Origin of the sequence: Amycolatopsis sp. WAC 04169 (assembly GCF_003947535.1) — a bacterium.
Taxonomy (GTDB): domain Bacteria; phylum Actinomycetota; class Actinomycetes; order Mycobacteriales; family Pseudonocardiaceae; genus Amycolatopsis; species Amycolatopsis keratiniphila.
On sequence record NZ_QHJI01000004.1, the window covers coordinates 451,137 to 508,807 of the forward strand.

Below are 57,671 nucleotides of genomic sequence, written 5' to 3' on the forward strand. Positions count from 1 at the left end.
GTGGTGTGTCTTGGACGCGCTCCCCTTGCTGCCCAACGGCAAACTCGACCGGCGCGCGTTACCGCCGGCGTCCGTCGCCCGTCCGGCCACGGTCGCGCCGCTGTCGGAGGCCGAGGCGGCGGTCGCGCGGGTGTGGCGGGAATGTCTCGAATTCGACGGGGAAATCGGCCCGGACAGTGACTTCTTCGCCCTCGGCGGCCGGTCGCTGGCGGCGACCCGGGTGGTCGGTCTCCTGCACACCCGGCTGAGCCGCCGGATCGCCGTCCGCACGTTGTTCGACCACCCGGTGCTCGCCGACTTCACCGCACGGATCGGCGAGGAAGCCGGCCGCCCGCTCGTCGCCCGCGAGGATCCGGCCGCCCCCGCTCCGCTGTCGCCGTCGCAGCGCATGCTGTGGTTCGCGGCGAAGCTCGACCCGGACAGCGCCGCCTACAACTCCCCCACCGTGCTGCGGATCCTGGGCGCACTGGACGCGCCGAGGCTGTTCCGCGCGATCCGCACGCTCGCGGCGCGCCACCATGTGCTGCGCAGCCGGTTCACCGAGATCGACGGGGAGCCGGTCGCACTCCTCGGTCCGGTCGACGCCGTGCCTTTGTCCATAGTGGACGTTCATGAACCCGACCTGGCCGCGGCGGTGACGGCGGAGATCCGGCGGCCGTTCGCGCTGGACGCCGCTCCGCCACTGCGCGTGGGCCTGTTCCGGCTCGCCCCGGATCACCACGTGCTGGCCCTCACCTGCCACCACATCGCCACCGACGCGACCTCCCAACGGCTCCTGCTGTCCGAAATGGACACGTGGTACCGCACGGAACCCGGCGGCCCGCCACCCTCGGTCCAGTACGCCGACCACGCCGCACGGGAACGCGAGCAGGACCGCGCGGCCGGGCTCGACTGGTGGGAGCGGCGGCTCGCGGATCTGCCCGCGTTGCGGTTGCCCGCCGACCGGCCCCGCCCCGCCGTCGTGGACCGGACGGCCGACGAGGTCCCGGTCCGGCTGCCCGCGGACGTCACGGAACGGGTCCGGGTACTGGCGCGCGCGACCGGGACCACCCCGTTCACGGTCCTGCTCGCGACGTGGCAACTGCTGCTCGCCCGGCTGGCCGGGGTGCGGGACCTCGCCGTCGCCGTGCCGCACAGTGGCCGCCGCACCGCCGAACTGGCCGAAATGGTCGGCTTCTTCGTCGACACCGTGGCCGTACGTGCCGATCTGGGATCCGACGTCCGCTCGGGCCGCGACCTCGTGGCCAGGACCCGCGACGCGGTGCTCGACGCGTTCGCGCACGCCGACGTGCCGTTCGACGAGGTCGTGCGGCGGCTCGCGCCGGAGCGGGATCCGGCGAGCACTCCGGTGTGCCAGGTGATGATGAACGTCCTCGACGGGCAGGCGGCCGCGACCCTCGGCGACCTGGCCGTGACGGTGCTGCCGCAACCGGTCGCCACCGCGCTCTACGACCTGAACCTGGACCTCGCCGAAACCGGTGACGGGTACACGGGCAGGCTCGTGTACCGCACCGGCCTGTTCGAGCGGGACACGGTCGAGCGCTGGGCCCGCTGGTACGGCACGCTCCTGGACCGGCTCACCGCCGATCCCGGCGCCGCACTGTCCACACTAGACATCCTGAACGACGCGGAACGTGCCGCGCTGCTCACCTGGGGAACCGGGAAACCGTTACCCGCCACCCGGACCGTGGTCACCGACGTGCTCGCCCAGCAGCACGGCGCGATGGCGACGTCATCGCCTACCGGCCGGCTGTCCTACGCGGACCTGGCAGCCTGGTCGGCACAGGGCGCCCGCGGTCTGCTCGCCGCGGGAGTCGCCCCCGGCGAGGTGGTCGGCGTATGCCTGCCCCGCGACGAATACCTGCCCGCCGGGCTGCTCGCGGTGTGGCGGGCGGGTGGCGCATATCTCCCGCTGGACCCCGGCCAGCCCGCGGACCGGATCGCGGCGCTCGCCGCAGACGCCGGGATCCGCGTCGTCGCCGCCCGCGGCCAAGCGCTGGACGCGGCCCGCGCCGCGCTGCCGCACCTGACCGTCGTCGACCTCGACGCTCCCGTCACGAACACTCTCCCGCTGCGGGAGCCGGGCCAGGACGATCTCGCCTACGTCGTGTACACCTCCGGTTCGACGGGCAGGCCGAAGGGTGTCGCGGTCACGCATCGGAACCTCGCCGCGCTGGTCCACGCCTTCCGCGAAGTCACCGGCGTCCGGCCGTCCGACACGTGGCTCGCGGTCGCACCGCTCGCGTTCGACACGGCCACCGGCGAGATCTGGACGACGCTGACCGCGGGCGCGCACTGCGCGATCGCCGACCGGGACTGTGCCGTCGACGGGCACGCGCTGGTCCGGCGGCTCGTCTCGACCGGCGCGACCCGGTTCAACCCGACACCGACCACCTTGCGGATGCTCGTCGCCGCCGGACTTCCCGATCTGCCGGGACTGCACGTGCTTTCCGGCGGCGAAGCCCTCGACGTCGCGCTGGCGCGGCAGGTCACCGCCCGGGTCGCGAGCCTGCACAACTGCTACGGCCCCACGGAGACCACCATCACCGCGACCACCCATCTGGTGACCGTCACCGATCTGGCGGCCGACCGGCCGATACCGATCGGCGGGCCCCTCGGCGGCACCCTGCTCACGGTGGTCGACCCGTTCGGCCAGACCGCGCTTCCCGGCGCGGTCGGCGAGTTGTCCATCGGCGGCGCCGGTGTGACACCGGGCTACCGGGACCGCCCGGAGCAGACCGCGGCCGCCTTCGGCACCGATCCGTTGCACGGGGCCCGTTCCTACCGCACCGGCGACCTGGTCCGCTGGCGCGCCGACGGCGCGCTGGAGTTCCACGGCCGCGCCGACCACCAGGTGAAGATCCGCGGCAACCGGGTCGAACTCGGCGAGGTGGAGCACGTGCTGCGCACGGTCGCCGGAGTGACCGACGCGGTGGTCGTGGTGCGTACCGGAGAAGGCGAACCGCATCTCGTCGGCTACCTCACCCCGTCCACTGTGGACACGGACGCGGTGGCGGCCGTGCTGCGCGGCCGGTTGCCCGACTACGCGGTGCCTCACCGCTGGGTACCGCTCGACGCGTTCCCCGCCACCGCGACCGGAAAGGTGGACCGCGCCGCGCTGCCCGCTCCGGCGGCGGCGCAGCCGGACAGCGAGCCGGAGTCCGCGGTCGAAGAACTCGTCGCGGCGATCTGGGCCGAGGCGCTCGGCCGGGAACGGGTCGGCGCGCTGGACGACTTCTTCGGTCTCGGCGGACATTCGCTCGCCGCGACCAAGGTCGTCGGCCGTCTCGGCGAGGCGCTCGGTTTCCCCGTGCCGGTGCGGTGCCTGTTCGACCGGCCGGTGCTGCGGGACTTCGCGACGGAACTGGAACGGATCGCGATGACCGCCCTGGCGGAAGACGGCACCATCGATGTCCCGGCGGGGAGCACGGCATGACCGATTCACTGATCACTCCCGCGCAACGACGTATGCGCGAACTGCTCGCCGACCGCGCCGCCGCCGCACTACGTGCCGGCGGGCCCGCCGCGGAGCCGGCCATCCCCCGGCTCCCTCGCGACGGGTCACCGGTGCCGCTGTCGTCCGCGCAGGCCAGATTGTGGTTCCTGGCCCGTTTCGAACCCGGCGGCCACGCCTACAACCTGCCGCTCGTGCTCGAACTGACCGGACCGGCCGACGAGACCGCGCTCCTCGCCGCGGTCCGTGACGTCGCCGACCGCCACGACGTGCTCCGCGGCGTGTACCGGGAAATCGACGGCGAGCCCATGCGCTGCGCGGGTCCCGGCGTCCCGGTGTCCACTATGGACGTGGTGGCGGAGGAGCTGGACGCCGCCGTGGCCGCCGAGGCCATCCGTCCGTTCGCGCTCGGTGACCTGCCGCCGATGCGGGCGGTGTTGTTCCGCGTCACCGCGGACCGGCGTGTGCTGGCGTTGACGTTCCACCACATCGCGATGGACGCCCCGTCGGCGGCGGTCGTGCTCGACGACCTCGCCGCCTGCTACGCGGCCCGCCTCGGCGTCCGCGACGTACCGCCGCCACCGGCGCTCCAGTACGCGGATCTGGTGGCGTGGAACGGTTCCGGGCCGGACACCGCCGAGGCCGACCTGGACTGGTGGCACGAGCGGCTCGCCGGGCGGCCCCCGGTGCTGGAGCTGCCGACCGACCGGCCCCGTCCGGCCGTGGCCGGGGACGAGGGCGCCGAGGTCGCCATCGAGGTGCCCGCCGCGCTCACCGCGCGGCTGCGGGAGATCGGCCGCACCACCGGCGCCACCCCGTTCATGGTGTTCCTCGCGTGCTGGCAGACCTTGCTCGCCAGGCTGGCCGGGACGACCGACGTGCCGGTGGGGGTGCCCGAGTCCGGGCGGCGTCACCCGGACGCCGAACGGGTCGTCGGCTGCTTCGTCGACACGCTGGTGCTCCGCACCGACCTCGCCGGGGCGGCCACCGGCCGCGAACTGCTCGCCGCCGCCCGGGACACGGTGCTCGACGCGTTCGCGCATACGGGCGTGGCGTTCGAGCGGATCGTGGAGCGGGTCGCGCCCCGGCGCGGGCTCGACGCGTCGCCGATCTTCCAGGTCATGCTCAACGTGCTCGACGAACCGTCGCGGGCGCCCGAACTCCCCGGCCTCACCACCCGGGTCACCGAACCGCCGGTGCGCGGCGTCAAGTTCGACCTGAGCCTCGCGCTGTCCCGGTCCGGCGACGGCTATTCGGGCGGGCTCGCCTACCGCACCGACCTGTTCGACCGGGGTACCGCGGAACGGATCGCCCGCTGGTTCCTCACGCTCGTCGACGGGATCACCGCGGACCTCGACCGGCCGGTGGCCGAGATACCCGTCGAGGTCGTCACCTCCCCGGCGCTGGCGGGGCCGGCACCGGAGCGGACCGGACTCCGCCCCGTGCACACCCTGATCGAGGCCGCCGCCGACCGCTTCCCGGACCGGATCGCCGTCGTCGGCGCGACCGGCTCGCTCACCTACCGGCGGCTCGACGAGCGGGCCAACCGGATCGCGCACCGGCTGCGGGCGCTCGGCGTGCGCGCCGACGAGCCGGTCGAGCTGCTGCTCGAACAGGGCACGGACGTGGCGTGCGCGGTGCTGGGCATCATGAAATCCGGCGGCGCGTACCTGCCGATGGACACCACCTATCCCCAGGCGCGGGTGGCGACCATCCTCGCCACCGCGGGCGCGCGGATCCTGCTCGCCGAACCCGGCCTCGCCGTCACCGTTCCCGAGGTCACCGTCCTGACAGTCGACGACGCGGTCGAGGGTCAGCCCGGGACCCGGCCGGACGTCCCGGTGGCGGGGCACGACCTGATCCACGTGATCTTCACTTCGGGTTCGACCGGTGCGCCGAAGGGGGTCGCGGTCGAGCACCGCAACGTCGCGCACTACCTGTCGGGCATGCTGCCCCGGCTCGGCGACGTGGCGGGCGCGTCGTTCGCGGTCGTCTCCACCCCGGCGGCCGACTTCGGCCTCACCTGCGTGTACGGCGCGCTGACCACCGGCGGCACCGTCCACCTGGTCGAGCGGGACACCGCGATGGACCCGGAATCCTTCGCCGATTACCTGGCCGAGCATCCGGTCGACGTGCTCAAATGCGTGCCCAGTCACCTGGAACTCCTTGCCCGGCACGGAGATCTGGCCGCCGTGCTGCCGGATCGGCTGCTGATCCTCGCCGGTGAGGCGTGCCCGTGGTCGCTCGTCGAGCGTGTCGAGGCGGCCCGTCCCGGCCTGCGGGTGCAGAGCCACTACGGGCACACCGAGAGCACGATGATCTCGATGACGTGCGACGTGTCGACCGTCCCGCCGCACGAGCGCACCGGATACGTCCCGCTCGGCACGCCGCTGCCCGGGGTCGTCGGTCATCTCGTCGACGCGCGCGGCGCGGTCGTGCCCGACGGCATGACCGGCGAACTGGTGATCGGCGGGCCGCAGATCACCCGCGGCTATCTCGGCGACGACACGCAGACCGCGGCCCGGTTCGTGCCCGACCCGCTGGGCACCGGCGTGCGCTGCTTCCGCAGCGGCGATCTGTTGCGGGTCCGTGCCGACGGCACCGTGCAGTTCCTCGGCCGCGCCGACGACCAGGTGAAGGTGCGCGGCCACCGGGTGGAACTGGGCGAGGTCACCGCCGCCCTCCGCGACATCGACGGTGTCGCCGAGGCCGTGGTGCTGCCCGTCGGCTCCGGCATCGACCGGCGCCTGGCCGGTTGGCTGGTCGGGCCCGGGCTCGATGTGACGGCCGTGCGTCGGACGCTTCGGGAACGCCTGCCGGACTACCTGGTGCCCGCCTCGCTCACGGTCCTGGATCGCTTGCCGCTCAACGCGAACGGCAAGATCGACCGGGCGGCACTGCCCGACGCGGCCGAGCGCGCACCCGCCGCCCGGCGGCCGGTGGCGACCCCGGCCGAACGGCTCGTGGCGCGGATCTGGGGCGACGTGCTCGGGATCGACGGCCTCTCCGCCGACGACGATTTCTTCGCCGCCGGCGGGCATTCCTTCGCCGCGGCGCGTGTCGCGGGGCGTCTCGGTGAGGCGCTGCGCCGCGACGTCGCCGTGCGCACGGTGTTCGAGCATCCGGTGCTGGCCGACCTCGCCGCCGTGCTGGCCGCCGATCCGGACGGCGTTTCCGGCGGCGCGCCCATCCCCGTGCGGCCGGACCCCGAAGCGCCCGCTCCGCTGTCGTCCGCGCAAGCGCGGCTGTGGTTCCTCGAACTGCTCGGCCCCGGTTCGGCTTATCACGCCGATCTCGTGCTGCGGCTGCGCGGGCCGCTGGACGCGGCGGCGATGGCGCTCGCGGTGCGGGACGTCGCCGCCCGGCACACCGTCCTGCGCACCGTCATCGAGGAGCGGGACGGCACCCCGGTGGCCGTTCCGGTGCCCGCCGACCGCGTTCCGGTGTCCATTGTGGACATCGCGGCCGACGAGGTGGACGCGGCGTGCCGGGCGGAACTGGCCCGGCCGTTCGCGCTCGACCGGGAGCCGCCGCTGCGGGCCTCGCTGTTCCGGATCGACGGCGACGAGCACGTCCTCGCGCTCACCGTGCACCACATCGCGACCGACAACTGGTCGCGCGGCGTCATCGGAACGGACCTCGCCGACGCGTACGCCGCCCGGCTCGCGGGATCGGCACCGGACGCGGCCCTGCCCGTCCAGTACGCGGATTACGCCGCCTGGCTGGCCGCCCGTGCGCGCGACGAGGACCTGGACTGGTGGTGCGACCGTCTTTCCGGGCTGCCGCCGCTGCTCACGTTGCCGACCGACCGGCCCCGGCCGGTGGTGGCCGAATGGTCCGGCGGGCACGTCCGGTTCGCCCTGCCCGCCGCGCTCACCGCACGCGTGCGGCAGGTCGCGGCCGAGACCGGCGTGACACCGTTCATGGTGTTGCTGGCCTGCTGGCAGGAACTGCTCGGCCGCCGTGCCGGGACCGATGACGTCGCGGTCGGCGTGCCGGAGTCCGGACGGCATCATCCGGACGTCGAGTCGACGGTGGGCTGTTTCGTCAACACGCTCGTGCTGCGCACGGATCTCGGCGGCGACCCGACCGTGCGGGAGTTGCTCGGCCGGTCCCGCGAGACCGTGCTCGGCGCGTTCGCGCACGCCGAGACACCGCTCGAACGGATCATCGAGCGGCTGCGGCCGGAGCGATCCGTGGGCGCGACGCCGATCTTCCAGGTGTTGCTGAACGTCCTCGACCAGCCCGCGACGCCGCCCGCCATCCCGGGTGTCGAGGTGACGGCCGTCCGCGACGCGGGCGAGCAGGTGAAGTTCGACCTCAGCATGGTGCTGGTCAACGACGGCGACACCTATCTCGGCGGCCTCGCCTACCGGGCCGACCTGTTCGACGCCGGTACCGCCGAAGAGATCGTCGCCGACTTCCAGGCACTTCTGACCGGGTTGCTGTCCGATGTGGACCAGCCGGTCGCCGCGGTCGGTCCGGCCCGCGCCGGGTCCCGCCCGGTCACCGCGCCCGGTCCCGTGCCGGTGACGGGTTCGCGCGCCCCGGAAACGCCGACGGAGCACCGTGTCGCACAGGTGTGGGCACAGGTGCTCGACGTGGCCGAGGTCCGCGCCGACGACGATTTCTTCGCGCTCGGCGGCCATTCGTTCACCGCGGTCCGCGCGGTCCGGCTGATCGACGAGCGGCTCCGGGTCATCGACCTGTTCCTGCATCCGACCGTCCGCGAACTGGCCGCCCATCTCGACGCCGGACGGGAGAGCGACGACGGGCGCCTGCTGCACCGGCTCTCCCCCGCCCGCACGGGCACGCCGGACGTGACGCTCGTCTGCGTGCCCTACGGCGGCGGCTCGGCCGCGGTGTTCCAGCCGTTGGCCACCGAACTCGCCGCCGCCGCACCGGAGATCGACCTGCTCGCCGTCGAACTGCCCGGCCACGACGTGGCGCGGCCCGACGAGACGTTCCGCACCGTCGACGAGGTCGTGGACCTGCTGGCCGACGAGATCGGCCGGACCGTCACGGGTCCGGTCGCGGTGTACGGGCACTGCGTCGGCTCGGCGGTGGCCACCGCGCTCGCCACCCGGCTCGAAGCCGACGGCCGCGCCGTCGCCGGTGTGATCGTCGCCGGCAGCTTCCCCGCCGCACGCCTGCCGGGGAGGCTTTCGGCCTGGCTCCAGCGCCGGTTCCCGCGCGAACGCTGGGTGGCGGACCGGCTCTACCGGGACACCCTGCGGGCCACCGGCGGTTTGCTGGACGACATGGACGAGGCCGCGAGCGCGGCGATGCTGCACGCCCTGCGGCACGACGCCGGGCAGGCGCAGGCCTGGTTCGGCCGCGCGCTCGACCCGGACGCCGGGCAACGGCCCCGGCTCGCGGCGCCGATCCTGTGCGTGGCCGGGTCGAGCGACCCGGCGACCGAGCTGTACCAGGAGCGGTACCGGGAGTGGGGCGTGTTCGCCGACCGCGTCGAACTGGCCGTGCTGCCCAAGGCCGGGCACTACTTCCTGCGTCACCAGGCCGCCGAGGTCGCCGCACTGCTGCGGGACCGGCTGTCCCGCTGGGCCGCCGGTGACCTGCCGCCCGCAGTCGACGACGTCCCGGTCGCCGCGGCGGCGACCCGGCGCGGGCTGCGCGCGTTCTACACCGTGGCGGGTGGCCAAGCCGTGTCGATGATCGGCAACGAACTGAGCGCGTTCGCGCTCGGCGTGTGGGCGTACCAGCTCAGCGGGCGCGTCATCGACCTCGCGCTGGTCGTGTTGCTCGCCCGCGTGCCGAGCATGCTGCTGACGCCGGTCGGCGGCGCGCTCGCCGACCGGGTGGACCGCAGGCGGATCATGCTGTGCTGCGATCTGACGAGCGGCGCGGCGATGGCCGTGCTCGCCGTGCTGGTCGCCTTGGGACGGCTGGATCTCCTGGCGGTATGCCTGATAGTCGGGGTCATGTCGGTGGCGTCGGCGTTCCACCGGCCCGCCTACCTGGCGGCGATCGCCCAGCTGGTGCCGAAACCGTATCTGCCGCAGGCCAACGCGCTCGCCGACATGGGCGCCGGGCTCGGCACCGTACTCGGGCCCGTGCTCGGCGGTGTCCTCATGGGACTGTCCGGGCTGACCGGGGTCGTCGTGGTCGACGTCGCCACGTTCGCGATCGGCGTGACCACCCTGGTGCTGGTGCGGTTCCCGGACCGGATGTCCTTCACCCGGGTCGAACCGTTCACGCGAGCGGTCGCCGGCGGCTGGAAGTTCGTGCTGCGCCGCAGACCGCTGCTGGTGATGATCGGCTATTTCGCGGTGGTCAACTACTTCACCGCCGTGATGTGGGTGGGGCTCACGCCGCTGGTCCTGTCGATCGGCTCGACGGGCGAACTGGGTGTGGTCAGCGCAATCGGCGGGATCGGCGCGGCGGACGGCGCGCTCGTCGTGATCACCTGGGGCGGCACCACGCGCCGGGCCACCGGCATGATCGCGTTCGTCATCGGCTCCGGGCTCGGGGTGGCGCTGATGGGTGCGTGGCCTTCGGTGCTCGTGGTCGCGATCGGCCTGTTCGTGCGGCTGGCGTGCATGAGCATCGGCAACGCGCACTGGCTGTCGATCATCCAGACGAAGGTCGGCCAGCATCTGCAGGGCCGGGTGCTCGCGATCAACGTCATGCTGGCGACCGCCATGCAACCGCTCGGGTTCCTGACCGCGGGACCGCTCGCCGATCTGCTCGGCGGTTTCGCCGCGCTGATGGTGGTCTCCGGTGCCGTACTGGTGGTGTGGGGCGGGCTCGGCCTGCGATACCGGCCGCTGCACGACATCGAGGAACTGCTGCCGGACGCGGCACCGCCCGCGGAGATCGACGCCGACCTCGACCGCGTGCAGGCACTCGCCGACCGGGATCTGGTGCGGTGACCCGGTTTTCGAACAACCTCGATCAAGGTCGTCGCTCAAGATCATTGTCCGGTTCCCCGCGTCGCCGTTAATGTCTGACGTAGCCGAATCACCGGCTGATGGAAAATATCCGATCGAGCGCGAATTCGAGAAAGAGACGCATTTTGAAGAAATGGACGACACGGGTCACGACCGGCCTCGTGGTCGCGGGAATGGCGCTCGCCATGCAGAGCGCGCCTGCCATGGCCGAGGAGGCCGATGACAGTGGGGTCGGGGTCGAGGTCGAACTGACCGAAGAGGTCCCGGCGGGCGACGTCACCGCCGCCTGCGGCGGATGGCGTGGCGATTTCGCCGGCTACGGCAAGTGGCGGGTGTCCAAATCGGACTGTGCTTGGATCTCCTTGGATTCGAAGAAGAACCCGCAGCACCGCCGCTACAAGTGGCAGATCCCGCCGGGCAGCAACACCCGGGTCTGTGTCCACGCGCAGGGCCACTACTACAGCACTTCCAAGAAGAAGATGGTCACGAAGTGGACCACGGCGGGATGCGGCACGAGCGGCACCGTTCTCGTGCGCTGGTCGGGTATCCCGAAGAAGAGCGGTGGCTACTACGGCCACGCCGGCTACCCCAAGGTGCGGGCGAAGGTCCAGCCGGGCTTCGGCGGCGCCGCGTACAGCTGGAAGTAAATCAGCTAGCGCCGGAGGCGTGGTGAAGGCTCCCTTTGTCGCATCAGGCGCGGCGAAGGGAGCCTTCGGCCCCACTCTCAACCATCAAACGGCTAGCACAGGCCGATCTCGGTGAGCAGGGCCCGCGCCATCCGCCCGTGTTCGTCGGCCGTGCCGGTGTCTCCGGTGACGGCCGCACCGCGCTCGATCCCCTGGTGCGCCTGCGCCTGCTCATAGCGATCGCCCAGTTTCTCGGCGACCGCGAGCGCTTCGCGGTGCCTGGTGATCGAGCCCGCGGCGTCCCCTTTTCCACCGAGCGCGATGCCGATTCCGTTGAGCGCCTTGACCTCGAACTCGCCCAAGCTGTTCTGGCGCGCCAGATCCAGTGCCTCGTTCAGTTGCGTCAAGGCGTCGTCGTGCTCGCCCAGCCGCGCGAGCAGCACGCCGATGTGGAGCAACGCCTCGGTCTCCGGGAACCGGTAGCCGAACTCGCGTGCGGTGACGAGCGCCCGCCGGTAGTGGCCGAGCGCCTCGGCGGAGTGACCCTGCTGCTCGCGCACCGTGCCGAGGTTGCCGTAGGTCAGGCATTCCCCGACCCGGTCCCCGACCTCCAGCATGATCTCCAGCGCCTCGTCGAGGTACGCCGCGGCCTTGTCCCAGTCACCGACGCGCATCGCACTGTTCCCCAGGTTGCCCAGCGCGCGGCCCTCGCTGGTGCGGTTTCCGGTCGCCCGGTGCACGAGCAACGCCTGCCGGTAGCAGTCCTCGGCCGCCGCGAAATCACTGAGCCGGTCGAACGCGTTGCCGAGGTTGTTCAGTGCCCGCGCCCAGCTGGCGCGGTCCCCACCCGCCTCGTACCGCTTGAGCGCCTGCTTGAGCTGATCGATGCTCTCCGGGTAACGGTTGGAACGCAGGTAGACCGCACCGAGGCTTATATGCGCGCTCGCCTGGACCAGCGGATCGGCGGCGCGGATCGCGATACCGTGCACGATCTCCGCGTCGGCGAAGCGCAGCGCGTTGTACAGGTACCGGTTCAGGATCGGCGACATCATGGCCGCGTCCTCACCTCTGCCCTGTTCCTCGGCCAGCGCGGTGATGCCCACCAGGTTGTGCCGTTCGGCGTCCAGCCACGCCGTCGCCGCCGCGAGGTCGGCGAAGTCCGGCGCCGGAACGTCCGAAGTGGACACTTCGGGCCTGCGGTCGCGTTCATGCGGGGCGTACAGGTCCATGGCGCGGCAGGCGGTGTGCCGGTAGTAGTCGAACAAGCGCCCGAGTGCGGCCTGCCGCGCGGAAGCGGCGTCCACGTCCCGCGCCAGCCCCGCCGCGTAGAGACGGACCACGTCGTGCAGGCCGAACCTATCGTGGCCGCGCCGCTGCACCAGGCTGCCGGCGACGAGTTCGCCCAGAAGTTCTTCCGCCGTGCGCAGGCCGGCCCCGGCGAGCGCGGCCGCCGCGCGCGTGTCGACGTCGCGGCCGGGATGGATGGCGAGGAGCCGCAGCAGCAGCGCGGCCTCGGCGGGCAGGTCCGCATAGGACAGACCGATGGCGTTCTCCAGCTCGTCCTCGACCCGCAGGCTGTCCCGGCGTTCCGCGAGCCGGGCGGCGTGGTCGCGCAACGTCCAGTCGCGCCGGTTCCGGATGCGGCCGGCCACCACCGTCAACGCGAGCGGCAGATGCCCGACCAGTTCGGTGATCCGCGCGGCGGCCTCGGTGTCCTCGGCGACCTCGGCCGCGCCGACCAGCCTGCGCAACACGTCGAGCGACTCGGTCCACGGAAGCGCCTCCAGGTGCACGGACCGGGCACCCGCCAAACCGGTCAAGCGCCGTCTGCTGGTGATCAGCACGACGCCGCCCGGCCGGTCCGGCAGCAGTGGGCGCACCTGGTCGGCGTCCGCCGCGTTGTCCAGCACCACGACCGGCTGCCGGTCCGCGAGCAGCCGCCGGTAGGTGGCCTGCCTGCCCGCCGGGTCGAGACGGTGGATCTCCCCGCCCGGCACCCCGAGCCGCCGCAGGAACTCGTCCAGCACCGCGAGCGGGTCGGCGGGCGCGCGGTCGGCGTCGTAGCCACGCAGATCCGCCCACAACCGGACCGTGACGCCGTCACGGTCCGCCAGCCGGTGCGCGGCACGGACGGCGAGGCTGGTCTTGCCGACGCCTGCCATACCGTCGATCACCACCGGCGACCACCGCTCGCCGTCCGCGGGACCGGTGATCTCGGCCAGCTCGGCGTGCCTGCCGACGAACTCCGTGCCGTCGGCGGGCAGCTCGTCCGACACGGTCACCCACGACGAATCGGCGGTGAGCCCCGCGATCACCTGGCACACCTGCCGCCACCGGGCCACCACCGCCTCGTCGGCGGTGAGCGCACGCACGATGTCCGCGACGAGGTCCGCGTCGACCCGCCGCCGACCCGGCCGCAGGCAGCGGTAGACCGTGTTGAACACCGGCAGATCGGGGTTCCCCACCGCCCGCCGTCCACGCACGACACGCCGGTGCAGCTCCCGATAGGACACGCCGTGCCGGCTGCGCAGCGTGTTCAGCCGGGCGGCCAGCTCGTCGAACGAACCGGCGCCCAGCGGCTCCGGCGGCGCTCCGCCCTCGTCCGTCCGGTCGGGATTCACGATCGGGAAGGGTAGTCCGGATGGCCGATCCGCACTGTCCAAACGGGAGAGTTCACCGGCCACCGAGTTCGCCGATCCGGCCCATCGGCCGTTGCTCTCGACTAAGGTCGACCGGCATTCGGTTCACGTGTCCAGGGGGTTCCCGTGACGGAAGAGCAGCCGCCGAGCCCGGTCGGAGCCCGGTCGTACGACGAGCTCTCCCAGCGGCTGAGGCAGGCGCTGGCCTGGGCGGGGTTGACCCACCGGGAGCTGCACCGGCGGGTGCGGCGCCTGCGCACGGCCCGCGGGACGGCCGACCTGCCCGCCTACAACACCGTGTACCGCTGCCTGCTGCCCGGACGCAAACGGCTGGACGTCGAGCTGGTCGTCGACATCGCGGCCGTACTGCTCGGCATGGACGTCGCCGCGGAATGGCGGCAGGCGCACCGGGTGATCACCGGGGACGCCACCGAGGCGGCCGTGATCAGCGTGGCCGACCACCTTCCCTCCGGGGCCGGCGGATTCGTCGGCAGGCAGGCGCAACTGCGCCGGGTGCTGGCGGCGGAACCGGACGACGCCGGGGTGTGGGCGATCTCCGGAATGGCCGGGGTCGGCAAGACGCGGTTCGCCGGCGAGGCCGCGCGGCTGCTGGCCGAACGGGGCCGGTTCGCCGACGTGCGGCTGGTGGTGAACCTGCGCGGCTTCGACGCGGACCGGCCCGCCGCCGACCCGGCCGCGGTGCTCGAAGGGTTCCTGCGCCGGCTCGGGGCGTCCGGGAGCGAGATCGGCTGTCTCAGCCTCGCCGGCCGGAGCGCGCTGTTCCGCCGTCTGCTGGAGGGACGGCGCGCGCTGATCCTGCTGGACAACGCGGCGTCGGTCGACCAGGTGCTGCCGCTGCTGCCCGGCCTCCCGACCTGCCTGGTGCTGGTCACCAGCAGACGCCGCCTGGTCGAGTTGACCGCGGCCCGGCACGTGGCGCTCGACGTGTTCACGCCGGAGGAGTCGGTCGAGTTGCTCCGCGACGGAATCGGCGACGAACGCGTCGACGCGGAGCGGGGCGAAGCGGCCGACATCATCGAACTGGTCGGCCGGTTGCCGCTGGCCCTCGCACTGGTGACCCGGCGGCTGGCCGCTTCGGACGAGTGGACGATGGCCGACCACCGGGACCGCCTCGCCGATCTGCGGACCATGCTGCGGCTGGACGACGGGGTCGAGGTCGCGTTGCGCACGTCGTACGACGAACTGGCCGAACCGGACCGGGCGCTGCTCGGCCTGCTCGCGATGTACCCGGGACGCGATTTCGACGACCACGCGGCGGCGGCGCTGGCGGGCGTCGAGGTCGGCGTCGTCCGCGGCCGGCTCGACGATCTGGTCGCGGCCAGCATGGTCACCGCCCGCGGGTCCCGGTTCGAACTGCACGACCTGGTGCGGGTCTTCGCCGAGAAACGCGTCCGCGAGAGCGTCCAGGCCCGGGTGCGCCGGGCCGCGGTCGGCAGGCTGCTCGACTTCCAGCTGGCCACCGCCCGCGCCGCGCTCGTCACCTGTTACTCGCACGAGGCGGACCGGTGGCGGGACCTGCCCACCCCCGCGGTGCAGGCCCTCGTGTTCGACGGAGCGGACGAGGCGATGGCATGGCTGGACACCGAACGGGTCAACCTGGTCGTCGCGTCCGGCTGGGCGCTGGGCGAGGGGCGCGACGAGCACGTGACCCGGCTGGCGTGCGTGATGACGAGCTATTTCGAGGCCCGCGTGCGCGTGAGTGACGCACTCGCCCTGTTCAGCAACGCCGCCAGGGTCGCCTCCGGTGTCACCCGAGGGCACGTGCTGAACGGCCTCGCCATGATCCATTGGCAACGGGGGGACGCCGCCGAATCGCTCGCCGTCCTGCAGGACGCGATCTCCGAATTCGACGCCGCCGGTGCATCCGATTACGTCTTCAACCTGTCGGGGAACGTGGGCCTGTTGCTGGCCGGTCTCGGTGATTACCGGGCCGCGCTCCCCTGTTTCCGGCGGGCATTGGAATTCGCCGTCGCGACGGACAACGAGTCGTTCCGGGCCCGGCAGTTGTGCAATATCGGCGTCGCCGAGCTGCACCTGGGAAATCATTCCGCCGCCGTCGACCACCTGTCCCAGGCCCTGGACGCGACCAGGGCGAGCGGTGATCACCTCTGTGAATGCCGGACGCTCGACGGCCTCGGCACCACGTTCTGGCGAATGGGAAGGGACACCGAGGCCTGGGCCTGTTACGAGCAGGCGCTCGCCGTGGCGAGGCAGACGCACAACCGGGGCGACGAGGGCAAGGTGCTCAACCATCTCGGTGTCCTGCTCGTCGCCGCCGGACGGTTCGACGAGGCGTTGGCGCATCACCGGCAGGCCATCGATCTGGCGAGGGAGATCGGCAGCCGGGAAGGCGTGCTGACCGCGAGCACCGACCTGGCGGCCACCCTGCTCACCGCCGGGCGATCGGCCGAAGCCGTCCGCTGCCTGCGGAAGGCGATCGAGTCGGCGACCGCGGCGGACAGCCGCTACGAACTGGCGAGAGCCCAAAGCGGACTCGCCGACGCGCTGTTCGCCGACGGTGATCCGGTCGCCGCGCGGCGGCACCGGCGGACCGCGCACGCCGCGTACACCGAGATGGGGGTGCCGGAGGCGAGACCGATCAGTTTTCCGCACCGCGACCGTCTGTACGGGTGAGACCGACTCACCGGAGGCTGACGTGCGGAAACTGAGCTTTGGCATGAACGTGACCCTGGACGGCTACATCGCCGCGCCCGGCGGCGACCTCGGCTGGAGCGGAGGCGACGGGCCGGACTCGTCGCCGGGTGACGAGCTGTTCCAGTGGTGGTCCGACCGGGTCGCGGCGACGGGCCTGGCGCTCTACGGGCGCAAGCTGTGGGAGGGGATGAGTTCCCACTGGCCGACCGCCGACCGGCAGCCCGGCGCGACACCGGCCGTGATCGAGTACGCCCAGCGCTGGCGGGACATGCCGAAGGTGGTGTTCTCCTCGAAAACCGCCGCCGTCGACTGGAACACCCGCCTGGTCACTGCCGACGCGGTCACCGAGATCACCCGGCTCAAGGCCGAGGACGCCGGCCCGATGGACATCGCCGGCGCGACGCTCGCCGGGTCGGCCATGCGGGCCGGGCTGATCGACGAATACGTGCTGGTCACCGTGCCGGTCCTGGTGGGCGGCGGCACGCCGTTCTTCACCGCGCTGGACAGCTGGGTGAACCTGACCCTGGTGGAGACGCGGACGTTTCCCGGCGGCGTGCTGCTGACCCGGTACGAGACGAGGCGCTGAGGGAGACCTGGGCGATCACAGGGTCGCGGGCAGGCCCAGCCAGGACTTGCCGGTGGCGTCGAATCCGGTGAGCTCGGCGATCTTCCCGTCGGCGACGCGCAGGACCGCGATCGCGAACAGCCGGTGCTCCGCGTCTCCGGGGGTGCGCAGGTACAGCGCGGCGGCCGGCATGCGGTTGACCGTCGTGGCGATACCGCGCCAGTCGTCGTGGCCGCGCTGGAAGAGTCCACCGGAGACCCAGCCGTCCACCGCGTCCTTGGCCGTCGTGGTCGTGGTGCCGGCCTCGGGCAGCATCGCGAAGCGCAGATCTTCGCGCAGCAAGGCCGCCAGACCGTCGAGGTCGTTGCGCTCATGAGCCTCGATGTACGCCTTCACCACGCCGCGCTCGTCCTTCGACAGCTCCGCGCCCCGCCAGTCGAGACGGCCGCCGGGCAGCCGCCCGCGCATAGTCACGCGCGCCCGCTGCAAAGCGCTCGTCACCGACGCGACGGTCAGCTCGAGGGCGTCGGCCACCGTCGACGCCGGCCAGCCGAGGACGTCGCGCAGGACGAACACCGCCCGCTGCCGCGGCGGCAGATGCTGGACTGCGACGATGAACGCCAGCTCGATCGTCTCCCGCGCCACCACCGATTCCTGCGGGTCCTCGGGGAGCATCCGGTCGGGGTACGGCTGCAGGTACAGCACCTCGGAGTCCTGCAGTCCGGCCGGGACGGGGGTGCGGTCCTCGCGTTTCTCCAGGAAGTCGAGGCAGGCGTTCGTCGCGATCCGGTACAGCCAGGTCCGCAGCGCGGCGTGTCCCTTGAACGACTCCCGCCGGTGCCACGCCCGCAGGAACGTCTCCTGCGTCATGTCCTGGGCGTCCTCGTAGTTCGCGAGCATCCGGTAGCAGTGCACCTGCAGCTCACGCCGGTGGCGCTCGGTGACGAGCGCGAACCGCGCCGGATCGCCGGAGCGGGCCACCTCGATGAACGTGGCCTCGTCCGCGTCGGTCATGGTCGTCGCTCCTTCCACTGGTGCGAGGGGTCACCTGAATCGACGACGCGGCGGAGGATTTCTCATCGGTGGGGCCCCGCGGTCACTCCTGGCCGTCGCCCATCGCGGTCGGGTCGTAGGCCAGGAATTCCCAGCTGTGGCCGTCCAGGTCGTCGATGGCCCGGTTGTACAGCCAGCCCATGTCCTGTGCCGCGCGCGGCTCGGTGGCACCCGCGGCCAGTGCCGCGTCGACCAGGCCGTCCACCTCTTCGCGCGACCCGGCGGCCAACGCGTTGATCACCTCGATCGGACCGTCCGTCATGGACCGCTTGGTGAACGACGCGAACGTTTCGCGCGTCATCAGCTGCACCAGGATCGTGTCGGCGAGCGCCACCTGCACCGAGGTGTCACCGCTGAAGTCCGGGTTCACCGTTCCGCCCATCGCCGTGTACAGCTTCGTGCTCGCCTCGAGGTCGGAGACCGGCAGGTTGACGTAGATCTGCGAGATGGCCATGACTTCTCCTCCAGTAGGTCTGTGGTCACCACGAAACCTACGGGTGCACCGCGACCTCGGTCTTGTACAGAAGCGACAGCACCTCGTCCTCGCTCGCGCGCCTGAGCTGGGTGGCCGTACGTCCGGTGAACCGCGTCAGCGAACGGGCCAGATGCGGCTGGTCGTGATACCCGACCCGCTGCACGACCTCGATCGCCGCCATCCCCTGCCCCAGCAGCATCACGGCCTGCCTGGCGCGCTCGATCTGCCGGATCGCGCCCTGGGTCAGCCCGGTCGCCGCGGCCACCCGCCGCTGCACCGACCGCGGTGTGACCAAAGTGGGCACTTCGCCGCGGAGCACGTCGGTGACGAGCGGGTCGCGGATCAGCAGCCCGGCACGGACCAGCCGATCGACGAAGACGTCGGCGTTGTCGTAGCCCGGCGTCTCCCACTCCTCGCCCTGCAGGACGAACGAACGGGCCGTGCTGTGGGGACTCGACACCGCGGTGTCGACCAGCCCCCGCACCGGCATCGGCGCCAGGTACGCCCCGTGCCGGAAGATGATGCCGAGCGTTTCGCCCTCACCCGGCCCCAGTTCCAGCACCGTGGGACTCGTCTCGGGCCCGCGCACCGCCACATGCGTCTCGCCCCGGTCGCGCCACACCACGAGCTCCCAGTTCGAGTTCGCGATCGACCGCATACGCGACGGCCCGACGGCGGCCTGCCCGGCACGGTAGACCCGCTCCACGTAGGGAGAATCGGACTGGCGCTGCTCGACGCCGTCAAGGCTCACGGCAAGAAGCTAGCACCGGCTCCGGCCGCACACGCGAGTTCCGCCGATCGGTACAGGTGGTCGTGAGTGGCGTTTCGGGTTAGAACCCGAAACGCCACTCACGACCACCTCGACCGAAGCCACAGCTGCCACCGCAGTCGCACAACCCGTGGCGGATGTCATGAAAGGGTCGTTCAGGACGGAAAACGTCCTGAACGACCCTTTCATGACATAGGTGGTACCTGCGCTACCGGCCGGCGTCGGGCAGCCACCACCGTGGTTCGGGGGGCTTGCCCGATGGTCACGGGCGAGTTGAACGACAAAGCTGGACTTGATCGTTCCGAAGTCGTCGAACAAAGGAAAAGCATGTCGAAGGTGGCGACCCTACGCCGCAATCTGGTTCGTGCCGCCGCTGTCACGCTGGCGGGGGTGTTCTGCGCGATCGCGGTGCCCGGCAGCGCCGGCGCGGTGGTGAACGGCAAGAACTCCACCGAGCGTTACGAATTCATGGCCTCGATCCCGGAGGTCGTGCCCGAAATGAACAACGCCAAGGGCGTCTGCGGGGCCGTGCTGGTGCATCCGCAATGGGTGGTGACCGCGGCGCACTGCGTCGACCCGGACAACAATCCGGCCAGGCCGGAGGGAACCGTGCGGATCGGCAGCGAACGGCGGACGTCCGGCGGCACCGTCCGCACGATCGACCGCTGGGTCCGTCACCCGGGTTACCAGCCGGGCGCGCCGAACAAGAACGACATCGCGCTGGTGCGCCTGGACCGCCCGGTCTCCGAACGGCCCATCCGCATCGCCGACCGTCCCGGCCGCCCCGGCACGCCGACCCGCTTGATGGGCTTCGGCACCACGGTCGACACCGCCGACCTGGACAAGGTCGTGTTCCCCGAACGGCTCCAGCAACTCGACACCCGCATCGGCGCCGTGTCCGAATGCTCGCCCGGTTACGCGGACTCGACCCGGCTGTGCACGGTGAGCCGCAAGCGCGGCGCGATGGCGTGCATGGGCGACTCCGGCGGACCGCAGGTCCAGCGCGGCTGGGGCGGCCGCTGGGAGCTGATCGGCGTCACGTCCGGCCCCGGTGACGACGACGTGCCGTGCGCCAACGGCCCCGGCCTCTACACGAGCGTGCCCGCCTACGCCGGGTGGATCCACCGGACCATCCACGGGCACCGCTGATCCTTCGATCCACGGTACCGATGGTGGGCTGAAGGCTCCCTTCGCCGAGTCTTATGCGGCGAAGGGAGCCTTCAGCCCCCTTACCCCTCAAGAGATTCCGGCGACCTCGGCCGAAGTCGGCAGCGACGGATGCGCTCCGTGCCGTGTCACCACGACCGCGGCCACTTTCGCCGCGAAACCGCAAGCCGCCACCACTTCCGCGGTCGTCGGGTCACCGGGGATTTCCGCGAGCCGGGCGGCGAGCGCTCCGACGAACGAATCCCCCGCGGCGGTGGTGTCCACCGCCCGCACCGCGACGGCCGGAACGTGCGTGGACGACGACGCGTCGAGGACGGCACAGCCTGCGGCCCCCAGCGTCACGATCACCCACCGGCATCCCACGGCGGACAGTTCGGCACCGCCGCGCCGCAAACCGTTGCCGTCGAACGGATCCTGACCGGTGAGCTGCCGGAACTCGATCTCGTTCGCCACCACCACATCGCTGAGCGGCAGCAGCTTTTCGGCCGCGTCGCCGACGGGGGCGGTGTTGAGCACGGTCAGCGCGCCACGGGAGCGAGCGGCCGCGAAAGCGCGTTCCGTCGCTTCGGCAGCCGCCTCCAGCTGGCCCGCGACGACGCGAAGCCCTGGCAGTTCGTCAATCGCCGCTTCGGCCGCGTCCGCCGGGATGTCGGCGTTCGCGCCGGACACCACGACGATCGAGTTGACGCCCTCCGCGTCGACGGTGATCGCCGCGCGGCCGGTGGGCAGCGCCGACCGGCGCACGTGGGTCACGTCGGCGCCCTCGGCGAGCAGGGCTGCCAGGTATTCGTCGCCGTCCTCGTCCTGGCCGACGCAGCCGATCACGGCCACTTCCGCGCCGAGCCGGGCGGCGGCGACCGCTTGGTTGCCACCCTTCCCGCCCAGCTCCCGGCTCGTCGAAAACCCCATCAGCGTCTCCCCCGGCTCCGGGATGCGCGGCGCGTGGACGATGTGATCGACGTTGAGCGACGCGACCACCGCTATCGCCCGGCTCATGCGGTCAGCCACCGGGCCGGGACGTCTCGCATCATCCGGGACACGGCCTCGGCGGGCACGCCTTCGGCTTCGAGCAGATCGGCGAAGATCGTCGGCACGAACACGAGCCCGTTCCCGCCGTTGTGCGTCCACATCTGTTTGAGGAAGAGGTCGTGCGACAGCATGATCCGGTCGCCGAAGCCCTCGTGCACCCACCTCGCCACGGCGCGAGCGGTCTGGGAAACCGTCGGGGCGACCCCTTCGCCGGGGAACGAGATGTCGAGGCCGATCATGTCGAACTCCAGCAGCACGCCACGTTCGAGAAGCTCGCGTTGGTATCCCGGGTCCTCACCGGACGGATCGCTGTGCGCGAGCGCGACTTTGCCCGGCAGCGCACCGCATTCCTCCAGCACGAGGTCGAGCACTTCGTGCCCGCGGCGCTGCCAGCCCGGCATGTGGACGTTCAGCCCCACGGAGGGCCGCTCCGCCTGTGCGAGCGCCGCGGCCCGCAGGGACGCCCGCTCCCCGTCGGTGAAGAACGGCGAGACACCGACCTCGCCGATGACACCGGCCCGGATCCCCGTCTCGCCGGCACCCTCGTCCAGTTCGGCGAGGATGCGCTCGGTCTGCGCGTCGACGGTGACCGCGGTGATGCGCTCCCCCTCGAACTTCTCCAGGTACGCACCGGTGCCCATGACGATGGTGACCCCGGTGGCTTCGGCCACCGCCGCCAGGGCGAGCGGATCCCGGCCGATCGCGGCGCTTCCCGTCGCGTCGACCAGCGTGCCGCCGCCCGCCGCGGCGAAGGCGGTCACCTCGCGTACGACGCTCGCCCGGTCTTTCACCGCCACGTTGTCGGCGCAGCAGTAGGGATCCTGGCGGAGCAGGAACTGCCACCCCGGCCCCACTTCCGCCTCGGCGAGCGGCCGTGTGGAGGCGTACGAGGGTTCGGCGACCGCGGAGGACAGATCGTTGAAGAGGTGCTCGTGCGGCAGCACCAGTCCGAGGTCCGCCGCGTCGACCGGCCCGAGAACACCGCGCACCTCAGCCACGGCGCACCTCGGCGGGCTGGGCGAGGACCGCCGGTTCGGCCGTGTGCCGGGACGGGATCATCGCGATCGCCGCGGCCGCCAGGGCCACGACCGCACCGATGACGGTGACCAAATGGAGGCTGGAACCCGCCGCGGGAGCGACGACTTCGAGCAGCAGCGACCCGATGAGCTGACCGGCCGTGGAAGCCAGCCCCAGCAACAGAAGTCCCAGCCCGCGCACCAGCAAGGCCATCAACGCGATCGACATCAGGCCGAGCGGCCCGCCGAAGTACATCCACCAGGTGCCCGGCAACGTGAAGTGCGCGCCCGAAACCGCCATCCGCACCACGTACACGAGGCCGAGCGCCACGAAGCCGATGAGGAAGTTCCAGGTGATGGAAACGAACATCGAGCCGGACAGCAGACCGACCTCGGAGTTGCCGGCGGGCTGCCAGCCGGCGAGCAGGCCACCGACGAACGGCATGATCGCCAGCGCGATCATGTGCGGGGCCGACCAGTTCGGGGAGACCACCAGCACCGTGGCGCAGATGGCCAGGATCGCCCCGGCCACGCGCGGCGCGCTCATCGCCTGCTTGAACGGGACGCCGATGCCGAGGCGGTCGCACACCACGCCGGAGATGACCATGCCGGAGATCAGCGACGTCTGGAAGATCGCCACCCCGAGGAAGCCCACCGTGACACCTTCGGAAAGCACGATCACCGCGCCGCACAGACCGGCGAAGAAGTTCCACCGCGGGATCTCCCCGCGCACCAGCTGACCGGGCAGCCGGAAGAACGCGTCGCGCGTCCTGGTGCGTGCCAGCACGAGGATCAGCATCAGCACCAGGCCGGTGCCGAAGGACACCAGCGCGGCGGCGTGGCCGTCGGCGAGCGCGGTGCCGAGATGTCCGTTGACGAGCGACTGCAACGGGCCGAGCATTCCGGCGAAGACGGTCGCGACCGTCAGGACGACGACCGAAGCCGCGCGGCCGGTGGGTGACGTACTCATCGAATCCTCCTTGATCCCGAGTGCGCGCGGCTCAGATTTCGCGACCGGCGAGCCAGCTCATCGCCTGCGCGAAGAGCTTGCCGTAGCCGTCCCAGGCCATGAACTCCTCCGGAGCCCAGTGCGGGGAGATGTCCGAGGTGAACGCGAGGGTGCGGCCGCGGCCGACCTGGCGCGCGGCCAGCATGACGTCGCCCTCGACGGTGGCGAGCAGCTCCGCGTCCGGCTTCAGCGTGGTGTGCTGGTAGCCCAGCAGGATCGGCCACTCCTGGTCGAGGCCGGAGACCACCGGGTGCCCTGGCCGCACGACCTGGGCACGCACACCCTCCGGCGTCTCGACGCGGTCGTCGTACGGGTCGATGTCGACCGGGAGGATCTCCTCGATCGGCGTCCGGTGGTAGTTGGCCTTGCCCTCGAAACCCTGGAAGCTCAGGTAGCCGCCGGCCATCATCAGGCCGCCGCCGTTCGTGACCCATTCGCGCAGCAGCTTGAGCCGGTTCGGCGTCGGACGGCCGCGGGTGAACGTGTCCGGGTGGAGCAGCAGCGTGTTGGCGCCGATGTCGGAGAGCAGGACGACGTCGTAGGCGTCGAGCTCCGCCAGCGTCTGCGGGAATTTCTCGGCCACGTCGTGCGAACGCAGATGAGTCACCTCGACCCCTTCCGCCGCCAGCGCCGCCAGCAGCCGCTCGCACCCGATCTCCACCTGGGTGTGCGCGAACGGGTCGTATCCCTTGTGATCGATGGTCGCACTGACCCACGACTCCCCGGCTAGCAGGACCTTGACCATCGACGACTCCTTCGGGCGAAAAGCCTTTGCGTATGTTGCGCAACATAGCGCAACGCCGCCAATATAAGATGCGGTCGCAGTCGCCGTCAACGCTCAACGGGGAGGAGCCGGATGTCGCTGGCGAAGGTGGCCCGAGAGGCCGGAGTGGCCGTGTCGACGGTGTCGAGGTACGTCAAGGGGGAGCTCAACGTCGCCTCCGAGACGGCCCGGCGCATCGACGCCGCGCTGTCGGCCGAAGGGCATCCGCCCGTGCGGAAACCGGTGACCGGCCTCAGCCTCGGCCTGGTGGTCCCGTCGCTGGACAACCCGTACTTCTCCACGCTGGCGGACGCCGTGGTCGACGCCGCCGCGACGGACGGCGTCGACGTGCTCACCGCGCTCACCGGCTCGTCGCCGTCACGCGAGCGCGCCGCCGTCGAGCGCCTGATGCGCGTGCAGGACGTGGGCGGGCTGATCTACCTGGGGATGAACACCACCAACGAAGCCTTCACGAGCCGCCTGGCGGGCGATTTCCCGGTGGTCTTCCTCGACGAGTACGTCGAAGCGGCCGGACCTCGGATCGCGCACGTCACCGCGAACAGTTTCGGCGGCGCCTACCAGGCGACCACCCACCTGCTCTCCCAAGGCCACCGGCGGATCGCCCACGTCGGCGGACCGTCCGGGCTGCGCACGGCCGACCAGCGCGAGGCGGGCTACCGGGCCGCGCTGAAGTCGCACGGAATCGAGGCAGACGAGGCGATGATCGTGCGCGGCGCCTTCAGTTCCGCGTTCGGCATGAACTTCTTCGCGCATATGGCGCGGACCGGCGCGACACCGACGGCCGTGTTCACCGCCAGCGACATCGCCGCGGTCGGCCTGCTCGAAGCGGCCCGCCGCGCCGGGATCTCGGTGCCGGGAGACCTTTCGGTGATCGGCTGCGACGGGATCACCCTCGGCGAATGGACGTCGCCGCGGCTGACCACCGTCGCGCAGCCGACGGAACAGATGGCCCGCAAGGCGGTCGACGAGATCACCCGCCTCGCGGCCGGCCGCGACGCGGGCGACCACGTGCTCTCCATGCGGCTCGTCGTCCGCGAATCGACCCAGGAGTACTCCGCATGACCGACGAAGCCCTCGCGCTGCTGCGTGATCTGGTGCGCCAGGACACCACCTCCGGCGACAGCGCCGCACAGGCCGCCGCGCAGGAACTGGCCGTCTCCTACGCCACCGCCACTCCGGGTGTCCGCGTGCTGCGGCGCTCCACCTCCGGGCGCCCCTGGGTGCTGGTCGGTACCGAATCCGGCGACGGGCCGCTGTTCGTGTGCCATATCGACACCGTCCCCGTCGGCTCCCCCGCGCTCTGGGACCGCGCCCCCTTCTCCGCAGACGTCGACGAGGAGTTCCTGCACGGCCGCGGCAGCGTCGACATGAAGGGCGGGCTGGTCGCCGCGCTGGCCGCGTTGCGCAACGCCGCGGAAGCCGGTGCGCCGGCGCAGGTCCTCATCACCAGCGACGAAGAGATCGGCTGCCGGGGCGCGGCCGAGGCGTCGGCCTCGCTGGAGCTGACGCCGCGGATCGTCGTGGTGCCGGAGGCGACCCGGAACCGCGTCTCGCTCGGGCACCGCGGAGCCACCTGGCTACGGCTCGCCGCGCGAGGGAAGGCGGCCCACGGTTCCACGCCCCAGCTCGGCCGCAACGCGATCCGGTTGCTCGCGGACCGGGCCATCGGCGCACTTGATTCCCTGCCGTTGGCCGCCGACGACTACCTGGGCGAGGAAACCGTCAACGTCGGCACCTTCGAGGGCGGGACCGCGACGAACATCGTGCCCGCGTCGGCGGTTCTGACGCTGGATGTGCGCACTGTGGACGGTGGAGCGCCGTCGATCGCTTGGGCTTCGTCACTCGATCCGGCCATCACCGCGGAGGTGGATCTCGATCTGCCCGCCGTCCGGACGGCGCGTCTGCCGGAGTTGCTCTCCGGCCAGACGCCCGCACCCGCCGCCACTTACTTCACGGACGCCTCGGCTTTGGCCGGGTCCGTGGGCGGCGCGCCGATCGTGATCTGGGGCCCGGGCGATCCCGGGGAGATGCACGCGGCGAACGAGAAGCTGGAACTGGAATCGTGGCGGCGGGCTTCACGCGACTACCTCGAACTGGTCTTGGCGGCCGCGCGCTGATACCGGCCGTCAGCCCAGCTTGAGCCACCCCAGCGCGAGCGCGACGACGAACCCACCCGCCAAGACCACGATCACGCCGATGAAGATCAGCCACGCGACAGGCATCGCCTTGGACGGCATCGGTTGCGGGTGCGAGAGTCCGGACGTCTGAGCCGAGTCGGGCGGCGTGTCGCCCGGCGTGACACCGCCTCCTGGTTCGCGGCGGGTCTTCTCGGGTTCCGGGTCGGGCGGCTGGGCTGTCATCGCCGGTGCTCCTTCGGTCGGTCTTCCCCATCGAGTACCCGAACGACGGCGACGAAACCCTTTCAGCCGAGCTGGGGCACGTCGTTCGGGAATCCGATGGGCAGCTCGTACATCCCGCGGGCGGTGCGGCCACCTCCGAGCCAGCCGTGGAAGTGGATGTGGCCGTCGACGACGTCGGCGCCGCCCGGCGCGTCGACCTTGCCGCCGAGCAGATCGGTGGACAGGAACGGCGTGCCCGCTTTGACGAACGGTCCGCTCAGCGACGGCGCGGTGGCATATCCCGTGTGATAGCCGGAACTCTGGAACGTGTCGGCCGAATAGAACAGCACGTACCGGCTCGGCGTCTTCACCACCGACGGCGCCTCGACGACGGCGTTCTCCGACGCGAGGTCGGCGCGCAGGAGCTCGATCCGCGGACCGTCCGGTGTCCGTCCGTCGGCGAGCAGTTTCTGCGACCAGATCGCGGCCGGGGGCCCGACCGCCGCGCCGTCGCTCTTGTAGAGCAGGTAGCGCGAACCGTCCGAGTCCAAGAAGGTCTGCGGGTCGATGTCGCCACCGTCGCCGGGGACACAGATCAGCGGACCGTCTCCGGCAGGCGTGTACGGCCCTTCGGCCTTCGCGGCGGTCGCGACGCCGATGCACATCTCCCCGCCGGGCGCCACCGCCGCGGAGAAGTAGAGCACGAACGTACCGTCGGAAAGCCGGGTCACGTCGGGGGCCCAGAATCCGCCGTCGGGTTTCGCCCACTTCGGTACGGCCGCGAGGGCGTCGCCGCCCACCCGCCACGGACCTTCCGCCGCCGGCGCGTGCGCGTAGGGCACTTTCACCGCACCGGTGCTCGTGGAGAAGGCGAAGTAGCCGGAGTCGGTCTTGACGATGTCGGGATCCGGGAAGTCCTGTCCGATGAGCAGCTTCGGCGTGCCGATCGCGAAAGCGGGCGGCGCGAGGACGAGTGCCATGGTCACGGCGAGGATCAGGAGCCGGTGCATGAACTTCATGACCGATTCTGTGGACGGGACGGCGCGGTCGGCAGCGTCACCCGGACACGGCCACCGGGAAGCGTGGACTTGCCCGTTCACCCTGTCTGGCGGGATTCATCCGCGCGTCTTCGGGTAGTCGCACCGTTTGTCCCGGGCCTCGGCGGGTACGCCCGGGTACAAGGCCGACGAAGGAGGCATCGTGCGACGCCGAGACCGCCGCATCCTGCAGGAGATCGAAGAAGACCTGACCGCGAGCGACCCCGATCTCGCGGCGGCCTTCGACCAGGTGAAGCGGGCCCCGGGCGTCCAGGCCTGGTGGGCCGTGCTCTTCGTCGCCGAGATCACCGCGCTCCTCATGATCACGGTGGGACTCTTCAGCGACAGGGGCCTCGTGTTCCTGACCGGCGTCGCCGCCGCGAGCGCGCTCGTGTGGGCGCACAACACTTACCGCCGGGCTCAGCGGTTACCGGCGTGGCGTTCCTTGTGGTGACGGACCACGGCGACCGGACACGGCGCGTGGTGGACCATGGCGCGGCTGACCGAGCCCAGCAGTGCGCGGCGTAGCGGGCCGCGTCCGTGACTGCCGACGACGAGCAGCGCGGCGCCCTCGGCCTGCTCGGCCAGCGCGTGAGCGGGCCGGTCGACCGCGATCACGCGGTGGACGGGGACGTCCGGATACCGCTCCCGATATCCGGCCAGTGCTTCGTCGAGCACGGGTTTTCCGCGTTCCTCGATGAGCTCCCGGTCGTGCTCGGTGGGAGTCACCGCCATCGCTTCGAGCGGGAGATCGGACCAGACGTGCATGGCCACCAGCGCGCGGTGGTGCCGGTCGGCGAAGTCGTAGGCGAACCCGATGGCTTCCTTGCTGGTCTCGGATCCGTCGACACCGACCACGACCTTCCGGTCGCCGTCCGCCGCCGGTTCGTCGCCGGCGCGCACGACCACGATGGGCCGGTGGTAGTCGTGCAGGAGTTCGTTGGCCGTGGAGCCGACCAGGAGCCTGGGCAGCGCGGTGAGCCCGGACGAACCGATCACCAGCAGGTCCGCGTCCTCCGCGGCGCGGGCCAGCTCGTCGGGCGCGCGGCCGGACAACAGCCGCGTCGACACGGTCAGCTCCGGCCATGCCCGGCGGCATTCCTGCGCGATGTCTCCGAGCATGGCCTCGGCGTGCCGTTGCGCTGTTTCCTGACCAGCTTCGAGAAACCCGGGCCGCGGCCAAGCGCCGCCGCTCGGGAGGGCTTCGGGCACGGGCGGGAACCCGACGACATGGGCGATAACCAGTCCGTGACCTCGGACAGCGGCTTCCTCCGCCGCCCAGCGCACGGCCTTCCGCGCTTCTTCGGAGCCGTCATAGCCTGCGACGACGGCTCCCTTGTCCATCGGAACGGTCATGGTGTCACTCCCCGACTGCGGGCTTTGACACCATGTGGGCTACCACGCCGGGCGGTCGCCGAAACCTCGGATCCCCCCTCGTCAGGCGAGTGCCGCGATCAGCCCGATCACCAGCGCCGTCCGTTCCGGGATGTGCTGCACGAGGATGTGTTCGTCGCGTGCGTGCGCGCCGCCTCCGACGGCACCGAGTCCGTCGAGCACCGGGCGGCCCAGCGCGGACACGAAGTTGCCGTCGCTCGCCCCTCCCACCGCGGTCTCCTCCAGCTCCCAGCCGTCTTCGGCGGCCACCTTCCGCGCAACCGCGAACAGCGCCCGGGACGGGTCGTTCGGGGTCATCGGCGGCCGGTTCCACTCCCCTTCGACCGAGACGGTCACGCGGGGATCGGCGGCTTCCAGACCGGCGAGCACCTTGTCGATCCGGTCCATTTCGGACGGTTCGGCGACCCGGACGTCGACGCCGCAGCCGGCGCCGCCCGCGGTGACGTTCCGGCCGGTGCCGCCGGAGATGGTGCCGACGTTGACCGTGGTCCCGAGTTCGCGCGAGCCCGCGGCCGCCAGTTTCCCGACGATCTCGGCGAGGGCGTGGATCGCGCTCGCTCCCGCGTACGGGTCCAGGCCCGCGTGCGCCTCGACGCCGGTGGCGGTCACGTCGAACAGGCCGACCCCCTTGCGCGCGGTCTTCAGCTTGCCGTCCAGCGACGCCTCGAAGACGAGGGTGGCCAGCGCGCCTTCACTGGCCGCTTCGATGTACGGCCGTGAGTGGGGGCTGCCGATCTCCTCGTCGCCGTTGAAGAGGAATTTGACCGACGGATGCGGCAGGCCGAGTTCGCGGAGGCCGCGCAGGGCCCAGACCGATTGCACCAGGCCGAGTTTCATGTCGAACGCACCCGGACCGGTGACGCGGCCGTCCTCGTCGGTGTACGGCCATCCGGCGAGCGTGCCCGTCGGCCAGACGGTGTCGTAGTGGCTCAGCAGTAGTACCGTGCCCGGCGCCGTCCCCTGGTAGCCCAGTTCGAGCACGTCGCCCCGGACCGTGTCGGTGTGCCGGGCCTCGGTATCGGGTGCGCCGAGCCGGTCGAAGACCCACGCCCGGATGACGTCGAGGCCTTCGTCCAGCATCGGCTTGTCGTAGCTGTGCGTCTCCAGCTCGACGATGCTCCGCAGATCGTCGAGCATGGCGGGCAGGGCCTGCCGGGACCAATCCGTGTGTGACAAGAGAATCCTTTCCTAGCGAACGGGGGCACCGGGGCCGAGCGGGATGCCGAACACCCAGAACACGAAGAACAGCAACGTCCACACCACCAGCAGGGCGAACGAGAGCGGGACCGTCATCGAGAACAGCGTGCCGATCCCAGCCGAGCGCCGGTAGCGCTGCAGGAAACCCAGCGCCATCACGAAATACGGGCTCATCGGGGTGATCGCGTTCGTGCACGAGTCCGCGATGCGGTACAGCGCCTGGGTGGTCTCCGGCGGGATGTCCAGCAGCATCAGCATCGGCACGAACACCGGGCCGATCAGCGCCCACTGGGCGGAGCCGCTGGTGACGATCAGGTTCACCAGGGTCACCACGACGAGGATGCCCAGCATGATGACCGGCCCGGAGACCCCGGCGGATTCGAGCAGACCGGCGCCGTTGATCGCGGTGATCTCACCGATGCCGGTCCATTTGAAGTAGGCCAGGAACTGGGAAATGGCGAAGAACAGCACCAGGATCGGCGCCATCTCGCGAAAGCCGTGGGCCATGAACCCGGGGATGTCGCGGCTGCTGGTCACCGTCCCGGCGACCTTGCCGTAGGCCCAGCCCGCGGCCAGGAAGCCGAGCGCGAGGAAGATCGAGATGGAGGTCAGCAACGGCGACTCGATGATGCTTCCGCCCTTGCCGCGCAAGGGCGACGAGGCCGGGAGCACCGCCAGCACCAGGGCGACCACGAAGACGGCCAGCGCGATCAGCGCGGCGAGCAGGCCCCGCCGTTCCTCACGGCTGAGCTTCAGCGAACCGAGATCGTCCTCCTCCGCGTCGTCGTCGACGGGCATCGCCTCGGCTCGCCGCGCGAGGACCTTCTCGGTCACGAGCGTGATCACGGCGGCCAGCACGACCGACGACGCGAGCGAGAAGAAGTAGTTGGCCAGCGGGGTGACCGAATAGGCCGGATCGATCGTCTGCGCCGCCGCCGTGGTCAGTCCGGAGAGGATGGCGTCGGTCGGCGTGATCAGCGGGCTCGCGTCGTAGCCGGCGGAGATGGACACGAACGCGACCACGATGCCCAGGATCGGGCTCCGCCCCACCGCACGGAAAGCCAAGGCCCCCAAGGGGATCAGCACCACATAGGCCGCGTCGGACGCGACGTGGGACACCATTCCGGTGAACGCCAGCGCGAAGGTCACCCACCGCGGCGAAACCTTCGAGACACCGGAGCGGAGCACGGCCGCGAGCAGACCGGACCGCTCGGCGACCGCCACGCCGAGCATCACCACGAGGATCGTGCCGAGCGGCGGGAACGACGTGTAGCTCTTGACCGCGTCGGTCACCATCATCCGCACGCCGTCGGCGGACAGCAGGTTCTTCGCCTCGACCGTCTTGCCCGTCGCCGGGTTCACCGCCGACACCCCGGCCGCGCTGAGCCCCCAGCTGGCCAGTGCCAGCACTCCGCTCAGGATGACGAACAGCCAGAACGGATGCGGCAGCTTGTTGCCGAGCCGCTCGACGCCGTCGAGCGCGCGCAGCAGGAGATTCATCGGACGTGAGGTCGTTCTGGCCTGGCTGGAACTCACCGGCGCGGCTCCTTCCTGATCGGAGGCTCATTACAAACTCAAGCGAACGAATAGTGCAACCTCGATTCGGATTCTGCACGGATCAGTCAGATGATCCCTTCAAATGACTGATATATTCAGCGGATGCTGACCGAACCCGACCTCGACCTGATCGCGGCGCTCCAGATCGCCCCGCGCGCCTCGGTCGCCACACTCGCCGAAGCGCTCGACGTTTCCGCGAGCACGGTGGGACGGCGGCTGATCCGGCTCGAGGAACAGCGGATCCTCCGGGTGATCGGCCAGGTCGAGTGGACGGCGAGGGCTCGCGGGAACCCGCGGCACGTCTGGGTCACGACCGAACCGGGCGCGTCGGGGTCGGCGGCGAAGGCGCTCGCGCGGTTTCCGGAGGTCCAGCTCGCCGCGGAGACGGCGGGCCGGTCGGACGTCTACCTGGCCGTACACGTTCCGGACCGGGCCGAGGCGCGCGAGCTGCTCGCCGAGCGCATCCCCGGCGTGCCGGGCGTGGCGGGCACCCATTCGGAGCTGGTGCTGCGGGCGCCGACCAGGGCCGACTCCTGGCGGCTGCACCGGCTCAGCGAAGACCAGCAGAGGATCTTGTCCTGCGAACAGATCGTCCCGGACGGCTTCGACGCCGACGCAGTGGGCCCGGACGAGCGACGGCTCATCGGGCTGCTGGCCGCGAACGGGCGGATCACCGCGGCCGAAGCGGGCCGGAGCCTCGGCCTCAGCCAGTCCACCGCCTACCGGCTGATCCAGTCGACGTTGCGGCGCGGCCTCGTCCGGCCCCGCGTCGAGGTGGAACCCGCGCAGCTCGGCTACGAACTGGAAGCGGTCATCGCACTGACCATCACCCCGGGCGCCATCCAGGCCGTGGCGGGGGAACTGGCGCGGCATCCGTCGGCGCGGTACGTGTCGATCGTCGCCGGCACGGCTTCGGTCATCCATCAGGGCGTGTTCCGGAACGAGGACGAAATGGCCGACTTCCTCACCCGGGATCTCGCGCCGCTACCCGGGATCACCGCGTTGCAGGTCTCCGTGGTGCTGCGCATGCTGCGCCGGTATTGGCTGTATCGGGAAGACGGCCGATTCGCCCCGGACCACACCTGAAACCGGCACATCCGATCGGCCAGGCCGCGACGAATCCGGTGAGGCGGTCACTCATCCTGAGGTAGCCCGCCCGGGTGAGCGGCCCCCTCACTGGATCGCCGCATGCAGCCGGTTTGATCTCGCCATCAAACTGTTACCCCGAACGGTCTAACGGCGTCGTATCTTTCGGACCACCACCTCTGACGGTTACCACCTAACGGAAGAGAAGCAAGAAGGAGCCCGCATCTTTCCCGCGGTCGGCGCGGCCGCGGAAGCACCCCAAAGGTGCGGGCGAGGCGAAATCCCACTTTCGCCAAGGCGCGTCATCAGCGCGGAGCCCGGACGTTCACCGGGATGGCGCGACATCGTGAAAATTCGCTCGTAGCGCACAGCACCGGCCCGCTCCGTCCGATATGGACGCCGAGGCGATGCGTCGTGCCTTCGGCTTCGTCTTCAACGGGCGGCGACCCCCCGTTGACGAACGGTTCGGAGAGAACGTGGCAATGAACACTGCCGTCAGCCCACTGTCCACAGTGGACAACGTCCCCGCTCGTAGTCCTTCGTACCTGTGCTTTCCACCCGCCGGAGGCACGGTTCTCGGCCTGCGCGGGCTCGCTCGCACCTCGGCGGCATCAGCGGTATGGGGCGTGGAATACCCCGGACACGGCGAGCGTCTCACCGAGGCTCCCGGCGAATCGCTCGCCGGCCTCGCCGACGGAATCGCCCTGGAATGCCTCGCCCGCTTCGGTGCCGAAGGATTTTCACGAACCGTGCTGATCGGTTTCAGCATGGGCGCGTTCGTCGCCCTCGAGGTGGCCCAGCGCGTCGTCGGCCGGGGACGGCCGGGCCCCGCGGGGCTGGTCGTCGTGGGGGCGTGCGCGCCGCAGCGGCGATTTCCCGGGAAATACGCGAAGACGGACACCGCCGAGGCGAGACGGTTGCTGGAACGCTCGTCGGCTGACTACCACGACTTCCCCGAGCTCCGGGAGTACGCGCTCGATCTGTTCCTCGGTGACCTGCGGCTGACCAGCGCCTATCCCGGCCCCGCGAGTGTGCCGTTGTCCTGCCCGGTGGTCGCGATCCGGGGCGCGGACGACCCGGACTTCGCGACCGGTGACGAGGAGATTTGGGCTTGGCGGGCATGGACGACCGGGCGGTTCACCGGCCATGTCGTGCCCGGCGGCCACCTGGCGGTTCTCACGCCAGGTGAGGAAGCCCGCTTCTGGGAGCTGGTCCGGTCCGGATTGGAACCGTGCGATGACTGACGCGGCGTTGTCCTCGGTGAGCGGCGTGACACGAAGGCTTCCCGACGTGACCTGGTGCGGGTTGTTCGAGCAGCGGGCCCGGCGGTCGCCGGACCGCGTCTGCCTGGTGGCCGACGAGGTCCCCTGGACCTTCCACGAACTCGACCTCTGGGGCGACCGGCTCGCCCGGTCGCTCCAGGACGCGGGCGCGTCGCCGGGGACGGTGGTGGCCTGCGCGATGACGAGGTCCGTGCGGGCGGTGCTGGGCGTACTCGCGGTGGCGAAGGCGGGAGCGATCCACCTTCCGGTCGATCCCGCCCAGCCCGCCGCACGCATCGACGCGATACTCGCCGACGCCCGTCCCGCCGTCGTGCTGACGGACGTGGCGTGCCTCAGGCAGCGGGCGGACGTGGTCCTGTCCACAGAGGACTGGAAGGTGGAGCTCGCCGGGTATGCCGGGCACCGGCCGCCCGGCGACGTCGCCGGTCCGGCGTACCTCATCTACACCTCCGGCTCGACGGGCCTGCCCAAAGGGGTGCTGGTCGGGCATCGGAGCCTGGTCAACCTGTACGGCGAACTGGCAGACGCGTTCTTCCCCGCTGGCCGTGCTCCTCAGCGGGTGGCGCACGGATTGCCGCTGGTCTTCGACGCGTCGTGGAATCCGCTGCTGTGGATGGCGGGCGGGCACGAGCTGCACCTGCTTCCCGACCCCGTCCGCGCGGATCCGGCGTCCTATGTGGACTTCGTACGGGAGCACCGGTTGTCGGTCGTGGAGGCGGTGCCCGCGCAGATGTCGGCGCTGCTGGAGGCCGGGTTGCTCGACGGACGGAGCCGTCCGCGGATGCTGTTGATGGGCGGGGAGGCCGTCGGGCGTGATCTCTGGGCACAGCTGCGCGGGGCCGCGGGCGTCACCGCGGTGAACTTGTACGGCCCGACCGAATGCACGGTGTTCACCACGGCCTGCCGGCTCGACGATCGCGCGGCGCCGTCGATCGGGCGGCCGATCGGCAACACCACCGCCCAGGTCGTCGACGAACACCTGCGGCCCGTGCCGGTCGGGGAACCGGGCGAACTCGTGATCGCTGGCTCTTGCCTCGCGCTGGCTTATCCCGGGCGGCCGGAGCTGACCGCGGATCGGTTCGTCACCATGGGAGAACGCCGGTACCGGACCGGTGACCGATGCCGTCTCACGGCCGACGGTCAGCTGGAATGGCTGGGCAGGCTGGACGACCAGGTCAAGATCCGCGGTCACCGGGTCGAGCCCGGCGAGGTGGAGCAGGCCCTGCTCGCCTCTCCCGGCGTCCGGCAGGCCGTCGTCCGGGCCGAAGGCAGCGAGCCGCGGTTGGTCGCCTACGTCGTGCTCGACACGGGAAGCGTCACGACGTTGCGGGAACGACTGCGGGCCGTGCTGCCGTCGTATCTGCTGCCCTCCGCCGTGATCCCGCTCGACGCCATGCCGCTCGGGCCGACCGGGAAGATCGACCGGGCCGCTCTCAAGCCGCCCGTCGCGGTACGGCGGACGATCGTGCTGACCTCCACACAGGAGCTCGTCGCCGCCGCGTTCCGTGTCCAGCTGGAGATTCCGGCGGTCGACGCGGACAGCGACTTCTTCGACCTCGGCGGGCACAGTCTCTCCGCCGCGGCGCTGGCCGCCCGGTTACGGGCACGGGGCGTGCCCTGTTCGCTGCGGGACGTCCTGCTGCGCCGCACCGTGGCCCGGCTCGCCGAACTCGTTCCCGTTACCGAGAAAGGAAGGACGCCGTGATGGACGACTACGACGTGATCGTCGTCGGCGGCGGCCCGGGTGGCTCCACCGTCGCCGGCCTCACCGCCGCGGAAGGTCACCGGGTGCTGCTGCTGGACAAAGACCGTTTCCCGCGCTACCAGATCGGGGAATCCCTGCTCCCCGCCACGATCCACGGGATCTGCGCGGTGCTCGGGGTCCGCGACGAGATCGAACGCGCCGGCTTCGTCCGCAAACGGGGCGGCACCTTCAAATGGGGCAGCGGCGCCGAACCGTGGACGTTCTCCTTCGCCGCGTCCGACCGCATGGCCGGGCCCACGTCGTACGCGTATCAGGTCGAGCGCACCCGGTTCGACGCGTTGCTGCTCGACGGCGCCCGGCGGCTCGGCGCCGAGATCCGGCAAGGACATCGGGCACTCGGCACGCTCCGGGCCGGCGAGCGGATCGGCGGCGTCCGCTACCTCGACGACACCGGACACGAACGGCACGCGACGGCCAGGTTCGTGGTCGACGCCTCCGGGCACGGCAGCCGGCTCCACCACGACGTCGGCGGTATCCGCGAATATTCGCCGCATTTCCGGAACCTGGCGCTGTTCGGGTACTTCGAGGGCGGCCGCCGGATGCCCGCGCCCGACGCCGGGAACATCCTGTGCGTCTCGTTCCCCGACGGCTGGTTCTGGTACATCCCGCTGTCGGACACGTTGACCAGCGTCGGCGCCGTCGTCAAACAGGAATCGGCGGACCGGGTGCAGGGCGATCCGGACGCCTCCTATGCGGCGCTGATCGAGGATTGCCCGCTCGTCAAGGATTTCCTCCGCGACGCACGGCGCGCGACCGAGCCACCCTATGACCGCCTCCGGGTGCGGAAGGACTATTCCTACGACCGGACCGTCCTGTGGGCGCCGGGCATGGTGCTCGTCGGCGACGCCGCCTGCTTCATCGACCCGGTGTTCTCCTCGGGTGTGCACCTGGCGACCTACAGCGCGTTGCTGGCCGCCCGGTCGATCAACAGCACCCTTGCGGGTTTCGCGGACGAGAAGCGGTGTTTCGCCGAGTTCGAGGCCCGCTACCGCCGGGAATTCGCGCTCTTCCGGGATTTCCTCATCACCTTCTACCGGCTGGACTCCGGCGAAGACGACTACTTCCGGCACGCGCGACGGCTGACCGGCCATCACGGAACCGCCGACGAGGCTTTCGCCGAGCTTGTCGGCGGAGTGTCCTCACAGGACTTCTCCCGCGCGATGTTCGGCGACGTGCTCGCCGAAGGGGTGCAGCTCCAGTTACGTGGCCTGCTCGGCGAGGCCGCGGGCGACGAGCCGCCGATGTTCCCCGGCGGGCTCGTCCCCACCGCGGACGGCAGGCGGTGGCGGGTGCCCGATGCCTGACCTGGCCCTGCTGCTCGCCGCGCTCGCCGTCCTGCTGGCACTGGCCCGTTGCTTCGGCTGGGTCTTCACCCGGGCCGGGCAGCCCGCCGTCCTCGGGGAGATCACCTGCGGGCTCGTGGTCGGCCTCGCCCTGCAGGCCGGGCCTGGCCTGCCCGGCCGGGTCGACACGACGCTGGACGCGCTCGCCCAGCTCGGCCTGATCCTGTTCCTGTTCGGGGTCGGCGCCCGCCTCGCGCCGTCGATGACGGCGGCACGGATCAAGGCGGCGTTCGTCCCCGCCCTCGGCGCGACCGTCGTCCCGGTCGTCCTCGGCGCGCTGCTGGCGCTCTGGCTGGCGACCCGCCACGCCCCGGCCGGGGTCACGCCGTTCGTCCTCTTCGCCGCCGCGGCCATGGCGGTGACCGCCTTTCCCGTACTGGCGCGGATCCTGGCCGAACGCCGGATGCTGGACGACGACCGCGGCCGCTGCGCGCTCACCGCCGCCGCGCTCACCGACGCCACCGCCTGGGCGGCACTCGCCGTCGTCGCGTCCGTCCACAGTGGAACCCAGGTCTGGACGCTTCTGGCGGCCGTCCCGTTCCTGGCGGGCCTGCTCGTCCTCGCCCGGCCGTGGTTCGGCCGGACGACGGACCACCTGTCCGCGCCGACCGCGGCCGTGACCATGGTCGCCCTCGCCTGCGCCGGGGCCGCGATGACCGACGCCATCGGCCTGCACTCCGCGATCGGCGCGTTCCTGGTCGGCATGGCCGCCGGACGGCCCTCGTCCCAGCACGACCCCGCCGCGCTGATCACGCCTGTGGCGTCACTGCTGGTCCCGCTCTACTTCGTCCTCATAGGACGGAAGGTCGACCTCGGCGGGCTCGATGCCGCCCTGGTGACCGAAACCCTCGCGATCATCGCGGTCGCCGTCGTCGCGAAGGGCGGCGGCGCCTACCTCGGTGCCCGCCTCGCGGGACAGCCGCCGCGTCCGGCCGCGGTGTTCGCGACCCTGATGAACACCCGCGGCGTCACCGAACTCGTGTTCCTCAGCATCGGGCTCGGCCTCGGCGTCATCGACAGCGCCTTCTACACCGCGATGGTCGCCATGGCCCTCGTGACGACGGCCATGACCGGCCCGCTCCTCAACCACCTCGAACGAGACAAGGTGATCCGAAATGCCTGACCACCCGGCGGAACCCTGGCGGATCAAGATGATCGAACCGATCCGCACCACCACCCGCGAACACCGCGAAGAGGCCTTGCGGGAGGCCGGCTGGAATCCCTGCCTGCTCCGCTCCGAAGACGTCTACATCGACCTCTTCACCGACTCCGGCACCAGCGCGATGTCCGACCGGCAGTGGTCGGCGCTCATGCGCGGCGACGAGGCCTACGCCGGTGCCCGCAGCTTCTACCTCTTCGAACAGGCCGTCCGCACCCACTACGGCTACGAACACGTCATCCCCGTGCACCAGGGCCGCGGCGGGGAGAACATCCTCTCCCGCTGCCTCATCCGCCCGGGTTCCCATGTCCCCGGCAACATGTACTTCCCCAGCACCCGCGCCCACCAGGAACTGAACGGCGCCACCTTCCACGACGTCATCATCGACGAAGCACACGACGCGCGCGACGAACATCCGTTCAAGGGCAACGTCGACCTCGACAAACTGCGCGCCGTCATCGCCGAACACGGCGCCGCCATCCCCTACGTCTCGCTCGCCGCCACCGTGAACATGGCGGGCGGCCAGCCGATCAGCGTCGCCAACCTCACCGCCGCCTGCGATCTCGCCCACGCCCACGGAATCCCCGTCTTCCTCGACACCGCCCGCGCCGTCGAGAACGCCTGGTTCGTCAAACAACGCGAACCGGGCTGGGCACACCGCTCGATCGCGGACATCCTCCTCGCGCTGTGCGCCCCCACCGACGGCGCCGTCATGTCGGCCAAAAAGGACTGTCTCGCCAACATCGGCGGCTGGATCGCCCTCCGCGACCCCGGCCTCGCCGAACAGGCACGCGGGCTCGTCCTGCTCTACGAAGGCCTCCACACCTACGGCGGCATGGCCGGGCGGGACATGGAAGCCATCGCCCAAGGCATCGGCGAATCCGTGGACGAACACCACATCCGCGCCCGCATCGCCCAGCTCGAATACCTCGGCCACCGGCTCGACACCGCGGGCGTCCCGATCGTCCATCCCGTCGGCGGGCACTGCGTCTGCGTCGACGCCACCGCCGTCCTCGACCATCTCCCCCGCACCGAACTCCCCGGCCAGACCCTCGCCGCCGCCGTCTACCTCGAAGGCGGGATCCGCGGCGTCGAACGCGGCACCGTCTCAGCCGGACGCGACCCGGCCACCGGCGAGAACCGCTACCCGCCGCTGGAATTCCTCCGGCTCGCCATCCCCCGCCGCGTCTACACCCAGAGCCATATCGACCACGTCGCCGACAGCCTCGTGCGCGTCCACAAGAACCGCCACGACATCACCCACGGGCTCACCTTCACCCACGAGCCGCCGCACCTGCGCTTCTTCCAAGCCCGCTTCGCGCCCACCACGGGCGCCACCATCTACGCCGACCGCTCGTGAACTCGACCGGACGACGCGGGCCACGCGACGTCGTCGATGGCGAGCCACGGCGCGACGGCCACGGCCGAGGGCGTGTGCCCGGTGAACGCCTTGACCTCGCGGTGGAGGTGGGATTGGTCGGTGTAGCCGCACTCGGCGGCGACGCGCGCGGTGGGGTGACCAGCGGCGAGGAGGTGAGCGGCGTTGTCGAACCGCACCAGCCGCATGGCGCGTTTGGGGCTGATGCCGAGCTGCGACCGGAAGCGGGCCCACAGGCGTTTGCGGTCCCAACCGACCTCGTCCGCCAGGCTGTCGACCTGTATCCGCCCCCGGCTCATCAGCGTCCGCCGCCAGCTGTGGGCGACTTCCGGCGCGACCGGCGTGCGGGCGCGTATCCGCCGGCCCACGACCTCGGCCGCGATCCCGAACCGTTCGTCCCAGGACGCGGTGGCACGTAACCGGTCTTCGAGCCGCCCGGCGTCGCGGCCCCAGACGTCCGACAGGGGCGCCATCGTCCCGTTGAGATCGGGTGACGCGTCGAGCACCGAAGCCGCCACGTCCGGTTCCAGCCGGATCTGGAGGCATTCGCCCACGCGGCCGCCCGCCCGTAGCTCGCCGGGCATGAGCCCGATGACGACACTGCCCCGCTCGCGACGGCCGCGGCTTTCGGAGACGATGCCTTCACCCTCGCTCAGATCGATGAGCACGGTGACCATGGGATGCGCGACCATCGCGATGTCCACGGGGGCGGGGAGCCGCTGGCGGAACCCGGCCATGGTGACGCCCGGCAGCCGGTTCGACCGGCGCGGAACCGCGATGTCCACCGCTTCCCAGTCCGGTGTTCCAGTCGGCAGCACACGACCAGTTTATTGCTCGGGGACCGTGGGCGGGGTGTTCGCCGTCCGCTCCCGCGAGGTCCAGCTCAGCAACAGCTCGCTGATCACCTCAGGCGCCTCGAGCATCGGAAGGTGCCCGACGCCGGACAGCATTTCGATCCGGGCGCCGGGCACCACCTCGTACTGGCGCACCGAAGACGGGTCCCAGCGAGGGTCGGCGCCACCGAAGACCGCCAGCACCGGAACGGTGAGGGCGGCGAGACGCTCGGGCACGCCGCGCTCGGCGATGTACTCGGTGTTGCGGCGCAAGATCGTCCTGAACGTGCCATAGGAGATGCGCTTGAGATCGGCGACCGCTTCGTCGGGAACCTCCACCGGACGGGCGGCCGTCGCCCCGATTCCCTTGCGAATCAAGGCATCCGAACGTCTCGGCCAGATCAGCGGGCCGAACGGCGGGCTCAGCAGGATCCGGAGGATCAACGGCTGGGGAAGCAGCGCGCTCGGCTGCGGGCCGCAGCTGATCAGCGCGACCGACCGCACCAGGCCGGGGCGCTGTTCGGCGAGGGCGGTGGCGACGTAGCCGCCGCTGGAGTGCCCGACGACAGTGACGTCGCCGACGCCGAGTTCGTCGAGGACCGCCGCCACTCGGCTCGCCTGGGCGGGCACGTCGTAAGGCGGTGCGGGCGGGGATTGGCCGCAGCCCGGGAGGTCGACCCGGATGACGTGATGGTGGCCGGCCAAGGCCGGGACCACGGGGCTCCACAAGGTACCCGACGCCCCCGATCCGTGGATGAGCAGCAGCGGCGGCGCCTCCCGTGGACCGTCGCGCACCACGTGTATCCGCTGCGAATGCTCGGCACCGTTCTCGCTCATACGAGGATCGTGCACGGTCGACGGCCACCGGTCTTGGACGAATGTCGTCGAATGGCGTGACCTACCATCTGGCGATGGCGATCGCCGGCTCACAGACCATGAACGTCGGCACCTGGTTGCTGCCCGAGGACGAAGACGCGTTCGGCCTGGCGTTGCGCGACACGTTCCCCGACGCGGGATGGCGGTGCTCGCCGCCCGGACCGCCAGGGCTTCACCCCGTGCACCTCCACGGCTCGCTGGCGAACGCGATGAACTGCGTCGACCGCGGAGTTCAGGCCTTCCTGCACTTGCCGATCGGCGCGAGCCCGCCATCGACCGTCACCCTCGCCGAGGGTGTCCCGCCGCCGGCCGGGCCACCGGTCGCCGCCATCATGCAACTCCTGCGCTCGACGCGCCGGCATGATCCCTGCGGCACGTACTGCGATCACGACGCCCGGTACCAGCACCCGGAAGGCGGTGTGTACTTCGGCGCCGGCAGGCTGGCAGTGCGCTGGTTCGCGGACGAAGTCGGTGCCTCCGCACACGAAGTCCTGCTGCGGCAAACGCGGGCGGTCCGGTCGGCGCTGACGGCCACCACTCGTCCGGCTCGCCTCGAAGACGAGCACGGCCGGCGGCTGACCGGCCACCGCATCGGTCCGGCCGCTCAAGCGATGGTCGAAACGATGGGCGTCCTTCTCGGCCGCCCCGGATCACAACGGTTCCGGCTCGACTGACCTGCCGCGACCTCGGCGTCCGGCGACGCGCCCGACTCGACCTGAGCCAGGGATCAGCACGGAGGAAATCCGTCGCCGTGGTAGGTGGCTCCGGCCTATCATCACGATGAGCCTGCCCAAGGCGCATCTACCCGGTAAGGGTGCGTCCTGCCCGTCGCATGGTGGGGGTGGCGGCCCGTTCGAGCCGGGCCAGGTCCGGGAAACCCACGCCTCGACGGGAGGTGTCGGGGTTTCCACATCACCGGCGCCGTGATCGCGGATAGCGTGGAGCCATGCTGATCGAACATCGAGGACGACGCCCCGTGGTACCCGAATCGGCGTACGTCGCGCCGTCCGCGGTGCTGAGCGGCGCGGTGGTTCTCGGCGAGCGCGCCCGGGTCCTGCACGGTGCCGTGCTCTCCGCGGAAGACGGGGAAATACGCGTCGGGTCGGACGTCGTCATCATGGAGCACGCGCTGATCCGAGGCCGCACCCGGCATCCCGTGACCGTCGGCGACGCGGTGCTGATCGGTCCGCACTCCCATGTCAACGGCGCCACCATCGAGGACGAGGTGTTCGTGGCGACCGGCGCGTCGCTGTTCCCCGGCTCGGTCGCCGGCACCGGCGCCGAGCTGCGGATCAACAGCGTGCTGCACGTCGCTTCCCGGCTGGAACCCGGCGCGGTGCTCCCCATCGGCTGGATCGCCGCGGGGAACCCGGCCACGCTGTTCTCTCCGGACCGGCACGACGAACTCTGGGAACTGCAACGCACCTTGGAATTCCCGGAAGTCGTGTATGGCGTCCCAAGAGGGACCACCATGCGCGAGATCATGGCACGACAGACCCAGTTCTACGGCGCGCACCAGGACGATCGGATTCTCGAAGATCCCCCGGAGCGTTGAGCCGGGTCACCATTCGAGGGTGACCATCAGGTCGCCCCGGTCCTCCACCTCGCCGGACGCGCGGAGCAGCGGAACCCCGAGCCCGGCGAGCCGGACGAGGCTGCCGCGCTTCACCCCGGCCGGTATCCGGACCTTTCTGGTGCCGTCGAACGTGTCCAGGTCGATGATCCCGCCCTTCCGCGCGATCGCGACCGGGATCCTGGTCGTGCAGTGCAAGTCCGTGCCACGCCGTTCGAACCGGTCGTCGGGCAGTTCGTTGATCTCGACGTACAGATCACCGGCGGGCCCGCCGCCAAGCCCGACTTCACCCTGCTCGGACAGCCGGATGCGCATACCGGTCGCCACCCCAGGCGGGATCTTGACCGTCAGCCCCCTCCGCATGCGGACCCGGCCGTCGCCGGCGCAGACCGGACAGGGATCGTGGATCAGCGTCCCGAATCCGTCGCAGGTCCCGCAGTCCTCCCCGTCCCGGAGACCGTCCCCACCGCATCCGGAACACCGCTCGACGACGGAATCCGCGGCGGTGCCGAGCCCCAGGCATTCTTCGCACGTGACCGGGGTCTCGACCTGCACCGTTTCGACGGACCCCAGAACCGCGTCCCGCAGCGGGACGTCGAGCAGGATCAACGCGTCCTGCCCACGGCGAGCACGGCGCTGCGGCCGGGTCCGGGATTGCGGCGACCGCTCCGACTGCAGCGAAATCGCGCGATTCGCCAGGTACACGCGATGCACCAGTTCCGACGACCACTGTGGTGTCTGCTTGGCCCCGGATTCCCGCAGGCGCTCGTAGACATGCTCGTACAGCTCGTCCACCGCCACCCTGCCATCGCCGTCGCGATCCGCTTCCCCGGTGCGCAGACCGTGGACGATGGCCTCGGTGAACCGTGAAGGCTCCGGTTCGAGCTCCCGGAACCGGCTCCCTTCCCACGCGTACTCCGTGCGGCCGGTGGCCATCAGGACCGCACGTCCGTAGCCCGACAGCTGTTCTTTCGCGTCCACTCCGGCGGTCGCCTTCATCCCTGGCACGAACGCCCCGCTGAAACAGCAGTCGAGCAACAACACGATCGACTTCGCGCGGCACCTGCCCATCTGGGCATGCAGGAACTCCGCGGGGACCGATGTGGACGCGAGCAGATCCGGATCCGTGTCCGCGCAAGCGAAGTACAGAAGGCCGTCGTCGTCTTTGACGCCATGGCAAGAGATGTGCAGTACCAGCAGATCGTCGGTACCGCGGTTGCGGAAGAACCTCTCGATGGCGCGCATCGCCTGATGCGCCGGCGCGTCGACGACCTGCCGGGTCTCGAACCAGCCGATCGCGGGATCGGAAAGCACGCCGGCGAGTTCGACGACGTCCGCGGCGGGCGAACGCAGCCCGGCGAGCCGCCCGCTGCTGTACGTGCCGGTGGCGATCAGAAGCGCGTCGCGGACGCCCATGTCGTCAGTCCGCTTCCAGCTCCAGCGTTTTCGTGAAGGCTTCGATCGCGCGCGCCTGCTGTTCGGCGTTCCCTCCGGTCAGCTCCAGCTTGTGGTCGCCGACCTCGATCACCACGCGCCGGTCCTTGTCACGGGTCACCCAGGTCCGCAGCACCTGGCAGACCCCGGTGACCAGCGCGGTCAGCACCGCGGAGCCACCCAGGCTGACGACCATCGCCCCGATGTCGGTTCCGGCGCCCTTCGCGCCGTCGGGTGCGACGACCTCGCGCAGGCGGACGTCCTCGACGTCCAGCTCCAGCAAGGCCCTCCGGAGCTTCCGCGTCTCCGCGTCCAGCTCCTCGTCCCCCGACACCCGCACCAGCAACGTCGTCATGCGCCCCCCTCGTCCGGTTATCCGTGCAGGGTAGTCGCCGGCGTGCTCTCGCGGGCTTCGTCAGCCGATGCTCTCGACGACGGCCTCGGCGACCGCCTTCATCGTGGTCCGGCGGTCCATCGCGGTGCGCTGTATCCACCGGAACGCGTCCGGCTCGGTGAGCCCCTGACGGCTCATCAACAGGCCCTTGGCACGGTCGATGACCTTGCGCGTCTCGAGCCGGTCCGTGAGGCCCGCGACCTCGGATTCCAGCGCCTGCAGCTCGGCGAACCGGCTCACGGCCAGCTCGATGGCGGGCACCAGGTCACGCTTGGCGAACGGCTTGACCAGATACGCCATCGTGCCCGCGTCCCTGGCCCGCTCGACGAGGTCGCGTTGGCTGAACGCGGTCAGGATGACGACCGGCGCGATCCGGTCGCCGGTGATCTTGGAAGCGGCTTCGATACCGTCGAGCTTCGGCATCTTGACGTCGAGGATCACCAGGTCGGGCTTCAGCTCGGTGGCCAGGTTGATGGCCTGCTCGCCGTCCCCGGCCTCACCGACCACCTCGTAGCCCTCTTCGCGGAGCATCTCGACGAGGTCCAGACGGATGAGGGCCTCGTCTTCGGCCACGAGCACCCGCCGCTGGGGTGCGGCGACGGCACCATTGGCCTCGGCAGCCTGCTCGGTCACCGGGGTCCTCCTGAAGGTCGTCGGGCAGTTCGGCTCGCGGTCCGTCCGCGAACCTGAAGCCTACCGGGAACGATCCAGACGGCTAGATGGCGTTCACCACGTCAGACGGTCGTCACACTCCGGGCCCGGCGGAAGGCGCGCACCCGTGATCCCGTAAAGTTCACCGGGCACCGCCCCCGTAGCCCAACTGGCAGAGGCAACGGATTCAAAACCCGTCCAGTGTGAGTTCGAATCTCACCGGGGGCACTCGCAGGATGCACACAAGCCGACCCGTGAGGTCTTGGCGTTCTTTGATTCGGTGATCCTTTCCCCCGTCTGGGCGATGTCGGGCAGCTTGATCATCAAGCTCGCCATCGCGGTGACGATCGCGAGCCGGGCGGCCGCGATGAGCGCCTCCAGGTATCGCGGCCAGACGGCATTTCGTCGGCTGAGATGGTCGTGCCCGAGCACCGGCCGGCCCCTCGCCGCTGCGGGCTCACCATCCGAAGCCGTGATCGCGACGACGGGTCCGGGGCACGTCGGCTTGCTCGCTGGGGCACGACATCGGGGGCTGCTTCTCGTGCCGCTGATGCCACCGGCCGCCCTCTTCGCGTTTCCGTCACCAACGACTCGGCTGTGGTCAGAGCGGCACATGACCCCGGCCGGGCTCTGGTCAGGCCCGGTTGCGCCAGAACAGGTAGCGCGCACATGAGGCTCATTGGGCCCGCTGGTCTCCTTTCGGAGTGTTCGACAGCCAGCACAAGCTCCCCTGGGGTGACCAATCGACTGCCTGGCAGTCGCGGACGACCCGCTCCACAGTGTCCTCGATGGACGACGTCCACGGCTCAAACCCCGTGTCACCGATGTCTCCCACGAGCATCAGGCCTTCGCGGAGCAGGTAGCCGAGCACGGCGGCGAAGAATCCCACGAAGCGGTCGCTGTCCTCGGGGACGACCTGGATGGCGTTCCAGATCAGGGTGTCGACCGGTACCCAGTCGTCGAGCCCGTCGTCAAGGGTCGGCGCCACGGCTCGTTCGATCTCGAACAGTTGCGGCGTGGGGGCCACGGCCAATTCGATCTCACGCAGTTCCCGCGCCCGCGCGTCATCCATCGAGATGCACCCTCAACGCATTCTTGCCGCTTGGGAAGATGTCGATTGTCTCGCCACCCGTCTTGGACATCTGGCGCCACTGCATCGTCGTGCCGTCTTGCAGCGTGAACACGTCGGGAATCTTATCCCCCCTCGGCCCGAAAGCCCGTCCAACCGCGCCCCCAGATCACCGAGGCTGACAACAGGATCCACGCCGGCGTCGTGTTCCAGCCCGGGAACGACCCGGACTGCAAACAGGTCCCGACCGACTTCACGATGAAGACAGCGGCACCGATCGGGAAGCGGCCGGTGCTCGTCAACGCCGGGGACACCTGGGGGCTGACCTCCACCGGCTGGAGGAAATGCGACCAGATCCTCGGTTGTGAACCGCCCACCGACCACTGCGCCGAAGCATGGGTGGCGCAGGTCGAGTTCAGCGCGGAGGCCGAGCACCCATACCGCTGGGCCGGCAACGGCTGGATGAGCTTCGCCTCGGCAAAGGGCGGCGGCTGCGGCGAAATCCTCGCCGCCGAACCGGCATTCCCCACCCACCTCTGCCAGAATCTCACCCCGCCCTCGTAAGGAATTCAGGGGCGCGCGAATCTCAACGTGACATCAACCGACGCCCTCAAGCCGCCCGACACGGGAATCCGCAGGGATCCCGGGATGGGACTACCTGGGCGCTATGGCAGAGCTGCTCGTGTGGCGTCGAGGTTGCCGAGGAGGTCGCCGTGTTCGTTGACGCGGTCGAGGACGTCGTCGGCGGTGAACACCAGTTGCCCCGGGCGGCAGCAGGCGCGGACTTCGTCCCAGGTGATCGGGGTGGAGACGGTGGGATGGTCGCGGCCGCGCAGCGAGTACGGGGCCACGGTGGTCTTGGCGGGGTTGTTCTGGGACCAGTCGATGAACACCCGCCCGGTCCGCTGGGCTTTGGCCATCACCGCGGTCACCCGGCCCGGTGTCTCCCGGGCCAGGCGTTGCGCGAGCTTCTTGGCGTACGCCGACGGCGCCGCAGGGTCGTCGGTGGTGATGGCGCAGTAAAGCTGCATGCCCTTCGAGCCGGACGTCTTCGCCCACGCGGTCAGCCCGTCCTCGGTCAGGGCGTCGTGCAGTCGTTCGGCGACACGGCAGCAGTGCACGATCGACGTTCCCGGCCCGGGGTCGAGGTCGAACACCAGCCGGTCCGGCGGGCGGCGCGTGCCGCCGTCGCCGACGGTCCATTGTGGAACATGGAGTTCGAGCGCGGCCATGTTCGCCGCCCACACCACCGCGGCGAGTTCGTCCAGCAACGCGTACATGATCGGCTCTGTCGAGCCCCGGCTGCCGCTGCGGGCGATCCGGACGGTCGGCAGCCACGACGGCGCGCCGTGCGGGACGTTCTTCTCGAAGAACTGTTCACCGCCGACACCGTCCGGGAAGCGGATGAACGTCACCGGACGCCCGGCCAGATGCGGCAGCAGCACCGGGGCGATACGCGAGTAGTAGTTGATCACCTCCCCTTTCGTGAATCCGTCCGGATACAAGGACTTGTCCAAATTGGACAGAACGAGTCTCCAGTCACCGGCTTGGACGGTGACCTTCGCCCCCGGTGAAGCCGTGGGCCGATCCTCGGCCACCGGTTCACCTTGCACATGCTCACGCGTGGTCTTTCGGGCAGAGGCGGGCCCGCGTCGTTGCGGGGCCAGGACGTCGGCGGGCTTCTTGTCGTCGCGCAGGCCGCGCCACGCGGTGTGCCGCAGCCGGCCGGCGCCGCGGGTGAACTGCCGGAACACCACCTCGCCCACCAACTCCGGCTCCACCCACTGCGCCCTCGCGGTGCCGGCCCTGGGTGGTGTCTCGGAGAAGGGATGCCGCTTCCGCTCGAGGACGTCGAGCCGGGCCTGCAAGCGGGCTCGTTCGGCTTCGGTGAAGCCGGTGCCGACGTCACCGATGTAGAGCAGGTCGCCGCTATCCGGGTCGTGGGCACCGAGCAGGAGCCCGCCCATCAGGCCGTCCAGCCGTCCCTGCCCGGGCCGGTAGCCGCAGACGATCACCTCGGTCGTCTGGGTCAGCGGGTGTTTCAGCCAGGCGTTGCTGCGGCGTCCGGGGGTGTAGGCGGCGGTGCGGAGCTTCGCGACCAAGCCCTCGTGACCGCTGGCTTTCACGTGGTCGAGCAGGTGCCGCGGGGTCCGGCGATCCGCGGCCAGATCGGTGAAGGTGAACCCGCGCACCACCTCCACCCGGTACGGATCCGGCATCGGCAGCGCGATCAGCTGCCTCCGGCGCTCGTCATACGGCTCGCGCAGCAGCGAGACACCGCCGAGCTGCAACAGATCGAACGCCAGGAACCGGACCGGAACGTCATCGTCGAACGGCTCGTCACGGCGAGCAGAGCTGCGATGGGTCTGATAGCGGCCGCGGCGTTCCTGCAACAACCCGAAGTCGATCTGACCGGCGTCGTTGTAGACGACGATCTCCCCGTCGAGCACGGCGCTCCGCCCATCGAGCGCCTCCGTCAGGACACCGGTCAGGTCCGCGAACTCGTCGGTGAAGTCGACGTCGTTGCGGCTGGTCAGCACCGTGGTGCCGTCGGCGGCGATCCTCATGCACGCCCGGTAGCCGTCGAGCTTGTACTCGTACGCCCACTCCGGCCCCTCCCGCAGCCGGCCACCGTCCGGACCGGCCAGCATCGGGCTCACCCACTCCGGAACACCGCGCACCGCCTCTCGCGCCATCACGAGCTCCCGTCACCGCCGACCGCACCGGACACCGTGCGAGTCGTCCGCGGTTCGACCGTAACCCGCTTGGCCTAGCTGCGCTGGATACGTGCAGGTCACAACCCCAGAAGGGTGGCGCTGATCGACTCCCCAGCCCGCGACCGAGAACAGTTCATCGCCGTTCCGCGCACTTCACTCGGAGACGATGTCTACTGTTCGGCGATCTCGACGAGCCCTCGCAAGGCGCACTGACGTCCGTACACCAAGAGCGGTGACCAGTACGCGGACGGCATCAACACCGAGAAGGCGTTGCTGCCCCTCCCCATCGACGCCGGTCTGGTGAACCCGACGTACGAACCGGGCGATTTCGTGTGGCGCGACACCGGACCGCGGCGGAGTTCAGGACGACGGCGAACCCGGCGTGTCCGTCGCGTTGCTCGACTGCTCCGGCCACCCGATCATCGGACCGGACGGCAACCCTGTCGCCGCGACCACCGACGCCAACGGCAAGTACCTGTTCGACGGACTCGAGGAGTTCGGCGAACGCCGGGTCACTCATCGAACCTCGCCCGTCGCCATCGCCATCACCTCATCGCCGGGTCCGTCAGCACCGTGACGACAACCGTATTGCGCGATCCGGACGCGCGCCTCACCGGCTCACCCGTGCCGGGGAGGAAGGCAAATCCATTTCGCCACATTCGCCGGTGGCACGGCATCGACAATTCTGTTCCAGGCGACATCGGGAACAGCAGTCGAGAAAATCACCGTTTCCCGAGCCGCTGCCAATTCGTGTCCGCGCTCGGCGTTTTCGATCCCAGCTTCAGCAGAGCGCCGGGGACTTGTTCCCAATCCGTCGGGGTCCCCCAGTTCGTGTCGAACGGCAACGGGTACGCCGACTGCCGCAGCACCGCCAACGCGTTGTGGATGTTGGCGGTCCAGAACAAGGTCTCCGCCGGCATGAGGGAACTGATGACCTTGGTGCCGACGCGGTTCAGATACCCGGCGCCGGCCGTGAGCGGCTCGCGAGCGGGTGATCGGAACAGGACACCGACCCCATGCGGTTCCGCCGGGTCGACGAGAAGCCCGACCTCGGCGGGCAACAGGGTGACCAGGTGGTCACCCTGGACGACGAGGAAATCGGACTTCCGGGAGAACTCCAGCGCACCACGCAGCGTGCTGAACGTCGCCACCCACTTCTGTTCCGCATGGCGAGTGGTCGCCGCGAGCAAGGCGGGCGCCTCCGGGGCAAGCATGTACAACCGTGTCCGCGAGAGCATCCTCGCGAATTGGCCGAACACCACATGATCTCGCACCGCCGCGAGGGTCACCTCGGCGAACACCTCGGGGTCCGGCATCGACTCGGGCATGGGCCTCCTTCCGATGTACCGGCCGGCGGGAAACCACGGCCGGCGCGATGGCGTCGAATGCCGCCCCAGACTCCGTGTGGGCGTCGAGGACGACAATCCGGGCCCGTACCCGTAGCGACACGGGTTGATCCGACACGCCTGGAGCTGAATTGGCTGCTGGGAACCCGATCGTGTTTGCTACTTATGCAGGTGTCAAACTCCCCCGAACGGGTCAAGAGTGGTGGGACATTCACGAACGCGAAGGTCGTGAAGAACGAGGGGCCCAAATGCGACAAGGTTCGCCACAGGAGGACATTCCGGTCGCCCGTCGCACCGGTGTTCGGGACGAGCAGCGGGAAGAACTGCTGTCCGCGGTCCGGGCGCGAACTCCGGTGGTGCTGGTGGAAGGACCGGAAGGTGCCGGGAAGAGTTTCCTTACGACACAGGTCTTGTCCACCTCGGAAGCCGGGCTCGGCCCGATCCTGACGGTCTTCTGCGGGCCGGAGTCCCGGCACTTCGCCTATCACGTCGTACGCGCCATCCTCGGCAAAGCGGGTCTGGCCGTGACGATCCCGCCGAATCCGCGGCGGGACGTTCTCTTCCCGGAGATCCGGCGTGCCTTCGACGGGCTCGCCAACTGCCTGGTGAGGCTCGAAGACGTGCATTGGGCCGACGCGGCGTCCCTGGATCTCCTGCGGTTCGTGCTGCGTGATCCTCCGCCGCGGTTCAGCGTGCTGGCGACACGACGGTCCACCGGTGGGTGGGCTTCGTCCGGCTCCCGGCTGCCGGGCCAGGTCATCGCACTCGGTCCGCTGGAGGAAGAGGAAACCGCGGCACTGGCAGCGCGGATCAGCGGTAAACGTCTCGCGCCGGGAGTGGTGTCGCGCATTCACTCCCTGAGCGGCGGCTTGCCGGTGTACGTCGAGCCGATCCTCGATGTGTTGGCGCGGAACGGGCAGGCGCATTCGGACGAGCGGCTCATCGACTCGGTGTTCGACCATCCGCTGCCGTCCTCGCTGGTCGGCGCGGTAGCGCATCGGCTGGGGGAAGTCACCGACGGAGCCCGGCGGGTGCTGGAGGCGGCAGCGCTCCTGCAGGAACCCGAAACCGTCGAGGCCCTCGCTCTGATCAGTGGTCTGCCGTCCGAAAGGGTCCGCGCGTTCGTCCGGCATCTGCTGTGGTGCGGGCATCTCGTCGAAACCGGCGGCTATCGCTACGGCTTTCACGCGGAGTTGGACCGGCTGGTCGTCTACGAAGCCATCCCCGGCCCTCAGCGGCAGAAGATGCATCAACGGGCGACGATGATGCTGGACGCGCGCGATCCGCGGCCGATGCGCCGACTGGTCCACCACGCACGACGAAGCGGACAGCTACGCGCATGGCTGGCGCAGTGCGAGCAGGCGACCGCGGACGCCGTCGAAGTCGGTGATTCCGGCGTGGCCATGACCATCCTGCGCGCCGCGCTCACCGACGATTCGCTGTCCACCGACGAACGCGTGCGCGCCGTCCGACGGTTTTGCTCGCTGGCGCCCACCGTTCTCGACCAGGAACGCAACACCCGGATGCTCGGGCAACTCCTCCGCGACACGAGCCTTCCCCGGGCGATCCGCGCGGAGGTGCGGCTCAGCTACGGCCTCGTCCTCGTTCGCGAGGCGGGCGGCATCGAGCAGGGAAGGACCGAGATCGAACTCGCCATTCCCGAACTACGGGACCGGCCGGACCTCACCGCCCGTGGCATGGCACTCCTTTGTGCGCCTTACCTCGGAACCCAGCCCATCAGCCGGCATCTGCCGTGGCTCGAACGTGCCGAAAGGACACTCGAAGCCGACGCGGCGATCACCACCGACCTGCCGGTGCTCGCCGGCGTTCTCGGTGCCCGGGCCCATATCGGGGACCCCGTCGCGGCCGAACGGCTCGCTCCTTACCTGGGCATCGCGACCACCGCCGAACTCCGGCACCAGCTGGCCAGGGCCCATTGCAATCTCGCGGACGGGTATTCCTGGGTCGGAGACGCGGGCCGCGCGCAGGACCTTCTGCACACCGGTCTCGATCTCGCGACCGGCGCGGGCGCCTCCTACGTGGTCGGCACCGCCGAAGCGACCCAGATCCGGCTCGACTGGGCCGCCGGGCGCTGGGAGCGGATCGACGAGCGTGCGGGCGAACTCGAAGAGTCCTATCCGAAGCTGTTCCCGGTGGTGAGCGAGCTGAAGCTGGTGAAAGCCTGGTACGCGATGGCGCAGGGCAACTGGAGTGAAGCCCGGAGGAACCTACGCGACGCCGGGCTCGCCGACACCCGCAATTCCATCGCGCCTGTCGCCATCGCCGCCTCCGGCGCGTTGATCCACAGCCTGCTCGCCGGCGACTCGATCGTCCAAGCCTCGCGACAGGCCGACCAGGCGATCGAATTGGTGCGCCGCAAGGAAGGCTGGACCTGGTCCGGTGAGGTCATTCCGAGCGCTGTGCAGGCCTACCTCGCCACGGGCCGGGACGCGGACGCCGACCGGTTGATCGCCGACGCCGAAACAGCGCTCGAGGACCGGCACGCGCCCCTCGCCGCGGCCTCCCTGCTCGCCGCGCGCGCCTATCGGACCGCCCACCTCGGAGGCAACGCCGCCGAGGAGTACGAGACCGCCGCCGCGGCACACACCCGTATCGGCCACCACTACCGCGCCGATCAGCTGACCGAGCAAGCCGCATTGCACCGCTGGCACGCGGGCGACAGCGGCGCCAAGGACCACTTGCGGCTACTCGCGGAGCATTTCGACGCGATGGGCGCCACCATCGACGCCGGCCGCTGTCAACGGCATCTGCGCGCGCAGAGCACGGCACGCGCGCGGATCCGAGACCGGCGCAGCGTGGGAGGAGACCTTTCCCCACGCGAGGAACAAGTCGAACAACTGGTGATCGACGGCCAGACCAACCAGGAGATCGCCGACATCTTGTTCCTCTCCCGCCGGACGATCGAAGAACACGTCGCGAACGTCCTCCGCAAACGCGGAGTCCGATCACGGCACGACCTGCGCCGCCAATGAATCCCTCGTCCCTGGAAAAGAACCATTCGCTTGCAGCAGCGCGGTGTCGACGTAGGTCGACTGGGCCGACCACGCGTTCGGGCCATGCGGGAGTTCAGTCGTGCTGATGCTTCCGCGCCAGTTCTTCCGTCGCTTCGGCGATCTTCCGTTCCAAGCTCGGCTCGTCGGCGAGCAAGGCGAGAATCTCGTCAGCGCTCAGCTTCAGCAGCCTTCCGCTGACCTGCGCCGCCAGTACGGGCTGATACCTCTGCACGCGAGGAAGCAAAGCTTCACCGAGCCAAACCTTGCGCTGCTCCGGCGTGAGGCCGGCGGGCATCTCGTCCTGGCGCGAATTCACGCCGACCGCCGCACCCGGCCGGTCGACGCCACCAAAGCCGCGCACCGTGACAGCGAGATGTGGCGACGGCGCGCCATCTCCCTCAGTTCGCCACCAGCCCGTTCACGGCTGACGCCTTGAGCGACCAGAATGGCCTCCGCCCGCTCGACATCTCCAACGGGCACGATCGCTTTCCTGCGAAACAACACTGCGTTTCCTCCGGCGGCACTTCACGACGACTCCAGGCGTTTACCCACGATCCGCGGACTCAAACCATGCAATCCCATGAAAGGAAACCTGGCTGGACGGTGTTTGACGAGACGGTGATGCGGGCACTACCAGCCAGTCCCCATCGTGGCGGCGGTTCGTTTCGGCCGCTCCAGGAAAGTGAGTCACCATGATCGTGCTCGGAGTCATCATTCTCGTGATCGGCCTGATCGTCGACATTCCCGTGTTGACCACCATCGGCGCCGTCGTCGCCGTCGTGGGCGTTGTTCTCGCGATCCTCGGCAGCACGGGACGCAAGGTGGGCGGCCGCGCCCACTGGTTCTGAGCCACTCGTCCGAACCGACGGCCCCGGTCCACGTTTCACCCGGACCGGGGCCACGTTCTTCCCTCTCGACACTTTCTTCTCCACCGCACCTGCGAGGACCACGATGCCTGAGCCGACCACGCCGGAACCCCTCCCGGCCGAACTACGGGCACTGGCCGCCGAGGCCGACGCCCTCGCCGAGCGGACCGCGGAAATGGCCGCTCGGCTGGAGGCCACGGACGACGGGCACCTGAAACGGCTCGCGCAGCCGATGAACAAAGCCACCGACGATCTGGCCGGCTACACCGGCGAGATCGCCAGGACCGCCGAGTCCCTGGCCCGTGTCCGGGTCTCCCGCGATCCCCATCTGTGCGACGTGCCCTGGGGAGTCTGCCCTGTCCACGGCGTCACCTTGCACTCGCTCGGAGACCGGGCCTGGTGCACCGCGACGGGCTGTGACAACTCCTGGGATTACGACCGGCTGCACACCCCCTGCACGGAACCGGCCGCGGCGATCGCCACCGATCGCGACGGGGTGACCGGCTCGCTCTGCTCGGCCCACGCGTCGGACGCCGCGCGGCGACTGGACGGATGCAGCATCGAATATCTCGATCACCGCATGACGAACGGCTGACCGATCCCGTTCCGCGGGAAGCCCGATCGCACTTCGTCGGCCGACGGGTCTGGTGGTGACCACGGCGGGTGATCAACGCGCGGCGATTCATCACCTCTGTTCCGGGGAACGATTCCGAGCACATACTCTGAGTAGACTCGCGTTCTCGTTACCGGTTTTTCTCCGTTTTCCCCGATCGTGTGAATTCACCGAACACCTACGACCTGGGAGAACACGGCAAAGCCGCAGGCAGATCTCTCCGTGCGCGCATGGTGATCATTGATTAACACATCGCGCCGATGTTAGGAATGTTCTCCACGGAAGCGAATTCCGTTGTGGAACACTCTGCCCAAGGACAAGGCACTCGATGACCAACCTGCAGACCTTCAGCGGTCGTGCGCGCCCTCGTATGGTTTTCCTTCTCCTCCCCTTGACAGTGGTCGCCTTGCTGACCGGCTGCGGAACGAAAGGCGGCAACGGTGCCGCCGACGGTTCCATGACCACGCCGGCGGTGGAGCCCGCGGCCGCCGCCGCACTCCCGGAGGCGAACACCTTCGGCGAACTGGCCTCCGCGCCCGCGGACCCGTCCCCCACCGCCCCGACCGGCGGCGAAGTACTGCATCCCAAAGAGGACGCGGTCGTCTTCCGCACCCCCGGTGGTGAGCCGATCGCCCGCCTCCCCCGAACCCAGATCGGATCGCCGACCTGGGTCCCGGTGATCGCCCGGAAGGGCGACTGGGCGCAGGTCCTGTTGCCCACGAGGCCCAACGGAGCGACCGGCTGGCTGCACGCCACCCCGGATGCGATGGAATCGGCACAGAACGATTTCCGCGTCACCGTGGATCTCGCGGGTTTCCGGCTGGAAATCCATGAAGCGGGCAAGCCTGCCGGCTCGTGGACCATCGGCACCGGGAAGCCGGAACACCCCACGCCGACCGGCCGCGCGTTCATTCTCGCGTCGATCCAGGAAAGCGTGAACACCTACAGCCCGATCGTGCTGCCGCTGAGCAGCCATTCCGCTTCACACGAAACCTTCGGTGGCGGTCCCGGCACCGTCGGCCTGCACACCTGGCCGGACAACAGCTTCGTCGGCAAAGCCACCAGCGACGGCTGCATCCGCGTCACCCGCGAGGCGTTGAACCGCCTCGTCGAACTGCCGCTCGGCACCATCGTCCAGATCACCTGACACCCGATCACGGAGGTATTTTCCCTTGTTCCCACGCACTACGAGCGCGCTCGCCGGTACGGCGGTGGCGCTCCTGACCTTCACCGCCACTCCCGCCCAGGCCGCACCGGCCGACTCCGCGTTCGCCGTCGCCGCGTCCGGGCTGGTCACGATTCCCCGTACCCCGGCCGTATCCGGGACCGGCAAGGAATCTCTCGTGTCAGCGGGTTTGCCGACTCCCGGCCCCTCACTGCTCACCGCGAAAGCCTTGACCGCCGAGGTGAGACCCGGCCGAGCCGAGTCCGCTGTCACCGGCCTCGCACTCAACCTCGGCCTGCTACCCGCCACGCTCCCGCTACCCGGGCTGAGCGCTGAAGCGATCAGGGCGGAATGCCGCGACGGCAAAGGTTCGGTGTCGATCGCGAAGCTGAAGGCCGGCGGCAAGGTCCTCGATCTCGACCGGGTGCCGCCGAACACCACCGTCCCGGTGGCCCAACTGATCGAACTCGTGGTGAACAAGCAGACCAAGAACAACGACGGCACCCTCACCGTGACCGCGGTATCGGCGAGGCTGCTCGGCCGGACCCAGACCGTGGACATCGCGTCGGCCACCTGTGCCAAGGCAGGCACTTCGCCGGAACCGACGACCAAGCCCGCCGCCGACAAACCCCAGCCCAGCGGCAAAGCGCCCAAACCCACCCCGGTTCCCGCGCACCTGGACGTCACCGGCTGACCTCAGCAGCCGGCCGAGTAGTGGCACGCGGTCACCAGCAAAGTGCCAGTGTCTGCCTCCGTTCCCGGACGGCCAGCGCGACCGAGGCCGCGGCCAGCCCGCTCATGACCACCGTCGCGGCCGCCAGCCGCCGGAGCCGCCACGCGGATCGGTCCGCCTGGGCCGTCTCTTCTTCGCGGGCCTGGATGCTCGCGTTGAGGAACTGGTGTTCCCGGAGGGTCAGTCTCGTCGATCCGGCCAACGTGATCGCTTCGTCGAGCTGGCTGCCCCGGTAGAGCGGCGCCGGGTCGCGGTTCGCGCGTTCCCACACCCCGGCGGCCTCGGTCAGCCGCCGGTGCAGGTACAGGCGGCCGCGACCGGTGGACAGCCAGTTCCGCAGCCGCGGCCACTCGCGGATGAGCGCGTCGTGCGCGAACTCCAGCCCGTCGGCGTCGGCGGTCACGAGCCGGGCGTCGACCAGCCGGGCGACCACCGGGGCGGCGGCCGGGTCGAGTTCGTGCGCGGGGACGCGCCGCCGGGTGTCGTGACCATCGAATCCCAGCGTGGTCAGCCGGAGGAACACGTCCCGTGCTTGCCGCTGCCCGATTTGGTCGAACTCGCCGAAGACCTTCTCGGCCGTGTCGGCCAGGGCACGCGTTATCCCGCCGGACGCCTGGTACGCCGCGAGGGTGAGCGTGGCGCCGTGAGGGCGTCGCCAGGTCCGGCGCATCGCCT

General features: G+C 70.3%; 48 protein-coding genes and 1 tRNA gene (2 of these 49 cut by a window edge). 25 read left to right on the forward strand and 24 right to left on the reverse strand.

Annotated features, from left to right (window positions below):
* From DMC61_RS11120 to DMC61_RS11130, 3 genes are all read left to right on the forward strand, one after another.
* Positions 1 to 3,436: the end of a non-ribosomal peptide synthetase gene (locus DMC61_RS11120; RefSeq protein ID WP_158634085.1), read on the forward strand. 4,496 nt of this gene lie to the left of the window's left edge; the window shows 3,436 of its 7,932 coding nt (coding positions 4,497–7,932); its start codon lies beyond the left edge, outside the window; the stop codon is at positions 3,434 to 3,436.
* Positions 3,433 to 10,347: a non-ribosomal peptide synthetase/MFS transporter gene (locus tag DMC61_RS11125; RefSeq protein WP_125688999.1), complete on the forward strand. Its 6,915-nt coding sequence runs from the start codon at positions 3,433 to 3,435 to the stop codon at positions 10,345 to 10,347. The genes DMC61_RS11120 and DMC61_RS11125 overlap by 4 nt, the downstream gene beginning before the upstream one ends.
* 143 nt (positions 10,348 to 10,490) lie before the next feature.
* Positions 10,491 to 11,012 (forward strand): hypothetical protein, encoded by a 522-nt coding sequence (locus DMC61_RS11130; protein WP_125689001.1) that lies wholly within the window; start codon positions 10,491 to 10,493, stop codon positions 11,010 to 11,012.
* 92 nt (positions 11,013 to 11,104) lie between these two features.
* On the opposite strand, the gene DMC61_RS11135 is transcribed toward DMC61_RS11130, so the two are convergent.
* Positions 11,105 to 13,612: a tetratricopeptide repeat protein gene (locus DMC61_RS11135; RefSeq protein ID WP_125689003.1), complete on the reverse strand. Its 2,508-nt coding sequence runs from the start codon at positions 13,610 to 13,612 to the stop codon at positions 11,105 to 11,107.
* Positions 13,613 to 13,756: 144 nt separating this feature from the next.
* Between DMC61_RS11135 and DMC61_RS11140 the strand changes: the two genes are divergently transcribed.
* The gene (locus DMC61_RS11140; protein WP_125689005.1) at positions 13,757 to 16,285 is read left to right on the forward strand and encodes a tetratricopeptide repeat protein; all 2,529 of its coding nucleotides are present in this window, start codon (positions 13,757 to 13,759) and stop codon (positions 16,283 to 16,285) included.
* 22 nt (positions 16,286 to 16,307) lie between these two features.
* Complete coding sequence (locus DMC61_RS11145) at positions 16,308 to 16,892, forward strand: dihydrofolate reductase family protein (RefSeq protein WP_125689006.1); 585 nt, start codon at positions 16,308 to 16,310, stop codon at positions 16,890 to 16,892.
* Between the two features lie 15 nt (positions 16,893 to 16,907).
* Here DMC61_RS11145 and DMC61_RS11150 read toward each other — a convergent pair whose 3' ends face one another.
* From DMC61_RS11150 to DMC61_RS11160, 3 genes are all read right to left on the reverse strand, one after another.
* Positions 16,908 to 17,885 carry an RNA polymerase subunit sigma-70 gene (locus tag DMC61_RS11150; protein ID WP_125689007.1) on the reverse strand — a complete coding sequence of 326 codons (978 nt, stop codon included), beginning with the start codon at positions 17,883 to 17,885 and terminating at the stop codon, positions 16,908 to 16,910.
* An 82-nt stretch (positions 17,886 to 17,967) separates the two neighbouring features.
* Positions 17,968 to 18,378 (reverse strand): VOC family protein, encoded by a 411-nt coding sequence (locus tag DMC61_RS11155; RefSeq protein WP_016335614.1) that lies wholly within the window; start codon positions 18,376 to 18,378, stop codon positions 17,968 to 17,970.
* A gap of 37 nt (positions 18,379 to 18,415) precedes the next feature.
* On the reverse strand, positions 18,416 to 19,150 hold the full coding sequence (locus DMC61_RS11160; RefSeq protein ID WP_125689009.1) for a helix-turn-helix domain-containing protein: 735 nt from the start codon (positions 19,148 to 19,150) through the stop codon (positions 18,416 to 18,418).
* 345 nt (positions 19,151 to 19,495) lie between these two features.
* On the opposite strand from DMC61_RS11160, the gene DMC61_RS11165 reads away from it, so the two are divergent.
* Positions 19,496 to 20,317: a trypsin-like serine protease gene (locus DMC61_RS11165; RefSeq protein WP_125689011.1), complete on the forward strand. Its 822-nt coding sequence runs from the start codon at positions 19,496 to 19,498 to the stop codon at positions 20,315 to 20,317.
* 87 nt (positions 20,318 to 20,404) lie between these two features.
* Here the strand turns inward: DMC61_RS11165 and DMC61_RS11170 are convergent, their stop codons facing one another.
* From DMC61_RS11170 to DMC61_RS11185, 4 genes are read right to left on the reverse strand one after another with little or no spacing between them, the layout of a single operon-like run.
* Positions 20,405 to 21,331, reverse strand: coding sequence for a ribokinase (locus DMC61_RS11170; RefSeq protein WP_233594768.1), 927 nt, complete (start codon positions 21,329 to 21,331; stop codon positions 20,405 to 20,407).
* Entirely contained in the window at positions 21,328 to 22,362 is a 1,035-nt protein-coding gene (locus DMC61_RS11175; protein ID WP_125689013.1) for a phosphotriesterase, read from the reverse strand. Before DMC61_RS11175 ends, DMC61_RS11170 begins: the two co-directional genes overlap by 4 nt.
* A complete protein-coding gene (locus tag DMC61_RS11180; RefSeq protein WP_125689015.1) occupies positions 22,355 to 23,350 on the reverse strand; it encodes a DMT family transporter in 996 nt (331 codons plus the stop codon). The genes DMC61_RS11175 and DMC61_RS11180 overlap by 8 nt, the downstream gene beginning before the upstream one ends.
* A 31-nt stretch (positions 23,351 to 23,381) precedes the next feature.
* Positions 23,382 to 24,134, reverse strand: coding sequence for a glutamine amidotransferase (locus DMC61_RS11185; RefSeq protein WP_125689018.1), 753 nt, complete (start codon positions 24,132 to 24,134; stop codon positions 23,382 to 23,384).
* 111 nt (positions 24,135 to 24,245) lie between these two features.
* Here DMC61_RS11185 and DMC61_RS11190 point away from each other — a divergent pair, with 111 nt between their 5' ends.
* Positions 24,246 to 25,235: a LacI family DNA-binding transcriptional regulator gene (locus DMC61_RS11190; protein ID WP_125689020.1), complete on the forward strand. Its 990-nt coding sequence runs from the start codon at positions 24,246 to 24,248 to the stop codon at positions 25,233 to 25,235.
* A complete protein-coding gene (locus tag DMC61_RS11195) occupies positions 25,232 to 26,290 on the forward strand; it encodes a M20 family metallopeptidase (RefSeq protein WP_125689022.1) in 1,059 nt (352 codons plus the stop codon). Before DMC61_RS11190 ends, DMC61_RS11195 begins: the two co-directional genes overlap by 4 nt.
* Before the next feature lie 9 nt (positions 26,291 to 26,299).
* On the opposite strand, the gene DMC61_RS11200 is transcribed toward DMC61_RS11195, so the two are convergent.
* Both DMC61_RS11200 and DMC61_RS11205 read right to left on the reverse strand, forming a co-directional pair.
* The gene (locus tag DMC61_RS11200) at positions 26,300 to 26,533 is read right to left on the reverse strand and encodes a DUF6480 family protein (protein ID WP_125689024.1); all 234 of its coding nucleotides are present in this window, start codon (positions 26,531 to 26,533) and stop codon (positions 26,300 to 26,302) included.
* 62 nt (positions 26,534 to 26,595) lie between these two features.
* Positions 26,596 to 27,531 carry a glycoside hydrolase family 43 protein gene (locus DMC61_RS11205; protein ID WP_125689026.1) on the reverse strand — a complete coding sequence of 312 codons (936 nt, stop codon included), beginning with the start codon at positions 27,529 to 27,531 and terminating at the stop codon, positions 26,596 to 26,598.
* A 181-nt stretch (positions 27,532 to 27,712) separates the two neighbouring features.
* Here DMC61_RS11205 and DMC61_RS11210 point away from each other — a divergent pair, with 181 nt between their 5' ends.
* Positions 27,713 to 28,003: a DUF3040 domain-containing protein gene (locus tag DMC61_RS11210; protein ID WP_158634086.1), complete on the forward strand. Its 291-nt coding sequence runs from the start codon at positions 27,713 to 27,715 to the stop codon at positions 28,001 to 28,003.
* Here DMC61_RS11210 and DMC61_RS11215 read toward each other — a convergent pair.
* From DMC61_RS11215 to DMC61_RS11225, 3 genes are all read right to left on the reverse strand, one after another.
* Positions 27,970 to 28,905, reverse strand: a complete 936-nt coding sequence (locus DMC61_RS11215) for a universal stress protein (protein ID WP_233594769.1) — start codon at positions 28,903 to 28,905, stop codon at positions 27,970 to 27,972. The two genes, DMC61_RS11210 and DMC61_RS11215, sit on opposite strands and share 34 nt — an antisense overlap.
* An 81-nt stretch (positions 28,906 to 28,986) precedes the next feature.
* Positions 28,987 to 30,081 carry a M20 family metallopeptidase gene (locus tag DMC61_RS11220; protein ID WP_125689420.1) on the reverse strand — a complete coding sequence of 365 codons (1,095 nt, stop codon included), beginning with the start codon at positions 30,079 to 30,081 and terminating at the stop codon, positions 28,987 to 28,989.
* 51 nt (positions 30,082 to 30,132) lie between these two features.
* Entirely contained in the window at positions 30,133 to 31,641 is a 1,509-nt protein-coding gene (locus DMC61_RS11225; protein ID WP_125689421.1) for an AbgT family transporter, read from the reverse strand.
* Between the two features lie 159 nt (positions 31,642 to 31,800).
* Here DMC61_RS11225 and DMC61_RS11230 point away from each other — a divergent pair, with 159 nt between their 5' ends.
* The 6 genes from DMC61_RS11230 (at position 31,801) to DMC61_RS11255 (ending at position 39,694) form a co-directional block, all read left to right on the forward strand.
* Positions 31,801 to 32,784 carry an Lrp/AsnC family transcriptional regulator gene (locus DMC61_RS11230; RefSeq protein WP_125689030.1) on the forward strand — a complete coding sequence of 328 codons (984 nt, stop codon included), beginning with the start codon at positions 31,801 to 31,803 and terminating at the stop codon, positions 32,782 to 32,784.
* A 482-nt stretch (positions 32,785 to 33,266) separates the two neighbouring features.
* Positions 33,267 to 34,028 (forward strand): thioesterase II family protein, encoded by a 762-nt coding sequence (locus DMC61_RS11235; protein ID WP_125689032.1) that lies wholly within the window; start codon positions 33,267 to 33,269, stop codon positions 34,026 to 34,028.
* Entirely contained in the window at positions 34,021 to 35,772 is a 1,752-nt protein-coding gene (locus DMC61_RS11240; RefSeq protein WP_233594770.1) for an amino acid adenylation domain-containing protein, read from the forward strand. The genes DMC61_RS11235 and DMC61_RS11240 overlap by 8 nt, the downstream gene beginning before the upstream one ends.
* On the forward strand, positions 35,772 to 37,136 hold the full coding sequence (locus tag DMC61_RS11245) for a tryptophan 7-halogenase (RefSeq protein WP_125689034.1): 1,365 nt from the start codon (positions 35,772 to 35,774) through the stop codon (positions 37,134 to 37,136). The genes DMC61_RS11240 and DMC61_RS11245 overlap by 1 nt, the downstream gene beginning before the upstream one ends.
* Positions 37,129 to 38,298 (forward strand): cation:proton antiporter, encoded by a 1,170-nt coding sequence (locus tag DMC61_RS11250; protein WP_125689036.1) that lies wholly within the window; start codon positions 37,129 to 37,131, stop codon positions 38,296 to 38,298. Before DMC61_RS11245 ends, DMC61_RS11250 begins: the two co-directional genes overlap by 8 nt.
* A complete protein-coding gene (locus DMC61_RS11255) occupies positions 38,291 to 39,694 on the forward strand; it encodes a tryptophanase (RefSeq protein ID WP_125689038.1) in 1,404 nt (467 codons plus the stop codon). The genes DMC61_RS11250 and DMC61_RS11255 overlap by 8 nt, the downstream gene beginning before the upstream one ends.
* On the opposite strand, the gene DMC61_RS11260 is transcribed toward DMC61_RS11255, so the two are convergent.
* Together DMC61_RS11260 and DMC61_RS11265 are read right to left on the reverse strand one after the other, a co-directional pair.
* Positions 39,676 to 40,530 (reverse strand): AraC family transcriptional regulator, encoded by an 855-nt coding sequence (locus DMC61_RS11260; protein ID WP_233594771.1) that lies wholly within the window; start codon positions 40,528 to 40,530, stop codon positions 39,676 to 39,678. The genes DMC61_RS11255 and DMC61_RS11260 overlap by 19 nt on opposite strands.
* Positions 40,531 to 40,539: 9 nt before the next feature.
* Positions 40,540 to 41,382 (reverse strand): alpha/beta fold hydrolase, encoded by an 843-nt coding sequence (locus DMC61_RS11265; RefSeq protein ID WP_125689040.1) that lies wholly within the window; start codon positions 41,380 to 41,382, stop codon positions 40,540 to 40,542.
* Between the two features lie 56 nt (positions 41,383 to 41,438).
* Here DMC61_RS11265 and DMC61_RS11270 point away from each other — a divergent pair, with 56 nt between their 5' ends.
* Together DMC61_RS11270 and DMC61_RS11275 are read left to right on the forward strand one after the other, a co-directional pair.
* Positions 41,439 to 42,095 (forward strand): hypothetical protein, encoded by a 657-nt coding sequence (locus DMC61_RS11270; protein ID WP_125689042.1) that lies wholly within the window; start codon positions 41,439 to 41,441, stop codon positions 42,093 to 42,095.
* 272 nt (positions 42,096 to 42,367) lie between these two features.
* Positions 42,368 to 42,976, forward strand: coding sequence for a gamma carbonic anhydrase family protein (locus tag DMC61_RS11275; protein WP_125689044.1), 609 nt, complete (start codon positions 42,368 to 42,370; stop codon positions 42,974 to 42,976).
* A gap of 6 nt (positions 42,977 to 42,982) precedes the next feature.
* On the opposite strand, the gene DMC61_RS11280 is transcribed toward DMC61_RS11275, so the two are convergent.
* Genes DMC61_RS11280 through DMC61_RS11290 form a run of 3 tightly spaced genes read right to left on the reverse strand, consistent with a single transcriptional unit; the run spans position 42,983 to position 45,455 of the window.
* Entirely contained in the window at positions 42,983 to 44,410 is a 1,428-nt protein-coding gene (locus DMC61_RS11280; protein ID WP_125689046.1) for a DnaJ C-terminal domain-containing protein, read from the reverse strand.
* A gap of 4 nt (positions 44,411 to 44,414) precedes the next feature.
* A complete protein-coding gene (locus tag DMC61_RS11285; RefSeq protein ID WP_125689048.1) occupies positions 44,415 to 44,783 on the reverse strand; it encodes a hypothetical protein in 369 nt (122 codons plus the stop codon).
* 60 nt (positions 44,784 to 44,843) lie between these two features.
* Positions 44,844 to 45,455: an ANTAR domain-containing response regulator gene (locus tag DMC61_RS11290; protein ID WP_005157321.1), complete on the reverse strand. Its 612-nt coding sequence runs from the start codon at positions 45,453 to 45,455 to the stop codon at positions 44,844 to 44,846.
* Positions 45,456 to 45,627: 172 nt separating this feature from the next.
* Between DMC61_RS11290 and DMC61_RS11295 the strand changes: the two genes are divergently transcribed.
* A tRNA-Leu gene (locus DMC61_RS11295) sits at positions 45,628 to 45,701 on the forward strand.
* Here DMC61_RS11295 and DMC61_RS11300 read toward each other — a convergent pair.
* Positions 45,690 to 45,905, reverse strand: coding sequence for a hypothetical protein (locus DMC61_RS11300; protein ID WP_125689050.1), 216 nt, complete (start codon positions 45,903 to 45,905; stop codon positions 45,690 to 45,692). The genes DMC61_RS11295 and DMC61_RS11300 overlap by 12 nt on opposite strands.
* A gap of 244 nt (positions 45,906 to 46,149) precedes the next feature.
* A complete protein-coding gene (locus DMC61_RS11305) occupies positions 46,150 to 46,545 on the reverse strand; it encodes a hypothetical protein (protein WP_125689052.1) in 396 nt (131 codons plus the stop codon).
* Positions 46,546 to 46,746: 201 nt separating this feature from the next.
* On the opposite strand from DMC61_RS11305, the gene DMC61_RS11310 reads away from it, so the two are divergent.
* Entirely contained in the window at positions 46,747 to 47,106 is a 360-nt protein-coding gene (locus DMC61_RS11310) for a hypothetical protein (protein WP_125689054.1), read from the forward strand.
* Between the two features lie 101 nt (positions 47,107 to 47,207).
* On the opposite strand, the gene ligD is transcribed toward DMC61_RS11310, so the two are convergent.
* Positions 47,208 to 49,238: a DNA ligase D gene (gene ligD, locus DMC61_RS11315; RefSeq protein ID WP_199749953.1), complete on the reverse strand. Its 2,031-nt coding sequence runs from the start codon at positions 49,236 to 49,238 to the stop codon at positions 47,208 to 47,210.
* A gap of 403 nt (positions 49,239 to 49,641) precedes the next feature.
* Between ligD and DMC61_RS11320 the strand changes: the two genes are divergently transcribed.
* Positions 49,642 to 49,836: a hypothetical protein gene (locus tag DMC61_RS11320; protein WP_125689056.1), complete on the forward strand. Its 195-nt coding sequence runs from the start codon at positions 49,642 to 49,644 to the stop codon at positions 49,834 to 49,836.
* 145 nt (positions 49,837 to 49,981) lie between these two features.
* Here the strand turns inward: DMC61_RS11320 and DMC61_RS11325 are convergent, their stop codons facing one another.
* Positions 49,982 to 50,587, reverse strand: a complete 606-nt coding sequence (locus DMC61_RS11325) for a hypothetical protein (RefSeq protein WP_125689058.1) — start codon at positions 50,585 to 50,587, stop codon at positions 49,982 to 49,984.
* A gap of 266 nt (positions 50,588 to 50,853) precedes the next feature.
* Between DMC61_RS11325 and DMC61_RS11330 the strand changes: the two genes are divergently transcribed.
* Entirely contained in the window at positions 50,854 to 53,598 is a 2,745-nt protein-coding gene (locus DMC61_RS11330; RefSeq protein WP_125689060.1) for a LuxR C-terminal-related transcriptional regulator, read from the forward strand.
* 94 nt (positions 53,599 to 53,692) lie between these two features.
* On the opposite strand, the gene DMC61_RS11335 is transcribed toward DMC61_RS11330, so the two are convergent.
* The gene (locus DMC61_RS11335; protein WP_158634087.1) at positions 53,693 to 53,980 is read right to left on the reverse strand and encodes a hypothetical protein; all 288 of its coding nucleotides are present in this window, start codon (positions 53,978 to 53,980) and stop codon (positions 53,693 to 53,695) included.
* Positions 53,981 to 54,311: 331 nt separating this feature from the next.
* On the opposite strand from DMC61_RS11335, the gene DMC61_RS41395 reads away from it, so the two are divergent.
* The 4 genes from DMC61_RS41395 (at position 54,312) to DMC61_RS11355 (ending at position 56,957) form a co-directional block, all read left to right on the forward strand.
* Positions 54,312 to 54,467, forward strand: coding sequence for a hypothetical protein (locus DMC61_RS41395; RefSeq protein ID WP_162836892.1), 156 nt, complete (start codon positions 54,312 to 54,314; stop codon positions 54,465 to 54,467).
* Positions 54,468 to 54,570: 103 nt separating this feature from the next.
* Positions 54,571 to 55,080: a hypothetical protein gene (locus DMC61_RS11345; protein WP_125689067.1), complete on the forward strand. Its 510-nt coding sequence runs from the start codon at positions 54,571 to 54,573 to the stop codon at positions 55,078 to 55,080.
* A 409-nt stretch (positions 55,081 to 55,489) separates the two neighbouring features.
* Positions 55,490 to 56,245 carry a L,D-transpeptidase gene (locus tag DMC61_RS11350; protein WP_233594772.1) on the forward strand — a complete coding sequence of 252 codons (756 nt, stop codon included), beginning with the start codon at positions 55,490 to 55,492 and terminating at the stop codon, positions 56,243 to 56,245.
* A gap of 25 nt (positions 56,246 to 56,270) precedes the next feature.
* The gene (locus DMC61_RS11355; RefSeq protein WP_125689069.1) at positions 56,271 to 56,957 is read left to right on the forward strand and encodes a choice-of-anchor P family protein; all 687 of its coding nucleotides are present in this window, start codon (positions 56,271 to 56,273) and stop codon (positions 56,955 to 56,957) included.
* Positions 56,958 to 56,988: 31 nt separating this feature from the next.
* Here the strand turns inward: DMC61_RS11355 and DMC61_RS41135 are convergent, their stop codons facing one another.
* On the reverse strand, positions 56,989 to 57,671 hold the 3' portion of the coding sequence (locus DMC61_RS41135) for a hypothetical protein (protein ID WP_158634088.1). The gene runs 976 nt beyond the window's last position; 683 of the gene's 1,659 nt are visible here — the last part of the coding sequence; the start codon falls outside the window, past its right edge; its stop codon occupies positions 56,989 to 56,991.

Coding starts and splice junctions, on each gene's coding strand:
- ligD (WP_199749953.1), bottom strand. CDS start 49,238: ATGGCGCGAGAGGCGGTGCGCGGTGTTCCGGAGTGGGTGAGCCCGATG.
- DMC61_RS11150 (WP_125689007.1), bottom strand. CDS start 17,885: ATGACCGACGCGGACGAGGCCACGTTCATCGAGGTGGCCCGCTCCGGC.
- DMC61_RS11245 (WP_125689034.1), top strand. CDS start 35,772: ATGGACGACTACGACGTGATCGTCGTCGGCGGCGGCCCGGGTGGCTCC.
- DMC61_RS11250 (WP_125689036.1), top strand. CDS start 37,129: ATGCCTGACCTGGCCCTGCTGCTCGCCGCGCTCGCCGTCCTGCTGGCA.
- DMC61_RS11225 (WP_125689421.1), bottom strand. CDS start 31,641: ATGAATCTCCTGCTGCGCGCGCTCGACGGCGTCGAGCGGCTCGGCAAC.
- DMC61_RS11275 (WP_125689044.1), top strand. CDS start 42,368: ATGCTGATCGAACATCGAGGACGACGCCCCGTGGTACCCGAATCGGCG.
- DMC61_RS11195 (WP_125689022.1), top strand. CDS start 25,232: ATGACCGACGAAGCCCTCGCGCTGCTGCGTGATCTGGTGCGCCAGGAC.
- DMC61_RS11305 (WP_125689052.1), bottom strand. CDS start 46,545: ATGGATGACGCGCGGGCGCGGGAACTGCGTGAGATCGAATTGGCCGTG.
- DMC61_RS11280 (WP_125689046.1), bottom strand. CDS start 44,410: ATGGGCGTCCGCGACGCGCTTCTGATCGCCACCGGCACGTACAGCAGC.
- DMC61_RS11240 (WP_233594770.1), top strand. CDS start 34,021: ATGACTGACGCGGCGTTGTCCTCGGTGAGCGGCGTGACACGAAGGCTT.
- DMC61_RS11190 (WP_125689020.1), top strand. CDS start 24,246: ATGTCGCTGGCGAAGGTGGCCCGAGAGGCCGGAGTGGCCGTGTCGACG.
- DMC61_RS11155 (WP_016335614.1), bottom strand. CDS start 18,378: ATGGCCATCTCGCAGATCTACGTCAACCTGCCGGTCTCCGACCTCGAG.
- DMC61_RS11230 (WP_125689030.1), top strand. CDS start 31,801: ATGCTGACCGAACCCGACCTCGACCTGATCGCGGCGCTCCAGATCGCC.
- DMC61_RS11330 (WP_125689060.1), top strand. CDS start 50,854: ATGCGACAAGGTTCGCCACAGGAGGACATTCCGGTCGCCCGTCGCACC.
- DMC61_RS11180 (WP_125689015.1), bottom strand. CDS start 23,350: ATGAGTACGTCACCCACCGGCCGCGCGGCTTCGGTCGTCGTCCTGACG.
- DMC61_RS41395 (WP_162836892.1), top strand. CDS start 54,312: ATGATCGTGCTCGGAGTCATCATTCTCGTGATCGGCCTGATCGTCGAC.
- DMC61_RS11200 (WP_125689024.1), bottom strand. CDS start 26,533: ATGACAGCCCAGCCGCCCGACCCGGAACCCGAGAAGACCCGCCGCGAA.
- DMC61_RS11215 (WP_233594769.1), bottom strand. CDS start 28,905: ATGACCGTTCCGATGGACAAGGGAGCCGTCGTCGCAGGCTATGACGGC.
- DMC61_RS11220 (WP_125689420.1), bottom strand. CDS start 30,081: ATGCTCGACGATCTGCGGAGCATCGTCGAGCTGGAGACGCACAGCTAC.
- DMC61_RS11185 (WP_125689018.1), bottom strand. CDS start 24,134: ATGGTCAAGGTCCTGCTAGCCGGGGAGTCGTGGGTCAGTGCGACCATC.
- DMC61_RS11205 (WP_125689026.1), bottom strand. CDS start 27,531: ATGAAGTTCATGCACCGGCTCCTGATCCTCGCCGTGACCATGGCACTC.
- DMC61_RS11325 (WP_125689058.1), bottom strand. CDS start 50,587: ATGCCCGAGTCGATGCCGGACCCCGAGGTGTTCGCCGAGGTGACCCTC.
- DMC61_RS11345 (WP_125689067.1), top strand. CDS start 54,571: ATGCCTGAGCCGACCACGCCGGAACCCCTCCCGGCCGAACTACGGGCA.
- DMC61_RS11165 (WP_125689011.1), top strand. CDS start 19,496: ATGTCGAAGGTGGCGACCCTACGCCGCAATCTGGTTCGTGCCGCCGCT.
- DMC61_RS11265 (WP_125689040.1), bottom strand. CDS start 41,382: ATGAGCGAGAACGGTGCCGAGCATTCGCAGCGGATACACGTGGTGCGC.
- DMC61_RS11285 (WP_125689048.1), bottom strand. CDS start 44,783: ATGACGACGTTGCTGGTGCGGGTGTCGGGGGACGAGGAGCTGGACGCG.
- DMC61_RS11235 (WP_125689032.1), top strand. CDS start 33,267: ATGAACACTGCCGTCAGCCCACTGTCCACAGTGGACAACGTCCCCGCT.
- DMC61_RS11170 (WP_233594768.1), bottom strand. CDS start 21,331: ATGAGCCGGGCGATAGCGGTGGTCGCGTCGCTCAACGTCGATCACATC.
- DMC61_RS11125 (WP_125688999.1), top strand. CDS start 3,433: ATGACCGATTCACTGATCACTCCCGCGCAACGACGTATGCGCGAACTG.
- DMC61_RS11255 (WP_125689038.1), top strand. CDS start 38,291: ATGCCTGACCACCCGGCGGAACCCTGGCGGATCAAGATGATCGAACCG.